This is a genomic window from Microcoleus sp. Pol1C5 (genome assembly GCF_036701115.1).
Classification (GTDB): domain Bacteria; phylum Cyanobacteriota; class Cyanobacteriia; order Cyanobacteriales; family Microcoleaceae; genus Microcoleus.
In genome coordinates this window covers 57672-115342 of record NZ_JAUBQE010000005.1, presented here as the reverse complement: position 1 = coordinate 115342, position 57671 = coordinate 57672, and the positions used below count along the sequence as shown (strand labels likewise).

49 protein-coding genes and 1 pseudogene (1 of these 50 only partly in view) are annotated in these 57671 nt (G+C 45.3%); 19 read left to right on the top strand and 31 right to left on the bottom strand.

Annotation, left to right across the window (positions count from 1 at the left end; all coding sequences use genetic code 11):
* The first annotated feature begins 135 nt into the window (after nucleotides 1-135).
* Nucleotides 136-318, top strand: coding sequence for a hypothetical protein (locus tag QUA23_RS04515; protein WP_333110302.1), 183 nt, complete (start codon nucleotides 136-138; stop codon nucleotides 316-318).
* An 81-nt stretch (nucleotides 319-399) separates the two neighbouring features.
* On the opposite strand, the gene QUA23_RS04510 is transcribed toward QUA23_RS04515, so the two are convergent.
* The 3 genes from QUA23_RS04510 to QUA23_RS04500 form a co-directional block, all read right to left on the bottom strand.
* Nucleotides 400-1857: a CHASE3 domain-containing protein gene (locus QUA23_RS04510; protein ID WP_333110301.1), complete on the bottom strand. Its 1458-nt coding sequence runs from the start codon at nucleotides 1855-1857 to the stop codon at nucleotides 400-402.
* Between the two features lie 711 nt (nucleotides 1858-2568).
* Complete coding sequence (locus QUA23_RS04505; protein ID WP_333110300.1) at nucleotides 2569-4023, bottom strand: methyl-accepting chemotaxis protein; 1455 nt, start codon at nucleotides 4021-4023, stop codon at nucleotides 2569-2571.
* 33 nt (nucleotides 4024-4056) lie between these two features.
* Nucleotides 4057-4188, bottom strand: coding sequence for a hypothetical protein (locus QUA23_RS04500; protein WP_333074094.1), 132 nt, complete (start codon nucleotides 4186-4188; stop codon nucleotides 4057-4059).
* A gap of 261 nt (nucleotides 4189-4449) precedes the next feature.
* On the opposite strand from QUA23_RS04500, the gene QUA23_RS04495 reads away from it, so the two are divergent.
* On the top strand, nucleotides 4450-5472 hold the full coding sequence (locus tag QUA23_RS04495) for a cysteine peptidase family C39 domain-containing protein (RefSeq protein ID WP_333074096.1): 1023 nt from the start codon (nucleotides 4450-4452) through the stop codon (nucleotides 5470-5472).
* 384 nt (nucleotides 5473-5856) lie between these two features.
* Here QUA23_RS04495 and QUA23_RS04490 read toward each other — a convergent pair whose 3' ends face one another.
* Nucleotides 5857-6297 carry a hypothetical protein gene (locus tag QUA23_RS04490; protein WP_333093765.1) on the bottom strand — a complete coding sequence of 147 codons (441 nt, stop codon included), beginning with the start codon at nucleotides 6295-6297 and terminating at the stop codon, nucleotides 5857-5859.
* A gap of 217 nt (nucleotides 6298-6514) precedes the next feature.
* On the bottom strand, nucleotides 6515-7543 hold the full coding sequence (locus tag QUA23_RS04485) for an isochorismatase (protein ID WP_333074100.1): 1029 nt from the start codon (nucleotides 7541-7543) through the stop codon (nucleotides 6515-6517).
* A gap of 77 nt (nucleotides 7544-7620) precedes the next feature.
* Here QUA23_RS04485 and QUA23_RS04480 point away from each other — a divergent pair, with 77 nt between their 5' ends.
* Nucleotides 7621-8352 (top strand): TVP38/TMEM64 family protein, encoded by a 732-nt coding sequence (locus QUA23_RS04480; protein WP_333074102.1) that lies wholly within the window; start codon nucleotides 7621-7623, stop codon nucleotides 8350-8352.
* 16 nt (nucleotides 8353-8368) lie between these two features.
* Nucleotides 8369-9904, top strand: coding sequence for a mercuric reductase (locus tag QUA23_RS04475; RefSeq protein ID WP_333074104.1), 1536 nt, complete (start codon nucleotides 8369-8371; stop codon nucleotides 9902-9904).
* Nucleotides 9905-10000: 96 nt separating this feature from the next.
* Here QUA23_RS04475 and QUA23_RS04470 read toward each other — a convergent pair whose 3' ends face one another.
* From QUA23_RS04470 to QUA23_RS04455, 4 genes and pseudogenes are all read right to left on the bottom strand, one after another.
* The gene (locus QUA23_RS04470; protein ID WP_333074107.1) at nucleotides 10001-10234 is read right to left on the bottom strand and encodes a hypothetical protein; all 234 of its coding nucleotides are present in this window, start codon (nucleotides 10232-10234) and stop codon (nucleotides 10001-10003) included.
* A gap of 89 nt (nucleotides 10235-10323) precedes the next feature.
* A pseudogene (locus QUA23_RS04465) lies at nucleotides 10324-10884 on the bottom strand (Uma2 family endonuclease).
* Between the two features lie 121 nt (nucleotides 10885-11005).
* Entirely contained in the window at nucleotides 11006-11854 is an 849-nt protein-coding gene (locus QUA23_RS04460; protein WP_333074109.1) for a phosphatase domain-containing protein, read from the bottom strand.
* A 222-nt stretch (nucleotides 11855-12076) separates the two neighbouring features.
* Nucleotides 12077-13162, bottom strand: coding sequence for a T4 RnlA family RNA ligase (locus QUA23_RS04455; RefSeq protein ID WP_333074111.1), 1086 nt, complete (start codon nucleotides 13160-13162; stop codon nucleotides 12077-12079).
* A 190-nt stretch (nucleotides 13163-13352) separates the two neighbouring features.
* On the opposite strand from QUA23_RS04455, the gene QUA23_RS04450 reads away from it, so the two are divergent.
* Both QUA23_RS04450 and QUA23_RS04445 read left to right on the top strand, forming a co-directional pair.
* Nucleotides 13353-13913 carry a hypothetical protein gene (locus tag QUA23_RS04450; RefSeq protein ID WP_333074112.1) on the top strand — a complete coding sequence of 187 codons (561 nt, stop codon included), beginning with the start codon at nucleotides 13353-13355 and terminating at the stop codon, nucleotides 13911-13913.
* A 147-nt stretch (nucleotides 13914-14060) separates the two neighbouring features.
* On the top strand, nucleotides 14061-15065 hold the full coding sequence (locus tag QUA23_RS04445; RefSeq protein WP_333074113.1) for a hypothetical protein: 1005 nt from the start codon (nucleotides 14061-14063) through the stop codon (nucleotides 15063-15065).
* A 99-nt stretch (nucleotides 15066-15164) separates the two neighbouring features.
* Here QUA23_RS04445 and QUA23_RS04440 read toward each other — a convergent pair whose 3' ends face one another.
* Complete coding sequence (locus QUA23_RS04440) at nucleotides 15165-15605, bottom strand: MAG6450 family protein (RefSeq protein ID WP_333074115.1); 441 nt, start codon at nucleotides 15603-15605, stop codon at nucleotides 15165-15167.
* Entirely contained in the window at nucleotides 15606-16061 is a 456-nt protein-coding gene (locus QUA23_RS04435; protein WP_333074116.1) for a type II toxin-antitoxin system antitoxin SocA domain-containing protein, read from the bottom strand. It lies immediately after the preceding gene.
* A gap of 528 nt (nucleotides 16062-16589) precedes the next feature.
* On the opposite strand from QUA23_RS04435, the gene hemC reads away from it, so the two are divergent.
* From hemC to glgA, 3 genes are all read left to right on the top strand, one after another.
* Nucleotides 16590-17561, top strand: coding sequence for a hydroxymethylbilane synthase (gene hemC / locus QUA23_RS04430; RefSeq protein WP_333074118.1), 972 nt, complete (start codon nucleotides 16590-16592; stop codon nucleotides 17559-17561).
* A 357-nt stretch (nucleotides 17562-17918) separates the two neighbouring features.
* Nucleotides 17919-18746 carry a trypsin-like peptidase domain-containing protein gene (locus QUA23_RS04425; protein WP_333074119.1) on the top strand — a complete coding sequence of 276 codons (828 nt, stop codon included), beginning with the start codon at nucleotides 17919-17921 and terminating at the stop codon, nucleotides 18744-18746.
* 415 nt (nucleotides 18747-19161) lie between these two features.
* Nucleotides 19162-20589 carry a glycogen synthase GlgA gene (glgA, locus tag QUA23_RS04420; protein ID WP_333074121.1) on the top strand — a complete coding sequence of 476 codons (1428 nt, stop codon included), beginning with the start codon at nucleotides 19162-19164 and terminating at the stop codon, nucleotides 20587-20589.
* A gap of 238 nt (nucleotides 20590-20827) precedes the next feature.
* On the opposite strand, the gene QUA23_RS04415 is transcribed toward glgA, so the two are convergent.
* From QUA23_RS04415 to QUA23_RS04405, 3 genes are all read right to left on the bottom strand, one after another.
* Complete coding sequence (locus tag QUA23_RS04415; protein ID WP_333074123.1) at nucleotides 20828-21256, bottom strand: DUF1824 family protein; 429 nt, start codon at nucleotides 21254-21256, stop codon at nucleotides 20828-20830.
* Nucleotides 21257-21475: 219 nt separating this feature from the next.
* Entirely contained in the window at nucleotides 21476-22189 is a 714-nt protein-coding gene (rnc, locus tag QUA23_RS04410; protein WP_333074125.1) for a ribonuclease III, read from the bottom strand.
* A gap of 146 nt (nucleotides 22190-22335) precedes the next feature.
* Nucleotides 22336-22947: an NYN domain-containing protein gene (locus tag QUA23_RS04405; protein ID WP_333074127.1), complete on the bottom strand. Its 612-nt coding sequence runs from the start codon at nucleotides 22945-22947 to the stop codon at nucleotides 22336-22338.
* A 663-nt stretch (nucleotides 22948-23610) separates the two neighbouring features.
* On the opposite strand from QUA23_RS04405, the gene QUA23_RS04400 reads away from it, so the two are divergent.
* Entirely contained in the window at nucleotides 23611-23754 is a 144-nt protein-coding gene (locus tag QUA23_RS04400) for a chlorophyll a/b-binding protein (protein WP_015176459.1), read from the top strand.
* A 192-nt stretch (nucleotides 23755-23946) separates the two neighbouring features.
* Here QUA23_RS04400 and QUA23_RS04395 read toward each other — a convergent pair whose 3' ends face one another.
* From QUA23_RS04395 to QUA23_RS04360, 8 genes are all read right to left on the bottom strand, one after another.
* Nucleotides 23947-24069, bottom strand: coding sequence for a hypothetical protein (locus tag QUA23_RS04395; protein ID WP_333074128.1), 123 nt, complete (start codon nucleotides 24067-24069; stop codon nucleotides 23947-23949).
* Nucleotides 24070-24265: 196 nt separating this feature from the next.
* Nucleotides 24266-24484 carry a hypothetical protein gene (locus tag QUA23_RS04390; RefSeq protein ID WP_333074130.1) on the bottom strand — a complete coding sequence of 73 codons (219 nt, stop codon included), beginning with the start codon at nucleotides 24482-24484 and terminating at the stop codon, nucleotides 24266-24268.
* A gap of 462 nt (nucleotides 24485-24946) precedes the next feature.
* Nucleotides 24947-25339 carry a response regulator gene (locus tag QUA23_RS04385; RefSeq protein ID WP_190655560.1) on the bottom strand — a complete coding sequence of 131 codons (393 nt, stop codon included), beginning with the start codon at nucleotides 25337-25339 and terminating at the stop codon, nucleotides 24947-24949.
* A gap of 171 nt (nucleotides 25340-25510) precedes the next feature.
* A complete protein-coding gene (locus QUA23_RS04380; protein ID WP_333093763.1) occupies nucleotides 25511-25687 on the bottom strand; it encodes a hypothetical protein in 177 nt (58 codons plus the stop codon).
* 11 nt (nucleotides 25688-25698) lie between these two features.
* On the bottom strand, nucleotides 25699-28266 hold the full coding sequence (locus QUA23_RS04375; RefSeq protein WP_333074131.1) for a PAS domain S-box protein: 2568 nt from the start codon (nucleotides 28264-28266) through the stop codon (nucleotides 25699-25701).
* Nucleotides 28267-28620: 354 nt separating this feature from the next.
* Nucleotides 28621-30867: a glycoside hydrolase gene (locus QUA23_RS04370; RefSeq protein WP_333074133.1), complete on the bottom strand. Its 2247-nt coding sequence runs from the start codon at nucleotides 30865-30867 to the stop codon at nucleotides 28621-28623.
* A 178-nt stretch (nucleotides 30868-31045) separates the two neighbouring features.
* Nucleotides 31046-31282, bottom strand: a complete 237-nt coding sequence (locus QUA23_RS04365; RefSeq protein ID WP_006632519.1) for a NifU family protein — start codon at nucleotides 31280-31282, stop codon at nucleotides 31046-31048.
* 277 nt (nucleotides 31283-31559) lie between these two features.
* Nucleotides 31560-32210 (bottom strand): DUF3386 domain-containing protein, encoded by a 651-nt coding sequence (locus QUA23_RS04360; protein ID WP_333074135.1) that lies wholly within the window; start codon nucleotides 32208-32210, stop codon nucleotides 31560-31562.
* 319 nt (nucleotides 32211-32529) lie between these two features.
* Here QUA23_RS04360 and QUA23_RS04355 point away from each other — a divergent pair, with 319 nt between their 5' ends.
* Complete coding sequence (locus tag QUA23_RS04355; protein WP_333074136.1) at nucleotides 32530-34068, top strand: PAS domain S-box protein; 1539 nt, start codon at nucleotides 32530-32532, stop codon at nucleotides 34066-34068.
* Between the two features lie 307 nt (nucleotides 34069-34375).
* On the opposite strand, the gene QUA23_RS04350 is transcribed toward QUA23_RS04355, so the two are convergent.
* From QUA23_RS04350 to QUA23_RS04340, 3 genes are all read right to left on the bottom strand, one after another.
* Nucleotides 34376-35185 carry a GAF domain-containing protein gene (locus tag QUA23_RS04350; protein ID WP_333074137.1) on the bottom strand — a complete coding sequence of 270 codons (810 nt, stop codon included), beginning with the start codon at nucleotides 35183-35185 and terminating at the stop codon, nucleotides 34376-34378.
* A gap of 776 nt (nucleotides 35186-35961) precedes the next feature.
* Nucleotides 35962-37860: an ATP-binding protein gene (locus tag QUA23_RS04345; protein ID WP_333074138.1), complete on the bottom strand. Its 1899-nt coding sequence runs from the start codon at nucleotides 37858-37860 to the stop codon at nucleotides 35962-35964.
* 569 nt (nucleotides 37861-38429) lie between these two features.
* The gene (locus QUA23_RS04340) at nucleotides 38430-38657 is read right to left on the bottom strand and encodes a type II toxin-antitoxin system CcdA family antitoxin (protein WP_015176471.1); all 228 of its coding nucleotides are present in this window, start codon (nucleotides 38655-38657) and stop codon (nucleotides 38430-38432) included.
* A 327-nt stretch (nucleotides 38658-38984) separates the two neighbouring features.
* On the opposite strand from QUA23_RS04340, the gene lepA reads away from it, so the two are divergent.
* Nucleotides 38985-40799, top strand: a complete 1815-nt coding sequence (gene lepA, locus QUA23_RS04335; protein WP_006632512.1) for a translation elongation factor 4 — start codon at nucleotides 38985-38987, stop codon at nucleotides 40797-40799.
* A 311-nt stretch (nucleotides 40800-41110) separates the two neighbouring features.
* Here lepA and QUA23_RS04330 read toward each other — a convergent pair whose 3' ends face one another.
* The 3 genes from QUA23_RS04330 to QUA23_RS04320 all read right to left on the bottom strand — a co-directional run bounded on the left by QUA23_RS04330 (nucleotide 41111) and on the right by QUA23_RS04320 (nucleotide 41907).
* Entirely contained in the window at nucleotides 41111-41287 is a 177-nt protein-coding gene (locus tag QUA23_RS04330; RefSeq protein WP_333074139.1) for a hypothetical protein, read from the bottom strand.
* Complete coding sequence (locus QUA23_RS04325; RefSeq protein ID WP_333074140.1) at nucleotides 41287-41484, bottom strand: DNA-binding protein; 198 nt, start codon at nucleotides 41482-41484, stop codon at nucleotides 41287-41289. Before QUA23_RS04325 ends, QUA23_RS04330 begins: the two co-directional genes overlap by 1 nt.
* Nucleotides 41485-41616: 132 nt before the next feature.
* Nucleotides 41617-41907, bottom strand: coding sequence for a hypothetical protein (locus QUA23_RS04320; RefSeq protein ID WP_333074141.1), 291 nt, complete (start codon nucleotides 41905-41907; stop codon nucleotides 41617-41619).
* Between the two features lie 159 nt (nucleotides 41908-42066).
* Between QUA23_RS04320 and QUA23_RS04315 the strand changes: the two genes are divergently transcribed.
* From QUA23_RS04315 to QUA23_RS04300, 4 genes are all read left to right on the top strand, one after another.
* On the top strand, nucleotides 42067-43098 hold the full coding sequence (locus QUA23_RS04315) for an nSTAND1 domain-containing NTPase (RefSeq protein WP_333074142.1): 1032 nt from the start codon (nucleotides 42067-42069) through the stop codon (nucleotides 43096-43098).
* A 129-nt stretch (nucleotides 43099-43227) separates the two neighbouring features.
* Nucleotides 43228-46011 carry a helix-turn-helix domain-containing protein gene (locus QUA23_RS04310; protein WP_333074144.1) on the top strand — a complete coding sequence of 928 codons (2784 nt, stop codon included), beginning with the start codon at nucleotides 43228-43230 and terminating at the stop codon, nucleotides 46009-46011.
* A gap of 578 nt (nucleotides 46012-46589) precedes the next feature.
* Nucleotides 46590-47528 carry a UDP-glucuronic acid decarboxylase family protein gene (locus QUA23_RS04305; RefSeq protein WP_333074146.1) on the top strand — a complete coding sequence of 313 codons (939 nt, stop codon included), beginning with the start codon at nucleotides 46590-46592 and terminating at the stop codon, nucleotides 47526-47528.
* Nucleotides 47529-47648: 120 nt separating this feature from the next.
* A complete protein-coding gene (locus QUA23_RS04300) occupies nucleotides 47649-49037 on the top strand; it encodes a UDP-glucose/GDP-mannose dehydrogenase family protein (RefSeq protein ID WP_333074148.1) in 1389 nt (462 codons plus the stop codon).
* 104 nt (nucleotides 49038-49141) lie between these two features.
* Here QUA23_RS04300 and QUA23_RS04295 read toward each other — a convergent pair whose 3' ends face one another.
* Entirely contained in the window at nucleotides 49142-49612 is a 471-nt protein-coding gene (locus QUA23_RS04295; protein WP_333074149.1) for a hypothetical protein, read from the bottom strand.
* A gap of 166 nt (nucleotides 49613-49778) precedes the next feature.
* Between QUA23_RS04295 and QUA23_RS04290 the strand changes: the two genes are divergently transcribed.
* The 3 genes from QUA23_RS04290 (at nucleotide 49779) to ppk1 (ending at nucleotide 56631) form a co-directional block, all read left to right on the top strand.
* Complete coding sequence (locus QUA23_RS04290; RefSeq protein WP_006632503.1) at nucleotides 49779-49997, top strand: helix-turn-helix domain-containing protein; 219 nt, start codon at nucleotides 49779-49781, stop codon at nucleotides 49995-49997.
* Nucleotides 49998-50159: 162 nt separating this feature from the next.
* On the top strand, nucleotides 50160-54206 hold the full coding sequence (locus tag QUA23_RS04285) for a HEAT repeat domain-containing protein (RefSeq protein WP_333074151.1): 4047 nt from the start codon (nucleotides 50160-50162) through the stop codon (nucleotides 54204-54206).
* A 241-nt stretch (nucleotides 54207-54447) separates the two neighbouring features.
* Nucleotides 54448-56631 (top strand): polyphosphate kinase 1, encoded by a 2184-nt coding sequence (gene ppk1 / locus QUA23_RS04280; protein WP_333074152.1) that lies wholly within the window; start codon nucleotides 54448-54450, stop codon nucleotides 56629-56631.
* Between the two features lie 330 nt (nucleotides 56632-56961).
* Here the strand turns inward: ppk1 and QUA23_RS04275 are convergent, their stop codons facing one another.
* Both QUA23_RS04275 and QUA23_RS04270 read right to left on the bottom strand, forming a co-directional pair.
* Nucleotides 56962-57132 (bottom strand): hypothetical protein, encoded by a 171-nt coding sequence (locus QUA23_RS04275; protein ID WP_333046052.1) that lies wholly within the window; start codon nucleotides 57130-57132, stop codon nucleotides 56962-56964.
* Between the two features lie 202 nt (nucleotides 57133-57334).
* A protein-coding gene (locus tag QUA23_RS04270) for a hypothetical protein (RefSeq protein ID WP_333093762.1) crosses the window boundary here: on the bottom strand, nucleotides 57335-57671 show its 3' portion. It continues 164 nt past the right edge of the window; the window shows 337 of its 501 coding nt (coding positions 165-501); the start codon falls outside the window, past its right edge; its stop codon occupies nucleotides 57335-57337.

Sequence of the window (57671 nt, the reverse complement as noted above, 5' to 3'; positions counted from 1 at the left end):
CTTAAAGAAAGAGGGAAGAAGGCAGGAGGCAAAAGAAAAATGCTGCCATTCCCCCTCTCTCCTCCTCCTCCTCCGCTGTCCCACGGACGATCGCATAAATGTTAAAACCTAGTTAAGCGACCATATTCTGAACTTATGGAAATAGTAGTGACACTGGTGCTGGGTTCGATGCTGTTAGTCTGGGGAATGCGGTTCGGGCGGGTGTTAGTTCGATCGTCCGTTACAGAAGAGGATTTGTTTAAGGCCAGAAATTCGATCGCCCTGGCTTTCGCGATGCGATCGCCTGCGAACACTTTGACTTCTATGCCGACTGTTTAACAAGGTGGGAGGGCAGCGAGCTCAATTCATGACTCAATGCTATCAATTGCTCGTCTGCTATACCAAAAAACTGAGCACCCTTTAGACAATTGAATTGAGATTTTGAGCTGCATCGTTCAATTGTTGAGTGCCTACTTTGGTTTGAGTAATACCACTAGCGGTTTCTTTTGCTGCTAGGTTGAGGCTGTTCATCGCATCCACTACTTGTTTAATAGCAACTGCTTGTTGTTGAGCAGTTAGAGAAATTTGTTGATTGTTCAATACCACATTGTTAACAGCATTTGCTACTTCCGAGAAAGCTGCTGCCGTTTCTTGACTGATTTTGGTCCCTTCTTCTACTGTTTTAGTACCTTCCTTTGTCACCGTTACGGTGGAATTTATCGCATTCTTGATATCATCGACAAGGCGGTTAATTTTCTCTGCTGATTTCTTACTTTTATCTGCTAGTTTGCGGATTTCTGTGGCTATGACAGTAAAACCTTTGGCGTTTTCGCCCGCCCGGACTGCTTCTACTGAGGCATTCAGTGCCAGCATATTTGTTTGATTGGCTAAATCTGTGACATCAGTAGAGATATTGCCAATCTGATAGGTTTGTTCGCTCAGTTGCAGAATTTGTGCCGCGATCGCCCCGACATTTTCTTTCAAAATTATCATCGATTCCAGGGTTTGCTCCACTGCTAGGGTTCCCTTCTCAGTGATCTGTAAAGCTTGGCGTGCAGATTCCGCACCAGCTTGGGCTTGCTGGGCTGATTGTTGGGAAGCAGCCCCCAACTCATCCATTGTGATTGTAGTTTGATTTACAGAGCTAGATTGCTGTGCGGCTGTGCGTTCCTGTTGTTGAACTGTGGCAGCAATCTCTGTGGAAGAACTGGCGATCGTATTTGCTACCTGATTGATTGGTCGGATAATTTTAGCAAAAATAAATAATACAATAAATGAACCAAATACTACAGCAACAATCGTACCTCCTATCGAAACAATCGCCGCTAATTGCTCCGACTGTTTTGCTACTTTTGTTCTTTGAACCAGTAGATTATCTTCTACCTTAAGCATTTCGGCCAGCTTATCCCTGATTTCATCCATAAATATCTTGCCTTTACCTGAAAGCACCAAGTCTCTTAGCTCGGGTTCTTTCCCCGCCCTTTTCAGGGATATACTTTCCGCTAATTCGTCTAGTTTTTGCTGGCCCAACTTTTCAACTTGCTCCAAGTTTTTAACTTGCTCAGGGTTATCTTTTATTAGCTCTTTTGTCGCATTTACTGTTGTATAAAAGGCTACTTGACCATTGTTATAAGGTTCTAAAAATTCCTCCTTGCCAGCGAAGATAAACCCCCGCTGTCCTGTTTCAGCATCCACTAAATCTTTTTCTAGGGCTTGTAAATTTGTCTTGACTACATAAGTGTGCGTTTGCCACTCAATAGCTTCGGCTAAATTATCCATACTCAATTTAGTGGCAAATCCGATGGTAATCATTAACAAAAAAATGGACCCGAAGCCCAACGGAACTACTTTACTGAGCCGAATAGTATTTTGCGACATTTCCATTTTTACTCCTTGATTAGTTGTTGACTTTTGTGGGTAAGTTGCAGCCTCAATAATTTCCTGCTATTTTTCACCCAAGTAGTTATTTAATCCCTAATACTAATTCATAATTAATGCCCCTTTTTATCGACAAAAAAATTCCAGCGCTTCTTTTTGCTTTCCTTGCTTTACTAACGCAACCATTGACTCAGACTCATCAACAAAAATCTGACAAAAGTTAATGTCGAGCAAGCGATGCAGGTCAAGCCTTGAGAATTAATCGTTGTTTTTCCTGCTTCGATTTTGGATAAATCCTGTTTATTCGATTGTAGCGAGAAATTGAGGAACGAAACCCAAATATCGTCAAATTCTCTCCCCCACTCTTCTTCTCTCCCACTATTGATTGGGGTTCAAGTCGATCGCAGAGCGTGTTAAAACCTAGTTAAGCGAGCATATTCTGAACTTATAGAAATAGTAGTGACCCTGGTGCTGGGTTCGGCGCTGTTAGTCTAGGCAATGCGTTTCGGGCGGGTGTTAGTTCGATCGTCCGTTACAGAAGAGGATTTGTTTAAGGCCAGAAATTCGATCGCCCTGGCTTTCGCGATGCGATCGCCTGCGAACACTTTGACTTCTATGCCGACTGTTTAACAAGGTGGGAGGGCAGCGAGCTCAATTCATGACTCAATGCTATCAATTGCTCGTCTGCTATACCAAAAAACTGAGCACCCTTTAGACAATTGAATTGAGATTTTGAGCTGCATCGTTCAATTGTTGAGTGCCTACTTTGGTTTGAGTAATACCACTAGCGGTTTCTTTTGCTGCTAGGTTGAGGCTGTTCATCGCATCCACTACTTGTTTAATAGCAACTGCTTGTTGTTGAGCAGTTAGAGAAATTTGTTGATTGTTCAATACCACATTGTTAACAGCATTTGCTACTTCCGAGAAAGCTGCTGCCGTTTCTTGACTGATTTTGGTCCCTTCTTCTACTGTTTTAGTACCTTCCTTTGTCACCGTTACGGTGGAATTTATCGCATTCTTGATATCATCGACAAGGCGGTTAATTTTCTCTGCTGATTTCTTACTTTTATCTGCTAGTTTGCGGATTTCTGTGGCTATGACAGTAAAACCTTTGGCGTTTTCGCCCGCCCGGACTGCTTCTACTGAGGCATTCAGTGCCAGCATATTTGTTTGATTGGCTAAATCTGTGACATCAGTAGAGATATTGCCAATCTGATAGGTTTGTTCGCTCAGTTGCAGAATTTGTGCCGCGATCGCCCCGACATTTTCTTTCAAAATTATCATCGATTCCAGGGTTTGCTCCACTGCTAGGGTTCCCTTCTCAGTGATCTGTAAAGCTTGGCGTGCAGATTCCGCACCAGCTTGGGCTTGCTGGGCTGATTGTTGGGAAGCAGCCCCCAACTCATCCATTGTGATTGTAGTTTGATTTACAGAGCTAGATTGCTGTGCGGCTGTGCGTTCCTGTTGTTGAACTGTGGCAGCAATCTCTGTGGAAGAACTAAGAATCATATTGACTGACTGATTCATTGTCTTTGCAATGCCTGAAGCAATCCACAGAGCGATCGCAATTGCCGTAAGTCCAGCTAAAGCAGTGCTTAAAATCACCACTGTACTCAGGAACTGCAAAGCTTGAAGCTGTTTTTTTTCTTGTTCGAGTAAAATACTTAGCTCGGTGCTTTGAAACTCCTTAGCTATAGCATCAACCTGACGAAGCTTGGGTAAAATTTGGCTCTTCCATAAGTTAAGTCCCTCGTCTCGCTTACCTCGATCGATCAAAGAAAAGACTTGTTTGTAGCCGTTGTCTATCTGATCTTGTAAGACATTCATTTCATCTAGCCGCTGGCGCTGCTGTGGGTTTTGAACCAGCTTGAGTAAATCCTGATAGAATTGGTCAAAGCTGTTTACCGCTTCATTGTATTCAGTTAAGAAAGCACTATCTTGTGCCAAAAAATACCCGCGAGCAGCTTTTTGCATACCTGCAAATCCTAGCTGTTGCTCTTTCAAATCTACAACAACAGCATGAGAATTATTTAGCAGTTTTGCTTTTTCTTCTACTTTTTTAGCATTAAAGAAAACCAAAGTAGCCGCTCCAACTGAAAGCAAAATCGGTATGGAATATCCCCACAGGATACGCTCTCTTAATTTTGTGGCTTTGAAGTTAAACACCTTAAAATTTTCCTAGAATTACAAAAAAAATAATTAATAATTAATCGCCTTCAAATCAATGTGAACTGCATATGCCAGTAACATCCGGTTTCTCAGCTTTAAGTTGGCAAACATGGCAATATCTCCTTTGGGGTTAGGTAGCTGAATTATCTGATTGTCAACCATTGATTCACACTCATCAAAAAAAATATGGTAAAACTTAATATCGAGCAAGCTATGCAGGTCAAAGTCTTTAGGATTGATGGTTGTTTTGCCTGCTTCGATTTTGGATAAATCCTGTTTATTCGATTGTAGCGGAAAATTGAGAAACGAAACCCAAACCTCGTCAAATGCTCTCTCCCACTCTTCCTCTCTCCCACTATTGATTGGGCTCTAAGTCGATCGCATAAATGTTACAACATAATTAAGCAACAAAATTTTGAGTTCATGGAAATAGTAGTGACGCTGGTGCTGGGTTCGGTGCTGTTACTCTGGGGAATGCGCTTCGGGCGAGTGTTAATTCGCTCTGGAGTGACGGCTAACGATTTGTTTAAGGGCAGAAATTCGATCGCCCTAGCTTTTTTGGGTTTTTATATTGCCTTGCTGCTACTGGCTCTAAATCTGCCTCAAATGCCAGCTTTGCCGATCGAGTGGCGCTTTCACGGGATGCGAGTTACTTGGACTTTGCTACGAGTCATGTTGATGGGAGTCTGCGGTATTGGCTTTAGTATAAGTTGGTTTACAGCGCGATCGCAAGTAATCGCAGTAATTTTAATTTGCTTGTTAGGATTCGGAGGATTTACAGGCGCTGAAAACTATTTTATGGCGCCCATTTACGCTGATTTAATAGATAATTTGCGGCCCAACGGTGTATTTCGACAAACATCTAACAGCAGTTGCGCGCCGGCGGCGCTAGCAACAGTGTTAAAGCGTTGGGGAATCGATGCGACGGAATCGAGTGTAGCGCGTTTTGCCGGCACGAGTCGCTTGGGAACTTCCATGCCGCAGTTAATAATAGCAGCAAGAGCTTTGGGCGTAAATGCGATCGAACTAACGCCTACTTGGGAGCAAATTCAGCAAATTAATCGCCCCGGAGTGCTAGCAGTTTGGCTGTTTGACGGCCCTCAGAAGCTACCGCACGCGGTGGCTTTGCTGGGAATGAATGACAGTATTGCTGCAATTGGAGACCCGGCGCGGGGCAGGATTTTCTATTTAGATAGGCAAACTTTTGCCCAGATTTGGCGCGAGCAATACGTGCCAATTTTTCGGTCGGCGGATATCTTGTTAAGCGATCGGCAAGCTATTGAATATTTGAGTAAATTAGGATATACTTCGGGTAATTTGCCAGCAGATATTGAGCGCTTTCAAAAAGACAAAAAATTAAAAATCAGCGGCCAATTAGACCGGATGACTGAGTTAATGTTGAGCGGCAGTTTTTTGGAAGGAGTTCCCCGATTGGATGGGAAATAGTTATGGGGAATCATCAAACGCAGAGGCACTATTGACCCGCAGAAAATAGGAATCCTGCGGTTTTTTTTTCTAACAATCTTTGAGTCATTCGTTCCTAGCGATCGCAAATATTCGATCGCCCCAGCAGACGATCGGCGATCGCACCTTCGTAGCATGGCTGCATGAAATTACCCATATAACCGTAGGCAGTTGCATCTAATTCCTCCTCTATTTTTGGCGTTGCAGAATTTGAGGAGGATGCTTGTGGGGAGTAGGGTTAGGCGTCCCGCCTGCTGTGAAAATACACGCCTTCGGGGTAGGAGAGTCCATGCCACAAAACCATCAAAATCATCCCGCAATTACGAAACAGCCTATTTTTAGAGTCGATCGCACCTTGGCCACGCCTCACTGTTTTTGACAATTGGGAACAGTTGAATCGCTCTTTTTAGGCTCAGACAGCTTGACTTCCCATCCAGGTAAATTCCACCAATTAACTCGCTGATTCGGCTGAATCCAAAAGTTTAGTTGCGTGATCTTGCCATCCTCAAATCTGAGTGTGGGAAAGGTAGGATAACTGGTATCATCGGTTTCGCGATAAGTGCGTCCCAGGTAATTTAGGCAGGCTCTTAATCCCTCACTAATTCCCAATTCTTCGACTCCCGTTCCCTTCAATTTGGCATCATCATAGCTGAAAGAACCGTTGAATGAATTGCCCGCTAACCCGCCTTTGGTAACAGTGATGGTGAAATCGTAGGTTACGGGAACTGCGTAGGCTTGGGTTGCAGTGACAATTGTGCTCAAAAGGGTCGTGGCAATGGCCACCGAGAGTTTTGAAATTGCTTGCATACTCGCCTCCCGAAAAAGAACAACACTATAAATTTCGCTTTCAGTCATCGGGAAACTCCTTAACTACGCTTCTATAGCAAGTGATTTACCGGATATGATATCATACGTAATCCGTTAAATGCGATCGCAGCAGAGTGCCAAGCGAACAAAAATTACCGCCCTTGGTTAATCATGTATACTTTTTTTTACTGAAAACCCCAAGAGTAAATCCTCGTCTTTAATCGCCCAGAATTAACTCACTAGATTTAACAACATTCATTCCCGCCGCCGCAAATTTTTGATAAGCTGCATCTGCTTGTTCCGTAAAATCAACAACACCCGGAACCACCACAGGCGAAGTGCAATCTTCCAGCAAATAAACCTTCTTTGCCAAATGCGGCTCTCGCGCCAAAATTTCCGTTAACAAATCATCAATTGTCCAAGCAACGCAGTGACTTTTGGCTTGTCCGGCAATAATTACTGCATCAAAATCGAGTAATTTATCAATAAACTTAGCATTCTTTTCCGCAATCGGATTGCCGTCGAATCCATCTAAAACTTCCGGCCGCAAAACCGAATAGTTTTCTGTTAGTGGATTCCCGCCTTTGATTTCAAAAAGTGCTTGGCTGTTGCGGGCTATAGTATGAAAAAATACTGCTTCTTCCACCGCAGAAACCAGGGCGTGTCCGATGCCGCCTAACATTGAGTGATAGGGCCAAATTGTCAGGGGGTATTTCCCATCGTCGCTGAGTTTTTTGACGTAGTAGCAAGCCTGTTTTTCCAGTGATGAAAAATTAGCCCCGCTGATGCTGTGGGCGATGGCGGGATTGACTTTCCAAATGCCTTGCTGCACGTCTTCTAAAGTAATTGATGTGGCGGCGGGTAGGGGGTGTTCGCCTGCTTCGTTTATCCAAAAGATTGGATGAAAAATTTGCATGGCGGTGTGGGTATCCATGGTGGGCGCAATGGTTGTAATTGCGTTTAAATTGCGGTAAATAAATTCGCACAGCCGCAGGTTGTCATCAACTGCACCGCTACCGGAACGCCCGCCAACAAATAGTTCAAATTCGGGCAAACAAAATGTATTTTGGGCATCGATTATCAGCAAACAAATGCGGTTTTTGTCGCTGGATGCTGGCTGGATGCTGTGCTGCTTTGCCCAATCTTTCGCTTGGGCGGCACGTTCTTGGTAGGGGACTCTCCAGACTTCGCCTACTTTTTTGGGGTCGAAATGTTCGGGGATTGGAAGTTGGGCTTTTTGTGTCATGACGATCAATTTAAGTGTAGTTGACAATAATAATTTAAGTTTAAAGTATAATGCTGATAACTATTTGCGGGTGAATCATGGCCAAAGAACGAATCCAAGATTATCCTAGGGTAAAATTTAAACGCATAGTGTTGTTTTTTTCGATCGCACTTTTGCTTGCTCTCTTGATTGTAGCAACTAGATCTGCCTACGTTCAAGATGTTTTGAGAACTCTGTTAATGCGGATTGAGGAGTTAGGGTGGTGGGGGCCAGTGGCTTTTGTAGCTACTTACAACTTGGCTACTGTGCTGTTTGTACCGGGTTCGGTACTGACGCTGGGAGGGGGGGCGATTTTTGGTTTGTGGTGGGGTTCTGTTTACGTCTTTGCGGCGTCGATTTTAGGTGCTGTATTTGCTTTTGCGATCGGGCGCTATTTGTGCCGCGATCGCGTGGTAAAATATATGGAATCTCACCCCAAGTTTAAAGCTCTCGATCGCGCAGTTTCTCAACAAGGATTAAAAATAGTTTTTTTGACTCGTCTTTGTCCTTTATTTCCTTTCAATTTATTGAATTACGCTCTGGGAATTACTCAGGTTTCTTTGAAAGACTACGTGTTGGGTTCTTTTGGCATGATACCGGGTACAATTATGTACGTTTACTCCGGTTCTTTGGTGGGGAATATTGCGGCGCTTGGCGCGATATGTCAGTCAACAAATCCCCAAACAGAAGCAGCAAAATGGTCGCTCAATATCCTCGGTTTTCTGGCTACTGTGGCTGTAACTGTTTTTCTCACTAGGGTAGCTAGCAAAGCTTTAGAAGAAAGTATTTAATTAGGAGGATTTGCGAATGTCCCAGTCCAAAGTCGATCGCGTAACTGTCCCCCCGATGGACGAACACAACCAGAAATTAGTCTCGTATTTGCATCCGGCCGATTGGGTAAATCCGCAGCCAGCTAGTTCTTATAATTTAGTAGTAATTGGAGCCGGACCCGCTGGATTAATTGTTGCTGCCGGTGCCGCAGGTTTGGGTGCAAAAGTTGCTTTAATTGAAAAACATTTAATGGGCGGCGACTGTTTGAATGTCGGTTGTGTACCCTCAAAAGCTTTAATTCGATCGTCTCGCACTGTCGGCGATATCTGGGAAGCAAATAAATTTGGTATTAATGTTTCTGACAGTGTAGAAGTGGATTTTGCCGCTGTGATGGAACGGCTGCGTCGCATCAGGGCGGGAATCAGCGATGTTGATTCTGTTGAACGCTACCAGTACAAGTTAGGAGTTGATGTTTTTTTAGGTTCTGGTCGTTTTACTAGCAATAATACAGTAGAAGTTGCAGGGCAAACTCTCCGGTTTAAAAAAGCAGTAATTGCCACAGGTGCAAGGGCGCTACAACCACAAATTCCCGGTTTACAAGAAGCTGGATATTTGACAAATGAAACTGTGTTTAACCTGACAGAAAGACCTCAACGTTTGGCATTAATTGGCGCAGGGCCGATCGGTTGCGAATTGGCTCAAGCCTTTCGGCGGCTGGGTTCGGAAGTCGTATTGCTGCACAAAAATGCTCAGATTTTAGATAAGGAAGATGCGGATGCTGCTAAAATTGTGCAGCAGGCTTTTGTACGCGAAGAAATTCAACTAATACTAGAATCCACAATAGAGCGCGTTGAGCAAACAAATGCAGGCAAAGTAATTTATTATAAATCTCAAGGTAAGGAAGCATCGGTAACAGTAGATGAAATTATTGTGAGTACAGGGCGATCGCCCAACGTCGAAGGATTGAATCTGGAGGCGATCGGGGTTGAATACGATACACAAAAAGGCGTATTTGTCAACGACAATTTGCAAACTACTAATCCCCGCATTTATGCCGCCGGCGATATTTGCATGAAACATAAATTTACTCACGCTGCTGATTTTGCCGCGAGAATGGTAATTCAAAACACTCTATTTTTCGGGCGCAAAAAGCTCAGCGCTTTGACGATACCTTGGTGTACTTACACAGATCCGGAAATTGCGCGCGTCGGAATTGGGGAACACGAAGCTAAGGAAAAAGGCATTGATATCGATACGTTTTTGATTCCTTTCGATAAAGTCGATCGGGCAATTATTGACGGCGAAGAGGAAGGATTTGTGAAAATTCACGTCAAAAAAGGCAGCGATAAAATATTAGGTGCAACTATTGTAGCGCGCCACGCTGGGGATATGATCAGCGAGATTACTTTGGCAATGGTTAACAATATTGGTTTGGGAAAGATTGCTAGTACAATTCACCCGTATCCAACACAAGCTGATGCAATTCGGAAAGCGGGAGATGCTTACAATCGCACTCGTTTGACGCCGTTTGTGAAAAATTTGTTTAATAAATGGCTGGCTTGGACGCGGTAAATGAAGGAAGAAGGAAGAGGGAAGTTCGGCAAGGAGCAATGTACGGGATGTAACGGATGTCATGAAGATGGGAGACCGAAATAGGATAGTTCTAAATTATTGTAATCGCGCTCTTCCTGCATCAGTAATCCAGTACAGTCTAAATTGAGAACCATAAAATTTCCGCTCGTCAATCAATCCCTCTTCTTTAAGTGCCTTAATTTCGTCAATATAAGGGCCGGGAGTTTCTGGATGATTAATGCTAAGGTAGCGGTCAATTTGATACCAGTACCACTTACCATCATGTTGAGCTATCAACTGTAAAATTTCTTGTTTGATTTTAACTCTCATAATAAAACTGCGAATTAACAAGCAAATTGACTGTTTGTGGAACAGGCAAGATGCCTGTTGGCGATCTAGTTGTCATAAAATGTGTGTTTTTATGCTTCTGCTTCTGTTTCTGTTTCAAATCCAACACCTTCATACAAAAGTGCGATCGGCAAATCAAACCCAATACTTGATAAAGTTACAATCTCTCCAGCAGTGTAAGAATAGTAAAGCCACATTCTCCCCTCTCCCCGACAGTAACGCTCAACAAAAATCTTTTGTGAATCAATCAAGATATACTCTTGCAAAGTCGGAATTTTTAGGTAACAAGTGAATTTTTTATCCCTATCTTTAGCACTTGTACTGGGTGAAAGAACTTCCACAATTATTTTAGGATTCTGAATGAATGTGCGGGAATTGAGGTCTTGAGGGTCGCAACTGACTATCACATCGGGGTAGTAGTAACGGCTTTGAGAAGTGACTTGCAATTTCACGTCTGACACGTTGATTCGACAGCCTCTGGAACGCAGATGTGGGCGCAATGCAGTTTAAAAGTTAAGTGCAAGATCGTTATGAGGAATTGTACTGCCCGTCATGGCAAAAACTTCGCCGTTGACATATTCGTAGCGAATCTCTTGTTGAGCTTCCCATTCGAGATATTCCTCAACGGTCATTTTTTGGGGCGCTTGGGGAATTGATCTCATAACAAAATTTTTTGCAATGTTACTTTGATTCTAGCATTAGGGGTAGGACACTGGTTGGAAGTTGCGATCGCCCGCGCCAACAAACCCTGCCTTAAAAATCCCCTTCATCTACTTGGAATACCGTCAATCCCAAGCTTCTCCACATATCAACAACTTGCTGGCGATCGTCCAACACAAACTTAACATTATATTTCCCTGCAATATGTCGCCGATAGAACTCCTCTTTAATAATCGAATCCTTCCTCATATCTCCGGTTTTCCGCATATAAAGACTGGCATAATTAACCTCGTACTGCTGCAACCATTTTTCCGTTTGAGGCTGACAGTCATCTGTGCGGCCCGACACTACAATGATATTAACGCTGGACTGCCACTTGCGAACGGTATCTAAGACGGGCTGATTGGGCAAATCGCGATCGCACGTAGAAGCATCAAAAGGATTTCTGCCATTGAGAAGTGCCAGCGTACCGTCCATATCGACAATAATTGCATCCGGCAAATCCGGGTTATATTCCGGCGGCGCAACGGGAACACGCACGTACTTATTGTACATCTTCATAATCACATCTTTGCCCACCGAATTAAGTCTTTTCAAATCCCGTTTAATACATTCCTCTACCGGAACTTGGAGAAAAGAATCATTAACTTCCACAACAGCTTTACCTTTAACCAACTCCTTGATATGCTCGATGTGAGGGCCAAAATTAGTATCATCAACAATGACGTGTTTGCCACTTTCCAAAGCCATCAAAATAATCGTATCTCTCAACTTCACAATAAACTTTTCATTTGCCGGCGACCAATGAGAAGCGTGAGCCATTTCTCTGAGCAAATCTTTATTGCTACGCACCCACTTTGCAGGTTCCGACAGCAGCAATTCCCTAGCAAATTGAGATTTTCCCGAAGCAGGTAAACCGACAAGTACAATAACTCTTTTCATAGTAAGTAGAAGGAAGAAGGAAGTTGGGCAACGGATTAGCAAGGGCGGATGTAACGGATGTCAGGAAGAAGGAATAATGCTCATACAGCAAGCTTTTTAGCCACCTGTATCTTAGGTTTAATTAGGTGCATTTACTTCTTTATTATGTCACCTAAATATAATGTTAATTTTCGTTGGCAGTGAAGATTTTAGTCCTCATTCAAGAAACGACTGTAGTCGTTACTACAAACCTAGATGGATGTAATCTAAACCCAATAGCTCCTCTATTTTATGGATCGTAACATCACGGAGAGCTTCTTTCACTCCCGCAACTCTTCGGGCTCGCAAAGAAAACAAAATCCCGGAATACGGCAAATGTTTCACAGCTAATGCAAAATCTTTCTGAACTTCGATATGTTCGTGCTGTCGGTAAGCTTCCTCGATTTCTTCAACCAAAGATTGATATTTGTCCTTAACTTTTTGATACAACTCACTCCACTCAGGAAAATAAGCTAAAAACTCTTCTCCTTCATTAGTTAAAACAATTTCTATCAGGCGGCGGGTCGAAAACCCTTCGCGGAGATGGGAAATCGCGACATATTGCGGAGACTTAACTTTAACTCGGTTGAAGTTAGCATCGCAGATAATATACCCTTCCGAATCCATCGGATCTAAATGTTGAGCCGCTTCGATAACTTCTTTCCAGCTAGTTAAAGGATAGGATGCGACCAATTCCCAGCCGTATTTATTGGCCCAAATACTCGGGTCTGTTTCTAGCAGCGTTTGAGTGTTGCGAACCCCGTGCAGCACGATTTGATTGTTTTGTTGCTGGACAACTATTCTATTGTAAGGCGTCATCAACTCAAAGATAAAACACTGGTCGGTTTCTTGTGGCAATTGATATCCCAATTCTTGCCAGACTTTCCAAAACAGTTCGGCAAAACTGAATCCAAAACCGTTAACTTCGCCGGCCGCGTCGGGAGTGCCGCTAGATTGCACTCTCCATTCTCCCTTGTAAAAATACAGTACAGTCAGAGAACCGTCTAGTTTTTGATAAACTTTGGCATTTCTCCAATCAATTGCAGCGGCGTGAATTTCTCCGTAATTAAAAAATTTGTCGTAGGGATAAGAAACTATCTGCCAATCTTGAGATGAATCTAAAATAATGCCTCGGCACTGCTGGACTATTTTTTCGCCTAGGGGAGATTCTATCTGCGAGTATTTCAGACAGACTAAATCGGGATATTGGCGGTGGCGGGTAACTTTGATATGATAAGTTTCGGACAAACTTTCCAATCCGTGCTGGCGCAAATACTCTTGCAGTTCCACGATCGACTCCTAAATTGCTCGCCTTCTCTATATTATATATGACTTCATATTCTGCCAACCTTGTCAAGATAGTCAAAAAACACTTTTCCCGGAAAAGCGAGTGTTAATTTGGTATTTTGAATTATGGTTGTACATACGTGAATGCGGTTCGCCACCCAACTAAACTCTAGGAATATTAAGGTAAAAGACCGTGAAGAAGAAATTATTACTTTTGGCTACTTCTGCTTGTGTATTGACTGCTTTAGTACCTCCCTCGGTTGTTTTTGGATCTTCGCAATTGTCGCAGCGACAATCGGGAACAACACAAATTGCTCAAGGAGGCACTGCGTTTCCGGTAAATGAAATTTTGCGAAAGTTAAAAGGCAAAACGCAAGTGCCTATTTTTATTCCCAGCAGGATTCCGGTTTCGCAAAAAATGTACTATCCAACTACAGCACAAGCAAACAGCTATAGTATTTCAATCGACTATAAACCCGATTGTGGCGGTACGACAGTTTGCACTTTTGGGTCAATTCAAGGTCAAAAAGGTGGGGAGTTTACTACAAAACTAGAAGGGGTAACTAAGACGTTAAAAAATGTCAAGCTTGCGGGCGGAGTGAAAGGAGTTTTTCATAACGGTTGCGGGGCTTACTGCACAGCCACTCTTGAGTGGAAAACTCAGGGTTTTATGTATACCGTCGCCATTAAGAACGGACGAGAATCTGATTTAATTTTAATAGGAAATTCTGCTATTCAAGCTGGGAAGCGTTAAGTTTGGCAGTCGGGGAGGCACAACTTCTATATGTAGGGTGCGTAAGGGCGCACCTTACGTTTATTGTATGATATATCTTAACTCGCACTCGCCTCTTACAAGATGCTATGGTTTTTTTTGCGCTGACCTACTTAGGGGGAAATCAGGATGAGGAGAAGATGGCTATTTGCGGCGATTTTTGCTTGTGTGGTGACTGCTTTTACGATCGCACCTTTGACACCAAACTCAGCGTTAGCAAGAAATGAACTCCCGATTACAGAAATCCGCTGGTTTAATTATTCCCCTGAAGATAGCTGGCAACCGATACAATTTATTGTGCCCGATCGCAACACTGCAAAATCTGGCGGCAGCCGTAAGTTGCGGTTGTACGATGTTCATATTGCCAAGATGTTTGAGATTTCTCATTTTCTGTGCAATCGCGATCGTGCTTCTGAGGGTTACAATTGGTCTTATCAAGCGGAAAATGGCAATATTGAGATGGGACGCTTCAAAATTAGCTGCAATCTCGCCCGTTCCATAGCCACAGCTTACGGCTTAGGCAAACCAGAAATTACAGTGATTCGCCGCAACTTCAACCTGACAAACAGTCGCCCTTCTTTTGCGCTAGAAAAATACTCGATTCTCACTTTTAACATTGCTAAAAATAGAGTTTTGCAGTGGAGGGATTTTGTGCAAAAGTTTCCCCCAATCCCCGATAACTCAGGTGCAAACCAAGCTAACAGTCGTTTTCCTGCGAGTAACATTTCTAGACAAATCAAAGGCAAAACGCGAGTGCCTGTTTTTCTTCCGAGTAGACTTCCTTTATCTGACATTCAGCAACTTGATTTTGATGTGCAAGCCGGTGCCCAAGGTTACATTGTGGGAATGTATTTAGGCAAAGGATGCCGCGCCGGAGCCTGTTATTTCGGCACAATCGAAGCTAAAAGAAATGAACCGTTTTCGCCTCCTTCGCGATTGCCGCAGGATACTTATAGAAGCATTGAATTGGCAGGCGGCATCAGGGGAATTTATTTCAATAATTGCGGTGCTTACTGCACTGCTTTTGTTGAGTGGCAAAGGCTGGGGGTGCTGTACCGAGTCACAAGGAAAAACGCACGGCAGCAAGAAGTTGTCCAAATAGCAAATTCTGCACTTCAAGCAGGGCAACGTTAAATTTTGGTTAGAAATAGAAAAGGTACGCGCTAGCAAAGCTATCTTCCCGCAGGGGTTCCCGAAGGCTAGGGAATCGACCTTTTTCACTCCTCATAAACTTTATTCTGGACAAACTGAATGGTCGCGGTCAAACCAAATGATGTAGTAAACAGACTGAACGCGAAACCCAAATATCCGTTTTTTCTCATCAATTCGCATTTCGGATAACCTCTCATCTTCAGGAATATTGTCCGGCAAAGTCGGATGAATGTTAATCAACTTATAACCAGTTCCCACTGATTCACCTCGTTTTTTTGATCCGTGACCTTTGATTTGACCCCAAGTATATTTCTCAATTTTCTTTAGTCCTTCAATTAGGTCATTGATTTCTGATGATGTCCAGTCAGACAAAAGCCAACGATTTTTATCTGCATAGGTAAATCTGAAGCTAGGATGCTCATCATCTGTACTGCTTGGTCGATTTAACTGAGTTGCCTGCTCTGGAATTCTACTTTGTTGCTTTTTTTGAGATGGCTTTGGTATGTGACTTTTTTTTCCCACCTACGCCTCCACCAAAGGTGCATAGCAGGATTTCATATCCTCGCGGGAGATGATTTTAGTTGATGTTTCCGCAGGTTCTAATCCCTTGCGGGCGTTGAGCCAAGGTGTCTCTGATTGCGTCAATTCTGCAAGATGTTTAGCACTTAATTCTCCATAAGCATTCCAAACTTCTTCGAGAACCTCGATTTCATCTTCCTCGAATTCTTCTTCAAAATTATCGGGAGCCGGAATATCGCTATATTTGTAAGCTTTGTACTCATGCCAAACATCGCGGACAACTGGGCCGGAAACCCAAGCTTCAATATCTTGATGAAATAGTGGCTGGCTTCTAAAGACTAAACTCCAAGCTTGTGCATAATACACGAGCTTTTGTAGTTTCAGCCCAGAAATGGTATCGCCTGCTTCTCGATCGACACGGCCTAAAAAGTAACGAGCTACATCAAGAGCACTTTTCATAGTTTTAGGATTTGAGTAATTTGACAAATTCACTTTTGATGCTAAGCTATTTGGTGGCTTTAGAAGTACGATCGCAATTACGATCGCCCTTTTCCCCTCACAACTACATTTCTCTCTCTAAATCTCGCAACTTTTGAGCTAATTCTTTCTCGCTGCAGCTAAGCTAACTCCTCATGTCAACCAGGTTCATCCGGCTCGACCCTAGGTAAATCTTACATCGCCGGCAGCCTTTGCTTCGGAATGTCGATCGCCCCCGTGCCAGCAACGCCCAATGCAGGATGGGAAACATCATCAAGGCTTACGGCTACTGGCGATCATACGATTTTAGATTTTAGATTGGCAATGGTTTATTATGTAAAGGTTTGGAGCTTGCCTACCATTGCATCCTTTTTTCACACAGGCGGTCAAAACCTGGTATTTCTATTTTATCGCCCGAATTATCCCAACGAGCAATTAAAGTCCCCACCTGCGGTACGCTAGATCAGGTGAATATATTGGCTGATTTCAAGCTATCCTCCGATCGATCTTATGTCCCCAACCACATCTGCCCCTTCCCGAACCGTTCGCATCGGTTCTCGCAAAAGCCAACTCGCTCTCGTGCAAACCCACTGGGTGCAAGAACAGCTACAGAAACACTTCCCGGAACACACTTTTGAAGTCCACACCATGTCCACCCAAGGGGACATAATTCTTGATGTCGCCCTCGCTAAAATTGGCGATAAAGGACTTTTCACCAAAGAATTAGAAACTGGGATGATTAACAATGAAACGGACTTTGCCGTTCATTCCCTCAAAGATTTGCCTACCAATTTGCCCGAAGGTTTAATTTTAGGATGCGTCACCGAACGGGAAAATCCCGCTGACGCCCTGGTAGTTCACTCCAAGCACAAAGACAAGCAACTCGACACCCTCCCAGAAGGTGCAGTAATCGGCACTTCTTCCCTGCGGCGGCTAGCTCAACTGCGGCACCATTTCCCTCATTTTGAATTTAAAGATATTCGCGGCAATCTCAATACTAGACTCGCTAAATTAGATGAGGGCGGTTACGACGCGATTATTTTAGCAGTTGCCGGCCTCGAAAGATTGGGAATGGGCGATCGCATCCACCAAATTATCCCTGCTGATATCTCCCTTCACGCCGTCGGACAAGGTGCTTTGGGCATCGAATGCCGCGCTGGAGATACAGAAATCATGGCCGTGATTAAAGCTCTCGAACACTTGGAAACTGCCCAAAGATGTTATGCCGAACGCGCATTTCTGCGGGAATTAGAAGGTGGCTGTCAAGTGCCGATCGGCGTCAATACCAAAATAGAAAACGGTCAATTAACCTTAACCGGAATGGTATCGAGTCTCGACGGCAAGCGGTTCGTCAAAGATAGTGTTTCCGGCGCCGCCGAGACTGCTGAAATGATCGGAATTGACCTCGCTCACCGCTTGCGCCAACAGGGAGCTAGTGAAATTTTGGAGGAAATATTTGTCCAAGTTCAGCGCGGTTCCTAAAACCAATCCCCATCTCTTTGTCAATGCTTTTAGACGTGATATATCGCCTTTTGTAAAATAAAAATAACAGGCGGTTTGCTTTGGCAAAATAGGTAGAGTAGCAGTCTGGTTGTAGATTTTTGATGGGATTTTAGGTAGGACTTGCGCGATAGATTTCAAAAATATCTGACTAATTTAGGACGCTCCGCACGGGTGTTAAGCAACCCGGTTTCTGATGTAAGTCTCGCTGTATAGCCCAAGATTTATGGTAAAAACCGGTTTTTTTTCGTAAGTCTTATAATTCTTAACCTACCCATCCACAATCTACAATCAAACACCCAAAATTAATCAGCAATTTATTTCAGGTAAAAGCCCAATATGAGCGCTAGAGAAATTCAATTAAAGCTGGAATTGAAAAAAGTTCAGCAACTGTATAGCAAAATGCAGGCCGACCAACAAGCTTTGCAGAAGCAATTGAAAGAGTTCAAAACTCAACCAGGAAATTTGTCGGATGTAGTCGAGCAAGTCTTGCCGTCGGTAGTGTCAATTTACGTCATGGATTGGGATACAGAAGAAGAGATTTCTTCTGGAAGCGGGTTCTTTGTATCGCCGGACGTAATTGTCACGAACTATCACGTTATAGAAGATATTGCCGATCAAGATTACTTCTATGAAGAAGATGAAATCGAACAGGTTTTAGTCGAAACTCACGACGGAAAATTGAGATTGGCAGAGGTGGTGTTTACTGGTAATGCTGAAGAAGACTTAGCCTTACTCTTAATTAGCGATTTTACCTTCGACCCGAACACAGGGGAACAAGTGGATTCTCCCCAAGAATACCCTCCCCTAGAGTTGTCTTTTGATGTGAAAGTAGGAGATAGAGTAATTGCTGTGGGCAATCCTTTGGGGCAGTTTGCTTCAACTGTAACTCAAGGTATTGTCAGTGCAATTCGCGAACCAGAGGAATATGAAGAAGGCGATGACGACGAAGATGATGTGGGAGAGGTGAAGGTGTTGCAAACTGATGCGGCGATTAATCCGGGCAATTCCGGCGGGCCGCTGATTAATATGGCAGGTCAAGTGGTTGGGGTGAATACGTGGGGATGGGAAGATGCTGATAATATTAATTTGGCGATCGCCTCGGAAGCTTTGGATGATTTTCTAGCGGGATTTGAGGAGACTTTTGAGGACAATTCTCAGAATTAGGCGGGAGTTATCCGTAATATGTCATTCGGGCGATCGCCCTTTTTCTCAGAGGGGACGGAAAAGGCGATCGCTATTTCCTTAATTACATACTGATGGCTTTGCGTGCAGTTTTACTAATGCGTAAAGGTGAGCAGACTGCCTACAATTTTTGATGTTTACCGTCCCTCAGAAAGTGACAGATAAATTTGATTAGATCGGGAAAATTCTCGCGGGAGGGGAGTACGGGCGATCGCACTTTCATCCCCCGCCACTGTTACCTCAAAAAGCTATCGCTCTCTTTTTTATTGCAGATGAACCGACGCCGATATGAGAATAAGGATCGAAAATTATTTATTTGGCACGATCGCGTTAATATTGTGACGCTCCCCATTTAAACTTAATCTAGACTAACAATCTCAAGGAACACAAAAAAATAATGCGTATTTTATTTGTATCCGCCGAAGCAGCACCCCTCGCTAAAGTGGGCGGTATGGGCGATGTCGTCGGCGCTTTGCCTAAATTTTTGCGGCGCATGGGACACGATGTCCGCATCTTCATGCCCTACTACGGTTTTGTTCCCGACAAAATGGATGTTCCCAAAAAACCTGTTTGGGATGGGTCGGCCATGTTCCAAAGCTTCTCGGTGTTTGAAAGTGTTTTGCCGGGAACCGATGTACCTTTATACTTAATGCAACATCCATCTTTCTTGCCGCGCCGCGTTTACGGCGGTTTAGATGAAGATTGGAGGTTCACTTTCTTTGCCAATGCTGCGGCTGAATTTGCCTGGAATCATTGGAAGCCCCAAATTATCCACTGTCACGACTGGCATACGGGGATGATACCTGTTTGGATGAGCCAAGACCCTGATATTAGCACGGTTTTTACTATTCACAATTTAGCTTATCAAGGGCCGTGGCGCTGGCGTTTGGAGCAGATGACTTGGTGTCCTTGGTATATGCAAGGTCACAATACAATGGCTGCCGCAGTACAGTTTGCCGATCGAGTAAATACAGTTTCACCGACTTACGCCGAGCAAATCAAAACCCCAGCTTATGGGGAAACTTTGGAAGGTTTGCTGTCTTACCTCGGCGGTAAAGTATCGGGCATTTTGAATGGAATTGATACAGAATCTTACAACCCAGCAACTGACAAGTACCTCCATCAACAATTTAGTGTTGATACTATTGAAAAGCGCCCCGCTAATAAAATTGCGCTGCAAGAAGAAGTCGGTTTGGAAGTGAATAAAAATGCTTTTTTGATCGGCATGGTGACGCGGCTGGTAGAACAGAAGGGATTGGATTTGATAATTCAAATGCTCGATCTGTTCATGGCCTATACCGACGCTCAATTTATTGTACTCGGAACGGGCGATCGCTACTACGAAACCCAACTCTGGCAAATGACAGCCCGCTATCCCGGTCGGATGTCCACCCAACTACTTTACAACGAGGCCCTCTCCCGGCGCGTTTACGCAGGCTGCGACAGCTTCCTGATGCCCAGCCGTTTCGAGCCCTGCGGCATTAGCCAAATGCTAGCCCTCCGCTACGGGTGCGTACCAATGGTTCGCCGCACCGGCGGTTTAGTCGATACCGTTTCCCACAACAACCCGATCGACAATACCGGTACCGGTTACTGTTTCGATCGCTACGAACCCCTCGACTTGTTCACCTGCATGATCAGAACTTGGGAAGGTTTCCGCTACAAAGATAAGTGGAGAGAACTGCAACAGCGCGGCATGAGAGAAGATTTTAGCTGGGATATTTCGGCACGGAAATACGTCCACTTGTACAGCGATATTTTGGGACTGCCGCCGGAAGGAATCGCACCGGAACAAGAACCAGAATTGATCGTTGGTAAAGGTTAATTTTAGTAAGGTGCGTCAGTCGGTGTTTGATTCAACTGAATCGAAGGGCGATCGACTGACGCAACTTACAGCTTAGTAAGGTGCATCAGTCAATCGATTTTAGATTTTAGATTTTAGATTTTAGATTGAAGCATTGACCCCACGGATGAATCCGGGGGCTTGTATCCTGGATGCTTTCAGTCGGTTTTTGATTCCATTTAATAGATCGACTGACTACTGACTACTGACTACTGACAAATTAATCAACAAATAAATCGAGAGGTAAATGACCGTAAGTTCCGCTAACTCCACCTTCTGAGGCAGATTGACACGAAATCAAAACGCCCCGGTAAGTTCCGGGATAGCCGTCAACATAATACGAACCCTTCAAAGTATTGAACTTAATATAAACCGAACCAGCAAAGGTCGAGACAGCATTAGGATCTAAAACAGCTTGATATCCCAAAGCTTTCAAATAAGCTTCTAAAGCTAAAAACCCCTCATGCGTCGAAGACGCGCACACTCCCAACATTTGATAATCCGACAAACTTGCTACCAGCAAAATTGCTTGACGGAGTGCCTGTTTTTCCAGCGGCGATGCTACAGATTGCATATCCAGACAAGTGAAATCTTTGAGGATTTGCTGTGCTTCTTCAACAGTTAGGGTAGTCGGGTTTTGAGTAGACATGAATTGCTCTGATATTTCCCAAAATTACGATCGACAATCGGGCACTCGTCAACGAATTTCTGCCATTGCAACCCTCAATTGACGGCGGTAACACTTGCACAAGTCCTGATTATAGCCGATTGTGTACTCTGGCAATCAATTCGGGCGATCGTCTTGGAGGCCTTAGCCAACGACCGTATCACAGAAAAAAGCTAGTAGTTTTTACCCGCGTTTTCAAGTTTAGATCAGTCCGCGTTTTTTCAGCTTTGCTAGCGCATCTTCTGCCGCATTTTTCTCAGCATCTTTTTTGCTTTTGCCTTTACCTTCTCCATAAAGTTTCTCTGCAACATAAACTTTAGCGAGAAATTCCGGCTTGTGGGGTGTGCCTCCTGCTTGGACTGTCACGTATTTGGGGGGAGTCGTGTCACCATTGGCCTGTACCCATTCTTGAAAGCGATTTTTCGAGTCTACAGTCGATCGAGTTTCCACAACATTTTCGGGAACGGAATCAAACATTTGTCGTACAAAGTTGCGAACTTTGTCCATGTCTTGCGTGTCGAGATAGTAAGCGCCAATAAATGCTTCAAAAGTGCTGCTGAGCAAATTTGGATTGGTAATCCCACCTTCTCTATAAGCTCCTTTTCCGAGCCGCATTTTTAAGTCTAAACCTATTTCAGTAGCAAATCTGGCTAATTGTTTTTCATCTACTAATGCAGAACGCCGGCGAGTCAGTTGGTCTTCTCCCATTTCTGGATGACGCTGATAAAGATATTCGCCGCTGAGAAAAGTCAGCAAGGCATCGCCGAGAAATTCTAAGCGTTCGTTGTCTTCTTCGTGGAATGTGGGGTTTTCGTTGACGTAGGAACGGTGGGTGAGCGCTTGGCGCAGTAGTTTTTCATGGTGGAATTCAGGAATGGCTATTTCTATCTCTTGTGTTGGATTAGTTAATGGCATAAGAGTTTTGTAATGGTTATTGTTTGTGGGCTTTGGTGTTGTTAGGTGGACATAAAAGAGCCGCAGATAGCGGTAGGTTTGGAGAATCTAGTTTATCAAATAAACTGGATTTTAGCTATCGGCGGTTAGGTAAATTTCAGGTATATTTAGGCGGCTCGTTTGTAACTCTCAAGCAACTTCGGTAATTCATTCACAAAATAGAATTCATTTGCCAGCCTTTCCAGATTTTTATTTTCATTACCTGGTCGAGCCAAGATTATCACCTTTTTACCCTTGTTTTGCAGCTTAGGAATCAGTATTTCGCCATTGCCGTCTCCAGACACAATAATAAATGTGTGTGGATATAGACTAATTGCTGCTTCACCCGAACAGTCAAAAAACAAACTGAAGTCAACAGCATTATCGATTTTCTGGAATACCTCAACACACTCGAAGCCAAGATTAACGAAAGTTTGTTGCCTTTTTTGAGAACCTTTATTTTCCTGGTGCCAATTCTTGTCGTAAACCTTTCTGGTAACTACATATCCTAATGAAGCAGCAAAAATCAATAAGTTTTTGGCTTGCTTTGCATTTGGGATGTTCTCATAATCCCAATAAATGGAAACTAAAGCTTGCTGTTGGTCGGTTGATGGGTTTGAGGTTCGATGATTGTCCGTCATTTGATTATGTCCTACAAAGAGGTTGACTGGACAGCCTCGACATATCGCGCATCTAGGATTAATGGAACGTTGTCTGTGGGTTTGCTCAAAAATGAACATCTCGGCACAGGACAATCTCTTACTACAAAATAGTGTGATTTTGTAGGATTTGATTAGCGTCTTAGCTACAGGATTTACTGAACTGGAACGAGCTTAGTAGCACCCCGTTGAAAAGAAATTGAACTCAATAATGTTTTGATTTTCTCAAGCTTGTATCAACTTGTTAAAACGACATTAGACGTACTTTCTCCTCAACGGGGCGCTAGAAACTTGCCCCAGTTCTATAGCCCTCCTAAATCACTTGTGGGATGGGCTGGAGAGCCCGTCTAGGCTAGAAGCCTGAACCACGTTCATAACTGACTTAGGATTGCTATATAAACCCTGTAGCTAAGACGACTCAATCAACATTCCTTAATTTTGAATGCGATATTTAGTTTTAGCTGCATTTTTAACCTAGCCTTCTAATTATTGAATGTCAAGTATTAACTCCCAATAATTTTTTTACATCCTTAGACATCTCACCAAGCTTTTCGCCAATTTGACACCGATCGACCGTTCCCACATAAAAACCCTTCTCCCCCTCCCCCCGCGAACCCCTCTCCCTGCGGGTCCATCCCGCTGATCTCCGGCATTTGAACAGTAAATGTAAAAATATGTTGCAAACTTTGTACTGCTGTGTTAAGTTTAGTTACATAAGGTTGAAATTAAACGAGGTTTCTGGTCATGGAAAACAAAGACGCAAAAGTTGGCTTCACTGAGTTTGCTGAAACCTGGAACGGCCGTTTGGCAATGTTGGGCTTCGTTATCGGTTTAGCTACCGAATTCCTCACCGGTCAAGGCATTCTCTCTCAAATCGGTTTGATGTAATCAGCTCTTCTGCATACAATAGCTGAAATTCAGACGATCGACCCCATCACAAGTGCAAAAGCCCCCCCGCTATTAAGTCCCCTTCACTTCACACGGAAGGGGCTTTTGCATTTTTTATCAAAACATCTAACAGATGGGACAATCAAAAATCTTTTCCGTCTCAATATTTATCGCGAGACTAACTCCAGCAAACTAAGCAATTTCTACAGACTCAAAAATCCTCAATTTAGGAGTCAAAGTCGCCACCTTCACCAAACCGTCGCGTTTGTGAGTCCGCACGCTGTTACCTAAAATCATCTCCGACAGATCGGGCATTTCCTGCCAGCAGTGCGAGCAGAACCAATAAACGCGATTGTGGCGAGCGTGGCGGAGCAATTTAGAGGAGCAACAAGGGCAACTATTCATGATATTTTAAACCTTTTTTGAAGATATGGAGCGATAACCAAATCATTAGAGAGATTCACGAATGCCTGCATATCTCAATTCCAGGCACAAAAATCAAACATCTCTTTCACTCACAGCTTTGAGCGTCGCGCAAGTAGAACTTTTGGAGGCCTAAGAGTAACACCACAATCAAAAGCTGAACGCTCCAAGGAGCCCAAGAGAAACCCCAAATAAAACAACCCAGCCCGGCCCAAGCCACAAGAACAAAAATATCTTGAGAGGTTTGCCAGTAAACCCAGACTGCTGCCAGAGAAACTATTAGTAGCAAAATGTAAGCTGAGGGCATAATCGTCTTCTCCCAATGTGTCTGCCAACAGTCAGGAGCGATCCCTGACGTTCTGCTTAAACATAAAACTAAAACCTGAAGAACTTATGAAGACGAGTGAGTTGTTACAAAAAGTAAAATAATCCTGCCAGCTTATATTTGTCCGAGAAACCCACAGGAATATTCAGTTCATGGCTGAGGTCGAATGCCGTTAAATAAGCGCAGTACCAATAGGAACTTAGGCATCCATAATTTGTATCAATTTCACCCCAACACCAACAGGGTTGAAATTGATACCGGACTGAGGTTTTTTGTCTTAAGCTGACAAGACGAAAGGCACGGCGCCTAAGTCGCTACATATATCCTGTCCGATCGACCCGATTCGATCTCAGGAACGATACCAAAGAAAGCAAGTTTTTTTAACTATCTTTGCCTGCAAAACTACTGCTTGAAAAACTGTACAATTCAAGGCGCGCGATCGATCTATTCTTGCTCCCAGCCCAAAGCCTCAGCGACCTGAGCCGCCAAAAACATCGGTTCAAAAGGCTTGGCAATCACGCTCACCACCCCCAAATCCGCGAACATCCGCCTGTCCCCAGCCAGAGCCTTAGCTGTCAATAAAATTACCGGAATGTGCTGCGTAGCCTTATTAGCTTGTAACTGTAGAAAAGTAGTAGGCCCGTCTTGGTCGGGCATCATCACGTCCAATAGAATAGCATCAGGCTGTTCGGCAAGAGCCTTAGCAACGCCCTCGCGGCCCGAACTCGCTGTCAGGACTTCCCAGCCCCCTACCAGTTCAAGACTGACTTGAGCTACTTCCCGAATATCTTCCGCATCGTCAATAACCAAGATGCGCTTGGCAGTCAAAATTAACATTTTTTTAGAAATGAGAACTGATCACAGATTAGAGGCGAAATGTGAATATTTTGTAAAGCAAATTATTTTAGCCGATCAGACTTTACAGTAAATTTTCAAAACTGTATAGCAGATGTTGAAGAAAGAAGGAACAAGGAAGACCGAAGTTGCCATCCAGCGGCAGGATTTCAACTAAGAACATCCTAACCGTCTGGCGCGGTTGCTGTAAAATATCCCACCCAAAAAAAGCCGCTTTTCCACCTCAAATCGCGCTTTTTGCCTGCTTTCCCCAAACAGCAGAAAAGGCTGAGATTGTTTGTCGATGACTCGATCGAACAATCTGCACAAAATCAGTAACTTTGGGTACACCTGGGTAGTAATTAACTTTCATTTGCAAGCCCCTCCCTGAGAAGTGGCAGACTTAAGAAAAAACTGCTGCCCTCCCCCACAACACTCTCCACCCACATCCGCCCCCCGTGCTGCTGCACAATACTGCGACAAATAGCCAGCCCCAAACCAGTACCTCCCTTCTGGCGAGAATCAGAAGCATCAACTTGTTGAAAGCGTTCAAAGACCATCTCCAGTTTGTCTGGCGGAATACCCCGCCCTTGGTCTTTCACAGCAATCACGATGTACCACGAGCTCGTCCCTGGCAAGTGCGGAGGCGCGGCGGCAGGCTCAGGAGACAACAAAGACGGAGACGACACCGACTTGTGGGCTGCTTTTTCTGCCAAATCCGGATTGTGGGTCAACTCCCCGCTCAGCCAAACCGTAGCGCCGGAGGGAGAAAATTTTATAGCATTACTGAGTAAATTTGTCAAGGCTTGAATTAGCCGATCGGGAACAGCTTGCAATTGCGCCCCTACAGGCTTCACCGACAGAGTAATTCCCGCCTGCTGAGCCATTCCTTGCATCTCGTCAGCCGCCTGCAACATCAGCTCAGCCACATTGCAAGTTTGTTTGACGGCAGTGCTGTAACTTGACTCCATCCGTTCTAAATCTAGGATGTCGTTGACCAAGCGCACCAAACGGTCAGTGTTAGTGACAGCAATCTCCAGCATCCGCTTAGCTTTCTGGGGGTAAGCGTCCAGCAGGCCGCTGTTGAGGAGGCCCAGGGCGCCGTGAATTGAGGTCATGGGTGTCCGCAGTTCGTGGCTGACAACAGAGATGAATTCATCTTTCATGCGCTCGACGGCAAGCCGATCGGTGATATCTTTAAAAGTCACCACAGCTCCAATAATTTCGCCTTCTTCTCGCATCGGAGCGACAACGTACTCAACCGGAAAACTGCTGCCGTCTCGCCGCCAAAAAATCTCATCGGTGACGCGCCGCGCCTCTCCGTCTTCCAAGGTGGCTAAAATTTGAGAACTTACCCGGTTCGGCAGCAGTTTGCCCGCCTGCGGTGCGGCGCAGTGTGGGACAAGTCCAGAGCCTGAATTGATGTCTGTTGCAGGTGAGAGTTGCTGGATCGCCTTTGAGCATTCTTCCTGTACACGGTGTAAGCTTTCATAGAGTGGTCGATCGATCAATTGCTTCGATTCACACCCAGCCATTCTCACCGCCGCAGGATTGACAAAAGTTACTTTTCCCTCTTTGTTCAACCCGCAAATTCCTTCTCCTGCGGAGAACAAAATCATTTCTGTTTGGTGGCGGAGTTGTTCAAAGGCTTTTTCGACTCGCTTGCTGTCGCTGATGTCGCGAGCGATTGTGGAAACGCCCGTTACCGCTCCAGTGGCGTCTTTAATCGGAGAAATCGTCAGGGACACATCTATCTGTTGACCGTCTTTCCGCAAGTGCACGGTTTCATAATGGTCGATGCTTGCTCCAGCCCTAATATTTTCCAGAATTTGCGGCATTTCCTTGGGGCGTTCGGGTATGGCTAAAATCTCGATCGACTGGCCCTTGATTTCCGCGGCACAGTAGCCGTAAATCTTCTCGGCTCCTGCGTTCCAGCTCTGAATAGTCCCGGCGAGGGTTTTGCCGACGATGCCGTCGTCGGAAGACTCGACAATCGACGCCAAGCGCACGAGTTCGTCTCTAGTTTGCTTGTGTTCGGTAATGTCCCGACCCAAAATCACTATACTTTTGCGTCTGCCGTCGGGATGAAATACGGGTACCTTAATCACGTCGTAAATTTTCACAGTACCGTCCGATCGGGGAATTATTTCTTCCCCCCTAGAAAGGGTACCTTTTTCCCACGCTTCTCGATCGCTCACCTCGCACGCCTGTAGGGCCTCCCGGTAAAAACTGCTGAGTTCTCCTAGCTGAGAATCTTTGAGGCTGCGGTAGTCTATTTTTTCTAGCTCGAACACTTCCAATATCGCTCGATTTGCCTCCTGCCACCTGCCCTCGCCATCTTTGAAGCAGACAATATCTGGCATGGCATTCATCAGCAAGTCGAGATAGGAGTTTTCTCGCCCTGCAGCTTCTACCTGCGTCCGCTTGGCGATTTCCCGTTGCAGGTTTTCGTTTGCCGTTTGCAGCGAGTCCTTTAACAAACTTTCTGTAAAAGTTCTTTCCTTAATTACTTCCTGAAGTTTGTGGAGTTCTAGGGACAGCCGCCTGCGCGCCAACAAATTTTCTACCCGCAAATGCAGTTGGGCAGGTTCGGCGGGAGTTACTATCAAATCGTCTATTCTGCGTTCTAGTGGTTTTGCCTGCTGCGAAAATGGCTGCTCCAAAAGAGCAGGCGTTTGGGATTTACTAACAAGCAAAAACGGTAAAAATATCGGCTCAGCGGCAGCTTTTAATGATTCTACCAGCGGTCCGATGCGATCGAAATTTGCCTCGTCGAGAATGCACAAGTCAAAAGCGATTTGGGGAAAGGGAAATTCGGAGTTTGGATCTAAAGCGCGATCGAGTACGAGCACCTCATGCTCGGTGTTGAGGTGGGCGATCGGCAAATTAAGTTGTTGCTGGCGATCGACCAAGAGTAAAATGCGGCTCATTAGTGTGTTAATTTCCCCATGACTAATGATATGATGTCCGGTAAATTAACTATTATATCTTTTGTAGCGAGGACTTAAGTCCTGTTTTTTATGAGAAATTAAGCCCTCACTACAAACAAATTTTATAGCCTTAGATCAACCGGACGCGATCGAAATGATCGAGGCATTAAGTAGCCAGAGTTGAAGCCCCAATTTAATATAATTTGATAATTATTTAATTGTTTGTTGGTTCAAGAAATGACTAATGACTAATTACTAATTCAGGGGGCGGGTTTATATTTATTTGGGTTGTCAGTTCTATGAAAGCTGGTGAAACCCGCCCCTACAGGCTAATGACTAATGACTAATGACTTTTTACGGCATTCCGATCGGAATCAAAGCATCTTCCGGCATACAGCTAGAGTAACAACTCCCTTCCGATAAAACCGCAATCAGCCTCACCTGCCAGTCGGGCATAATCTGCAAATCCGCCCAAGGCACTGCTACCTCCAAACATTTATCCACTCCCACTTGGGCGCGGCTAATGCGGGGCTGCCACCGATCGCCGTCTTCTGCTTCCTGAAACCAAATCGATTTCGTCAGCAAATTAATCTCTAACTGATGGTGGTATCGATAATTTAGCGGTGCTTCGTCAGGCAAACCCGACAGCGGAATCAGACTGTTGTGCATCGTGCGATCGGGATAAAACCAGAACAAATTTAACTGCTGCGGGCAATCAATTCCCGGCCGCACCCCTACCTTGAAGTCGGCACGAATGTAAAAATTTAAGTGGTCAACCCCGTACCAAAGGCGCTGAATTGCCGAACTCCGGTGCATCGTACCCCTTGCTCCCCCAACTTCAATCCGGCCGGCTTTGTCCCAATCCTGTTCGTTGCCGATACCGTCAATCACCGGGTGAATAAAGCTCAGCGGCAGGTGGTCGCCTTGAACCTCGTGCACCTCTACTTGCCGTCGCACTTCCGGGGGTACGGGTTCGCCGAGAGCTTCGTAAATTCCCGCTACGTGTTCCCGAAATAGCTGGTCGAACATGGCGTCTTGGTTCGACGTGTGGCCTTCGCCAAACCACCAGAACCAGTCGGAACCTTCGGCCGCATAAAGCGCTTCCCAAGCTTCTGGGTTGCTTTCTTCTGTGGCCTCTGGATGGTTTGCCAGCATTTGTCTCGCGGGCCCTAACAAGTCCCAAGCGCGATTTTTTGCCGGATCGCCGATCCAAGTGGTCAGAGAACCGTCCACCCAGGAACCGGTGTGCAGTTGGGCTGCGGGAATTGTTTCGGTTGCTGGGAATTTGTCGAGAAATTCCGAGACTGTGACTAATTTGATATCTGGATTGTCGCTGAGAGTTTGATAGAGAGATTCTAAGAACGGTTTGCCGTCTTGGGGATAGAATTCCCAGCAATTTTCGCCGTCTAGGGCGATCGTCACTAACCAGGGATTTTCTAAAGCTGTTTGACCGTCGGGTTGTCGGTGTTTGAGAGTTCTGCCGATCGCTTCTAAGTGTCCCACTAAATCTGATGCTGCTTTTTCCGGTTCCATCGAACCGTAGGTAAACCCGATCAAGTCGGACAATCTGTGGTCTCTAAATACTATGGCTAAATCACCGTCAGGAGTTTCTAAACGGTAAGGGCGATATAAGAATTCTGGTTCGTAGACATTCCCTGTCGCGTCGCGGTTGAAAAAGTGTTTAATTGTCCACCCCAATACTGCTTCGTCCGAGACTATCCATTTAAAGCCTTGTTTGGCAATGTAGGGCAAAATTTCCGGGCTGACTGCTTGTTCCGACGGCCACAAACCGCGCGGTTGGCAATCAAACCGATCTTCATACATTTCCCAGGCTTTTCTCAGGTGTCGGGGAATATCTTCTTCCCACTGAAACCTGTGTTGTGGCAGCGTCATGTTTGGAATAGCTATGCGGCCGCCATTAGTGTCGGCAAGCAGCGGTAAAATCGGGTGCGTGTAGGGGGTTGTGGAGACTTCTAACTGTCCCTCAGCTTGCATTTTACGGTGCTGGGGAATGATGCGAGCGAGGATTTCTTTTTGTTTTGAGTAGATGTTTTTTCGGTCTACCAAACTAAAATTTTGTCCTTGTTTCAGCCACCCTGCAATTTCGGGGTCGTCCCAAAACAGCGGGTCAATCCAAGCTAAATTGTGCCACGCCAGCAAGTCGCTAAAATCCTGCAATTTCCAGTTTGCCAAACACCACTGAATGCCTTTTTCCTGCCGCTGAGTGTAGAGTTGAGCGTAGCGGGGATGCGGCTGAATCAGAGTGTGGTAATTGGCGTCAAAGAAGTGTTCTAAAATGAACTCTTGTTCTGGGATGGTTAAAATTTCTGTTGGCTTTAATGTCACCGTCAAGTAAGGGTCTAATGCTCTGTCTGCGATGCAGTCTTCTATCTGCAAAATCAATGAGGGAACCAAGTTTACTGTTTGATGCAGGTTTGGATATTTTGCCAGCATTAGCACTAAATCCAAGTAGTCTTTGACTCCGTGCAAGCGCACCCAAGGCAGTCGGTACTGCGCTGCTCCTGCGCTACCTGATACTCGGGATTTGTATAGCGGTTGGTGTTGGTGCCAAATGAAGGCTACATAAAGAGGGTGAGACATTGAATTTGTAATTGGTAATTGGTAATTGGTAATTGAATTGGGTAATTGGTAATTGGTAATTGGTAATTAAATTTGGTAATTAGTAATTGGCAATTAAATGTTGGTAATTGGTAACAGTCAACAGTCAACTGTCAAACGTCAACAGTCAACTGCCAACTGCCAATTGCCAACTGACTAATTACATTACCTGTTCGACTTCGGCAATTTCTGGGATGGCCTCGCGCAGGCGGCGTTCAATGCCCATTCTCAGAGTCATTGTGGAACTCGGGCAAGAGCCGCAAGCTCCTTGCAGTCTCAGGTGTACGACTGGGCCGTCGATTTCTACGAGTTCGACGTTGCCGCCGTCGGATATCAAGTAGGGGCGCATTTCATCGAGAACTGTTTCGACGTTATCTCTGGTTAGTGCTAGTGTCATATTTCGCCTCTGTGATGATTTCTTGCAGTTGATTTTGTTCTATTTGACTCAAGGGCAGCATTCTCAACCGCACGAGATTTAAGAAACCGGGTTCCTTGACAAAAGACTTGTGCACTCAGGTGAACTAGCTGCCGGAAGCCCGGTTTCTGTCATGCTGATGCTCGATCTGAATTCGCTCTCTAGTTCGATCGTAGCGTTACTTGCTGCCAAATCAAGTTGATTCTGATACGTTATCCAAAAAACCCGTTTTATTTAAGAAATTGGGTTTTCGATCGCGCTACACTACTGCTGGTTCTAGCAGTTTGACGTTGGAGTAGTTGAACTCGGTTGTTGTCAGTTGACCTTTTTCTTTTGCTCGAACTACTTGCTTTGTCATGACATAATAGTCGCCTATCTTCTCAAAGGTATCTTCAAATTCGAGTTCTCTGATGATTTCGTCTGTTTGGGGGTTCCGGAAAACGGCATCATAGTGAGTCGCCAAAGAACCTTCGGGTGTCTCTAAGCTTTTGTGTGTGTCAATTACGAAAGCCATGCGGCCCATCACCCGGCTGACTTGACAAATTGAGAGACCTCGGATTTTATAATTCGAGCCCATTGAGTCGCCTTGCACCAAGATGTCCACAGCGTCGGTGCTGTCCTTCTCGCCCAGGGTAAAGCTATTTTTGCCGTGAGATTTTTCAAATGTCGAGCGTTTGCGGTGGGTGACAATATCGCGCATTTGGGTGTAGACGCTTTGCTGCACTTCCTCATCTTCAATGCCGCTGACTTCCACGCTCATGTCGGGTTTGATGGAAACATGACCCGTATATACTTCGTCGCCCTGTTTGAGTTCAATATCGGCACTGTAACCGGGAAAATTGGCATCCCAGGTATAGCGGTGTTCGTAAGCAGCGCGAAACAAATCGCGAGCGTTGGCTTGCTCTGTCATAAATCCTCTTTCTCTTGACACCCATCTAGTTTAGCTTAACCGCGAGAAGCCCCACATTCACTGGGTAGGGGAGTTACCCGCACTCTTGGCGAGCACTTTTTGGGGGTGCTGCTGGGCTGGCAATTAGGGCGCAACAAGAATTTACTGTCTCTATCGGTTGCTATGATTTGAAAATAAAGTCCCAAAATGCCTGGTTATTGAGAGCGCGATGGGTCGATCGCCACCTACCAGTCTTTGTTAGGGGTTATGTTGAAAAAACTTGTGTCCGCTTTTTAAGGGTTGCACCCGCAGGCAACTATTAGATTCCCCCCTTAATAAAATGCTAGAAACTGTCTATAAACACTTAGAAACATTGCAGGAACAAGCTAGGGAATTGCCACACCCGCAACAGGCAATTTTTACAAAAACTTTGGAATATTTATCAAATTCTCTACAGGAAATGGCTGGCAGCCGCTTGTTTGAAAGCGCCACAAATAACGCGGCAAAGCTAGTTGAAAGTGAAAAAAATAATCGCCTCTTGGAACGCACTGTAGCCCAGCAAGTAGGGCAAATCAGACAGCTACGGGAGCAGTTGGAAAAACAAACCAGCCAGCATCGCAGGGACACTCAAGCATTAACTAAAAGTGAAGCTAAACTGCAAGCTATGCTGCGTAATTCTCCCGATCTAATTAGCATTGTTGGCTCTGACGGGCGAGTTCGATACCACAGCGGAGCGCTACAGAGGCTTTTGGGTTACAACCCAGAAGAAAGAATTGGCAAATTTCACGGCGAGTTAATCCATCCAGACGATTTGCTGGCTTGGCAGACGTATTTTGGTAAGTTGTTAGAATCTCCAGGAATTGGGGGGGCAATCGAATATCGGAAACGCCACGCTGACGGTTCTTGGATCTACATGGAGTCGATAGGTAACAGTTTGCTTTACGATTCTAGCGTGCAGGGAATTATAATTAATTCGCGGGAAATAGGGGAACGAAAGCAAGCCGAAATCGCAGTCCGAGAGTCGGAACTCCACTACAGAGTTATGTCGCAAATCACTTCGGATTTTGCCTATTCTTTTAAGGGACTTCCCGACGGCAAGTTCGCCTGCGAGTGGGCGACAGAAGCTTTTGAGCGCTGCACCGGGATCGTTCCTGAAGAATTAGAATCGTTTGGTTGGTGGAACTCTGAACTCGTTCATCCCGACGACAGAGAAATGTTAATTAAACAGTTAGAAGGCTGTACTTTCAGCCGCACTGGAGCTAATGAGTATCGCATTATTAATCAAAAAGGCGAGGTGCGCTGGGTGCGGGACTACTGGCAAGTGGTGTGGGACAAAACTGCTGAACGGGTTGTCCGTTTGTGGGGCGCTTGTCAGGAAATTACCGATCGCAAGCAAGTAGAATTGAAACTGCAACTCGTTAACCAAGTTTTGCAAGCCCAGATAGCATCGGCGCCGCTGGCGATTAACTGTACCAGCAATGACGGCCATACCGTTGTTTGGAACCGCGCCGCGGAACAACTTTTTGGCTGGACTGCTGCTGAGGTTTTAGGGAAACCTTTACCGAATATTCCTGAAGGCCAAAAGCAAGATTTTTACGCGCTTCTAAAGTCTGCGTCTAATGGCAAACCGCAAAACGGTTTGGAAATATCTTTGTTGAAAAAAGACGGTAGTTCGATCGATGTTTGGCTTTGGGCCGCACGCGTGCGAGATGCGGGCGGCCAGACTGTCGGCAATATCAACATATTTTCTGATCTTTCAGAACGCAAGCGCATAGAGGAAGAACGCCAAAAACTAGCAGCGATGAAAGATATGGAAGAACCTTTTTGGGCGCGATATGTCAGCCCTCCAAAAACTCCGAAAAAAAAGGGCAGTGGTTAATTCTATCAAGCACAAGTTAAAATCATTAAAAGTGCGAAAGCGCAATCTTATGCGTGCAATATCCTTTCCGGTCAAATAACCGATTTGATGGGAGTTGTTCCAGCGGACATAATATGATAAATACACCGGGCTACTACGTGTAGTAGTTGCTATGCTGTACTGTGTAAAACTATAATTCCCTAAAAATAATTTATGAACCAGCTACCGAATTTATTTAGGGAATCTATCGATAAAGTATCAGCTTTTTCCAGGGTAAAACTTGTTGGCACGGTAAATATTAGACTTGTTAAATACGCCACTAGAAGGTTTACTGATGCCCAGATTTTTCCTGACTCCTGAAAGTGGCTAACTCTGCGTGAGTTTGGCAAGCTTCACTTAACTCAATGTAATCTAAGATATTGGAAATTACCTGAGAAAGGTGGATAGCCGAACGGTGAGCTTCTTCGATAAAATCTCTCTCCTCTATGGGATCGTCAGCTTGGTCGTCTATGGTTAGTTGTAGATAACCGATGATGTGATTTAGGGGAGTGCGGAGCTCGTGGGATGCCTTCAACAAAAATTGCTTTTTGAGCTGGGATAGTCCTTGTACTCGCTTGCTGCGCTCTTGGTAGAGGGTGGCGAGGGCGATCGCACTTCCTACTTGCTCGGCGAGTTCTTGTGCGAATTCGATCTGGCATTGAGTCCAAGGTCGATCGGTCTTACCCTTCCCCGACGATCGACCTTTGCACTGATGCAAGCTAATTATGCCGTTAGGTTGCTCTTGGTAAGCGGTAGCCACCACTAGCAGCGACTGTGGCCCAAAAGGGTCATTGGCTGCAAAGGAGTCTACTACCACCGGTTCGAGGGTGGCTAGAGCTTGAAGGAAATGAGGTGCTGCTGTCAGGGAGATTTCCATTCCCAGCATGGGTAAAAATGGTTCTTGGCAGTATTCAGCAGCTACTTTGACTTGCAGGTTAGAACTTTCATAGGGACAAATGATGCAGCGGCTGACGCCTAGTGTTTCTCCCAGAGTGTTAACTGTTTGCTGCCAGATGGTATGGATATCCAAGGTTCGACGAATATTTCTGCCAATTTGGAGTAAAAGCTTTTGCGATTGAGCTGATATTTGCTGATTCATAGCAACCCTTTTTCTACTAGACTGGCAAAAGTTTACCACTCCGGCAACAGAGCAGGAATTTACTTAATTTGCCAGCCTGCGGCTGTCCTACTTATGAATTACGTAATTCTACTTAAATATTGCCACACGCTTTCAAAAATTACTAAGTAGTTGGGCTGTCTTTACAAGATCTTTACGATCTGCATATAGAACTGAGAGCGTCCTTTATGCAACAGTTTTCTTAACAATCCTTTACAGTAGGGGATTCGGAAGCTGAATCAGTCCTAAAAGTAGGCATTAAGTTCTTGTAAAGTTGGCGGGTTGTGGGGGTTTACTAGGAGGTGTGAGCTGCCAGCCGATAGATTAAAGATGAGCTGTTATCCGTATCCCCCGGATTTGATTTATGCCAATTCTGGGTGGGGATCGGAAGTGGCGTGGGTGATCGATAGGAGTCCAAAACTCCCAAGGAGGGAGCTTGGCGGCGGATAAAAGTCAAAATTTATACGCTGGTGGGCGATCGAACTGTGTTTGTAAGATAATTACCAATTATCGATGACTTTTATTAAGGCAAAAAAACTCACAAATACAGGAATATAGCAATTTTTAAGTGAGTAAGGTACAGTTTTGTAATTGGTAAGAAAGCTTCCGAGTGCCTCACGAAATTTGATAACTGCTATAGCTGTTTTTTGCTGCTTCCTGATTTTTTGTTGATTCTTACTTTTTGCTGCTTCCTGATTTATGCTTCCTGATTCCTTCAACGTGCGGAGGATAAATTATTGATAATTGATTACCGATGATTAATTTTTAAATAGTGGTTCTTGATAAAGGGGTACAGTAAAAGTAACCGTAGCTCCGAGTCCTTCCCCCATACTGTAAAAATTTACTGTACCTCCCATTGCTTCTACCAGTTTTTGAGAAATAGCCAATCCCAAACCGGTGCCGCCGTATTGTCTGGTACGAGCGCCATCCACCTGAAAAAACGACTCAAATAATTTATCTTGCTTGTCGAGAGAAACCCCAATGCCAGTATCAGCGACTCGGATTTTCACCATTCCGGGGAACTGCTGGTTGTGAACAGTCACCTTTTTCTTAATAACCTCAGCACTGATGCGAATTCCCCCTTCCCCAGTAAATTTAATCGCATTGCCCGTGAGGTTCAAGATTACTTGAAGCAGGCGTTGGTAGTTGCCGTACACAATAATCTCGTCCTCCACAGAAGGTTTTTGGATTTGAAATTGCAATCGCTTTTGCTCGACTTGAACCCGTGTAAAATTCTCAACTTGTTGCAACAGTTCGCCGAGTTTGACGGGAGCGAGGTCTAACTCCATTTTGCCAGCTTCGATTTTAGCGATATCCAAAATATCGTTAATGACATTGAACAAATGTAATGCCGATCGGTAAGCTTCTTCGATAAATTGGTGCGCTTCTTCGGGGTCATCTGCCATGCCGTCCACAAGTAGTTTTAAGAAGCCGAGGATGCCGTTGAGGGGGGTGCGGAGTTCGTGAGAAGTATTAGCAAGAAATTGACTTTTAAGTTGGGAAAGAGCTACGGCTTCGGCGCGGGCCTGTTCTAATTCTTGGTAAAGTGTAGCGTGGGCGATCGCACTGCCGACTTGAGCGACTAACTCGCGGGCGAATTCGAGTTCGACATGACTCCATTTTGGGGAACTGCCACAGCGGTGCAAACATATCAGTGCATTGGGTTGGTCTTCATAAAAGGTAGCTGCTACGAGCACGGAATGGCGGTGGAAGGGATCTGTGGCGGGGGAGGCGTAATCGACTGCTACTGGTTTTAAGGTGGCTAAAGTTTGAATCCACCCTGGCTGTTCGGCTGCGCGCAGTTCTAATCCCAGCATAGAAGAGTAAGCTTCTTGGCGGTATTCAGCTACTACTTTAAAAGTTTTCGATTGGAGATTTTCGATTTGAGCTGGGGAAAGCGGGGGCGAGGAGTCCTTAGCTATTGACTGTTGTAATTCGGCTGCTGCTGCGGTCGAATTCTGCTGATTTTCCGAGGCAAGGAAGGGAGAAGTTTCGAGATTTTCGCTGTCTTGTTTGTAGGAACAGATGATGCAGCGACTCGCGTTCAAAACTTGACCCAAGCTGTTAACAGTTTGCTGCCAAATGGTGTCTAAATCGAGGGTTTTGTGCAGGTTTTGAGCAATTTGGGAGATGATTTTGCGGTCGATTTCCGAGTAGGGAGGGAGCGATCGACCTGGGATACGGCTCGCTGGAAGTGGCATTTGTTGGCGGGCGTCCAATGGGGCTCGCAAAGCTGGATAGAGCATGAATTCTGGAGAGTCGGGCCGTCTGTCTGTGGGTTTGTCAGATAGCAGCCTTCCCATAACTAAGACTTTTGCAGCTTTGCCGTTTGAGTCGATCGCCGGAGTAAGTGTCAAATCGAAGAGAAAATATTGTCCGGCGTGGCAAAATGGATAGCTGAACCGTTGCGGTACGAGGGTTTCGAGCGCCCGCTGCAGGATATCGAGATAAGGCGCAGGGGGGATGGGTTGCAGGGTTTCGCTGAGGGGGCGATCGACAATTTGTTCTGCTGTAAGGTTGTACTGTTCGGCTTTTTGCCAATAAAAAGATAGATATTTACCAGAGCCGTCTTGGGTAAATACTAATTCTGCCCCTAACTCTTGAAAAAAGGCTGTAGAGGCGAGGCTCGATCGCCGGAAATCTGTGTTAGAGTCCATCAGAGTAGGGGATGATAGTAGTTCGGATTTTGGAGTATTGAGTTTTTTATAAAGAACTCAATACTCCCCCTTGTTTGGGGCTTCTACTGTTAATTTGTGAGTTATTAATCAATTAAAAAGTTGTTGGCTTTTTAATTAAAACATTAATCGCTCAAAACTCACAATTGGCAAAAATTTTAGGCTGCTACTATTGACTTTTGAGTGATTAATCAACTCATAAAATATTAATTATTTAACTCTGAACTAAACTCAAACCTCAAAACTATTCGTTCTCAGCCGTTTTGGGTAATTTAAAGATAAAAATTAAGATTGAGGAATTAGGAATCTGCACCGATTAACGATCGAGTTTGAAAATTACGCCAAAATCTGAGGCTGCCAACAACTCAAGTCAGGGACTGGCTCACGCATTTTTTCCCTCACCTGGAATAGTTCCGAGGTTGTGATTTAGCCGAGTTCACTCGCCCACCACCTGTAGCTTTAGCCACGAAATCTGCAGGAGAGGAGCTCGCCCGCGCGATCTAAATTTCACAGCCTGCAGATTTGCGCGCGCCGTCTGGGGCGAGAGCACCTCAGTCGTTCCACTCACCGCGGGGCGGGACTGGGGGGTTGCGGCGTAAACTCAGAGCCAGCTCGTCTTCGCGGCGCTCGCCTCTGAGCCACTGCTTGATTGCTGTTTCAATGACTTTGCTGGGGTCATTCGTCAAGTGCTTAATTTGGTCTAGCAGTTCCGAATCTATATGGATAGATAGTTCCACTTTTTCTGACGAACTGTGGGAGGGTATACTTGACTGGCTCATAGTTAAAAAATCCTAGTTTTAATTCTTAAGTTTCAATTCTTTTGATGACAACCGACTGGACTAGATATTTGCAGTCCCTGATTTGCACCCCACGTTTCCTCAACCGCTTAACAGCTTTCTGTACAATGAGACAGAGAAAAGTTTTTTCCTTTTGGGTGTCCGACCGAGCCCGGACACTTGAAGGGTAATAACTGATACTCTTGAGGTTTGTCTCAGTTGTGGTTTCATCTCAATCCCCAGTAAGAGGTTGAAGTAAGCACTCTACTCTTGCTTGTGTAATCATACAACAAAAAGTATCCTTTGCCGATTAGCTCTTCGATAAAAAACATGACTAACGTCCCTGTATCTCGCATTCGTAATTTTTCGATTATTGCTCACATCGACCACGGAAAATCGACCTTGGCCGATCGCCTGTTGCAGGCGACTGGGACTGTGCAGGCACGGGAGATGAAGGAGCAGTTTTTAGACAATATGGATCTCGAACGCGAACGCGGCATTACGATCAAGCTGCAAGCGGCTCGGATGAATTACACTGCCAAGGACGGTCAGGAGTACGTGCTCAATCTGATCGACACTCCCGGACACGTGGACTTTTCTTACGAGGTATCGCGATCGCTCGCTGCTTGCGAAGGGGCGCTGCTGGTGGTAGACGCATCTCAAGGCGTGGAAGCACAAACCCTGGCAAATGTCTACCTTGCCTTGGGAAACAATCTGGAAATTATTCCAGTTTTAAATAAAATTGACCTGCCGGGGGCAGAACCGGAACGGGTAAAAGGGGAAATTGAAGAAATTATCGGTCTGGACTGTAGCGGGGCGATTGAGGCTTCGGCTAAGGAAGGAATTGGTATAGATGAGATTTTGGAGTCGATCGTCGAATTGGTGCCGCCGCCGCAGGATACTGTGGACAAACCGCTGCGGGCGCTAATTTTTGATAGTTATTACGACCCTTATCGCGGGGTAATTGTGTATTTCCGGGTGATGGACGGAAGTGTCAAAAAGGGCGATCGAGTTTTGTTGATGGTTTCGGGTAAGGAATATGTCATCGATGAATTAGGCATCCTTTCACCGACTCAAGTTCAAGTAGACGAACTGCACGCGGGGGAAGTTGGTTATCTGGGCGCGGCAATTAAAGCAGTAGCTGATGCTCGCGTTGGCGATACGATTACTTTGGTCAAAAAGCCGGCGCCGGAGCCTTGGCCGGGTTATACAGAAGCCAAACCGATGGTTTTTTGCGGCTTGTTCCCGATCGATGCTGACCAATTTCCAGATTTGCGGGAAGCTTTAGAAAAACTCGAACTCAACGATGCGGCGCTTTCTTACGAACCGGAAACTTCGAGTGCGATGGGATTTGGTTTCCGCTGCGGTTTCTTGGGTTTGCTGCACATGGAAATTGTGCAAGAAAGACTGGAGAGAGAATACAATTTAGATTTGATTGTTACGGCTCCTTCTGTGGTTTATCAAATCACAACAATTAAAGGAGAAGTATTAACAATTGACAATCCCAGCCACTTGCCCGATCCTCAGTATCGCGAGAAAATTGAGGAACCTTATGTGCGGGTAGAAATGCTGTCGCCGGAAACTTATGTGGGCGCGCTAATGGAACTGTCTCAAAGTCGGCGGGGCATTTTTATGGATATGAAGTATCTGAGTCAAGGCAGAACTACGCTGGTTTACGAGTTGCCTTTGGCGGAGGTGGTGACTGACTTTTTCGACCAGATGAAATCGCGATCGCGCGGTTATGCGAGCATGGAGTATCACCTCATCGGTTATCGCGAAAATCCGTTGGTGAAAATGGACATTTTAATTAATGGCGATCCGGTTGATGCTTTGGCGATGATCGTACACCGGGATAAGGCTTATAATGTGGGCCGCGGCTTGACGGAAAAACTGAAGGAGTTGATTCCTCGCCATCAATTTAAGGTTCCGATTCAAGCGACAATTGGCGCTAAGGTGATTGCTTCGGAGCACATTCCGGCTTTGCGAAAAGATGTGTTGGCGAAGTGTTACGGCGGCGATATCTCGCGGAAGAAAAAGTTGCTGCAAAAGCAGGCGAAGGGGAAGAAGCGGATGAAGTCTGTGGGTACTGTGGATGTGCCGCAGGAGGCTTTTATGGCTGTGCTGAAGCTCGATCGGGATTCGTAATCTGTGTGGCCTTTTGTGAGGAACAGGCTTTTGGGTCTGTTCCACAAAGAGTCTGTTTTTTGTAGTTGTTTGCAGTCATCTAGAACAGGCAAGATGCCTGTGAAGCGAAGAGTCAGTTTGATTGTGGGATGGGCATCTTGCCCGTCCCTGTGGGGGCCCAGAAACCAGTTTTTTTACGAAATACTTCGTTACACACTGTAAATTCGGTAAAAAATCCGGTTTCTTTGTCGGAGTGCGTCTAGGACTGTTTAAATCCAGATAAATATAAAGAGTTAGGGAAGTTAGATTAAGAGCGATTCCCTACGGTATAACTACGCTTCACGCAGTTTTGGACGGGTCGGGCGATCGCACTGTGGCGGCATAATAAAGTTGAGTTTTCCGAGCCAGAATTTATCAAATAGAATTAGGAACAATATGACAGCGCAGCCAGACTGCTCGATAATGCGCCGATAAAGTTCTAAGATTTCTGTTAAAGTTAGATAGCGCATTACGCGAGCTTTTGGTAAAGTTCAGCATTCTTTTTGAGGACGTATTCCATAGCATTTTGGAAGGATGTTTCGGGTGGTGCTAGCAAGTTTTCAGCACCCGCAAGCAGTAATGCTTCTAGGGAAACGCCGAGGATATTGGCCGTTTCTTGGAGCTTGTGCAGGCGATCGTCTGGAATTGTGATGATAATCGTTTGCATTATGTTTGTGGCTGTGACGATACTCTGAGTTTAGCACGTCAACTGTCTGAGTAGGAGTTAGGGTTTTTGAAAGAGCGATCGCACTTTTGGAGCAAAAGAGCGATCGCCTTTTTGCAAGTAAACTATCAGAGATTACCCATTATCATCATCATTATCTTGAACTACCTTACTACTTAAAAGTCCGAAAATCGCACCCACACCCATATTCCAAGTGCTATGGCAAGTCTCAAAAATGCGAGCTTCTTGGGGAGATGGCCGATCTTCGGTACTAATTCGTAAAGAGACTCCTCCAGAAAGTAAGGTAAAAAAGATAACAGTGGCGAAGACGTACTGGAAAGGAGAGGGAGATTGAGGAGGAGTGTTTTTACGAGTCATTTTAGTAGATTTGGGTTTAGCAGGTGTCATATTTGGTTTAGCTTTCATAATTGCTACTTTCTTATTGGATATGTTTTAATCGTAAAGTGGAAAAGCTTGAAAGTCAGCCTGTGTATAGGTTTCACTTAGTATGAGTTTGGTATGCGTTTAGGATGCGTTTGGTTGGCGATCGATCGCTATAATAGTTAAAACGTTCGTAACTTAGCTATGGCAGAGCGATCTATCGCAGCATCTGACGCAGGAATTGAAAAAGCAAAAACAGCTCTCACAGACAAAGGCTGGAGCCGCCAAGACTTAGCTGATCGTGTTGTGATGGGGGAAGAAAAAAGTCTAAAGATAGGGATTGATATTCAAACTGTTCATAAATTTTTCACCCAGAAAGGTGTCAAGCCCCAGTATTTTGTTGCAATTTGCAATACTTTAGGATTGGATTGGCAAGAAATTAAAAAGCTTAATACAACCACATCGCCCCAAACATCCTTACCAAATGACAATCGAATAGCAGAATTAGAACCGCCAAATATCAATTATAATAATCCCTTTATTCCCCAGCATGGCAAGATAGACGATCGGAAATTTTTCTTTGGCAGACAAAGGGAAATTCGGCGGGTATTCGAGACGCTGAATAGTGGCAGTAATGTAGCAGTAATTGGCGAAAGCGCGATCGGCAAAAGTTCTCTGCTGCAAGCTATTTACCGAGAAGCACCACATCAACTGCGTTATGCACGCCAACCCATTTACATCGATTTGCAAATTGTTTGCGATGAAGATGACTTTTATGGCGATTTATGCCACAAAGCAGGTATCGAGAAAGCGAAAGGAGGTAATCTGTCACGGGCTTTAGAATCGAACCCGCTGCTGTTACTTTTAGATGAAGTTGAGAATATGAGATGGGATGGGTTTACTAATCCAACACGCAGCTTATTGCGGGGTTTGACTGAGGGATATAACCCACCTTTGCGTCTAGTTATCGCCGCCCGCACCTCTCTAGATATCCTATTCCCTGGAACAAATATGACATCTCCTTTCAAAGGACATGAAGAAACTCTGAAGCACTGGGATGAAAAAATCTGCCGTGAATTTATTGCTAGTCGCCTCCAGGCTTCCTGGTTAACACCTGTTGCTCAGCCCGTGAATTTTACTGAGGAAGAAATTGCGGGGTTAATTGCTGAAAGTGGCGGCTATCCTCAGAAATTGATGCAGTTGTGCTATCAAACTTATGCTGGTTATATCAACTAGGACTTACACATGGGGGCCCAGAAACCGGGTTTTTTACGAAAATATTTCGTTAGAGAATCGCAGATTTGGTAAAAAACCCGGTTTCTCACCACCCGTGCGTAAGTCCTGTTTATTCATTCCCACCTATTTATGAGTCAAAACGATCGCCCTGTTCCTCGGTTAGATTTAGCTCCCAAACTGAAGCGCCCTCTTTCTTTGTGGAATCCTTTAGATTACCTGCGATTGTTATATTGGGTGTTTTTCTTTCCTCAAGCTGTGCGGTGGTATGAGTCTACTTTTGGGGGTAAACCTAATTTACAAGACGCCAAAACCAGGCGAGAAAAGTGGGAGTGGTTGCGTCAAAATTCCGTCCAGTATCAGTTAATTCTACAAGCCTTGATGTTAATCATTGTTATCCCCGTAGGCTTGAGTAGAATTTTCGAGGAAATAGGCGTTTCTAGAGATTTGTTAGGCGTGGCGTTGGGCGCGGCGTTGGGTGTGGCGTTGGTCGTGGCGCCGGGCGTGGGGTCGGGCGTGGCCAACGGCGTGGCGTGGGGCGTGGCGTGGGGCGTGGCGTGGACCGTGGCGTGGGGCGTGGCGTCGGGCATAGGGTCGGGCGTGGCCTTGGGCGTGGGGGCGGGCATAGCGTCGGGCATAGGGTCGGGCGTGGCGTGGGGCGTGGCGTGGGGCGTGCCCAACGGCGTGGCGTGGGGCGTGGCGTCGGGCGTGGCGTTCGGCATGGCGTTGGACGTGGCGTCGCGCGTGGCGTCCGGCGTGGCGTTGGGCGTGGCGTTGGGCGTGATCTTCGGCGTGGCGTTGGGCGCGGCGTCGGTCGAGGCGTTCGGCGCGGCGTCGGCCTTTGCGTCGGCCTTTGCGTCGGCCTTGGCGTTTGTCGTGGCGTTGGGCGTGGCATTCGGCGTGGCGTCCGGCGTGGCGATCACACGTCCTGAAAATTGGCTTTTCGCTTTACCGTTTACCCTACTCCAGCGTCAACAGCAAAATAGACAATTTCCTCACATTACCCCACTTCCCCTTTCCTACCTGTCTTCTCAAATAGCTAATTGGCTGAGCCGGGATTGGGAAACAGGATTGCACAACATTAACCAACTACTACTCTTTACCCTTCAGTTTATCCCTGTTGTTAAAGCTGTAAATCGTGTACTGGCAGAGACACCAAAAGACCAACTCATCTATCGCGTCGCTCAATTATCAGAAGATCCTTATGATTGGAAGTTGGTGCGTTTTGCCTCAGCTTCTCTAAGTGAAAGAATGAAGTCAGAAGCAGTAGCAGGTTTTTTCATCACCGCACCTTGGCGACAACAAATTCAAGCTCGTTTTCAAACAGAAATTCGTTTAAATACTCCTGCCCGTGCCTCTGCCGCTGGTTTCTGGTATCTCCACGAGCAAAAACCAGACAAAGCCACAGAAGCTTTCGCTGTAGTGCGAGATCTGCTTTATGGAGAGGAGATGTTCACCTTAGCGCAGATTCTCACAGATTTTCACCTAACAGCAGAACTAGCCGAGATTGCTTCCCTGAAACTGCCTGCTTCCCCCAATCCACCTCTGCTGCGTGGGACTACTTGGGAAGCAATTGCTTCTCTACGGCGGGTAATTGCCGATGTTCAAGTCGTCGAGAATAGCCTATCTCGTTCTGCCCGTTCCCTTGCCCTCAACCGAGCATTAGGCGAACTTGAAACTATCCTCGATCGTCCAGATATTATACCACAATCTGAACGCAATTTAATTATTCAAACTGCCCAAAAATGGCAACAAATATTACTGCAAGTGACCGGGAAAATCGGAGATATTTCGATTACTCAACCAGTCAGTATCCCCTATATAATTGGCGATCCAGTCCAAGGCAATCTATTTGTCGGTCGCGAAGACATCATCAGACAGCTAGAGGAGTTGTGGGTAAAAGGCAATCCGCTTCAATCTGTGGCTCTCTACGGTCATCGGCGGATGGGAAAAACTTCGATTTTGTTGAATGCTAGCAACTGCTTAGGTTCAAAAGTACAGGTAGCTTATGTCAATTTGCTGCGGGTAGGAGATTGCTCTCAAGGAGTCGGCGAACTGCTAATATTCATCACCGATGCCATTGCCAAAACAGTCAAGATTGCACCTCCTGGCGATCGCGATCTACTCGATTTACCCTATCTCACTTTTGGACGCTACATCGAACAAGTAATAGCAAATGTAGAAAGTGGATTAATCGTTGCTTTAGACGAGTTTGAAAAGATTGAAGAATTGATAGACGCTGGGAACATCAATCAAGATTTTATCGGTTTTTTGCGAGGGATGGTGCAAATGAGTTCTAAAGTAGCCTTTGCTTTTGCCGGATTGCACACCTTGGATGAAATGACCCAGGATTATTTCAATCCTTTTTTTGCTAGCATTATCCCCATCCGAGTAGGTTTCCTGAGTCTAGGTGCAACTCGCCAAGTTTTAGCCAATCCCGATGATGATTTTCTCCTCGACTACAAACCAGAAGCCCTCGATCGCATTTACGAACTAACTCACGGCCAACCCTACCTCACGCAATTAGTAGGATTTCTGTTAGTCCGCCTCTACAACGACCAAGTATTTGAAATCGGACGCCCCCGCGATCCAATGTTTGCACTAGAAGACGTAGCAACTGTCATCAATGACACAGAATTCTTCAGCAGAGGTCGCTACTATTTTACAGGAGTTTGGGGTCAAGCAGCGCAAGGCGCATCGGGACAACAGGAGATTTTAAAAGCCTTAGCACCTCACTTAGAAGGAATGAACCTCGACAGGCTGAGTCAAGAAACAGGGATGGATGAGACAACTTTACTGGAAGCACTAAAAACTCTCGAACGCCACGATGTGGTTCGAGAAATTGATGGTTGCTACTGTATTACTGTCGAACTATTCCGCCGCTGGGTTGAGATGTCATGGGGAGGGAAGGAATAGTTAGTTATTCCTTTGAGTATTGGGCGGTTGAAACCAATCGTACACAAACTCTCGTCCCAGGAGAGGGCGACTAAGAGACAAGCTATAAAATTAATATTACTATTAGGCCAAATATTTACATTATTGGCGGCCCTAACGGTTCAAGTAAAACTACAGTGTTCCTGAAATTATTACCTAATTTTTTAGATCGACATAATTTCTCTCATATTGCTTTTCAGATAAATCGACCCTGGTTTTGTCAAATAAGCCAGTGAAGCGCAGCTATTCCCTAGGGCATCGCCCAACCTCAGACCGAAGTCATCAAATAACCAATAACCACTAACAAATAACATAACTAATGTCAAGAGTGTTTTTTCGGAAATATTAAAGCTTCAATAAAAATTGCTACCAACATTTGCGAATTATAGCACTTTGTTCCAAGTATTTGACAATGCTAAGTTAATTAAAGATTTTATAAAAGTGACGCATAAGTCTTTACATTGTTGATCGCAATTTTGTTATTCTATTAGAAAGTTTCATTCGAGCGACTGAATTTTTGTACTCCAGTCCTACCCCTAAACAGAACGGCAGTTTCCACAATGAGAATTTTAGTCACAGGCGGTGCAGGTTTCCTCGGTTCCCACCTAATCGATCGCTTAATGGCCCAAGGACATGAGGTAGTCTGCCTGGATAATTTTTACACCGGGACTAAACGCAATATCCTTAAATGGCTGGACAACCCGTATTTTGAGTTGATCCGCCACGACATCACGGAACCGATTCGGTTAGAGGTAGATCAGATTTACCATCTGGCCTGTCCTGCTTCCCCCATACACTATCAGTACAACCCTGTCAAGACCATTAAAACAAACGTCATCGGCACGATGAATATGTTGGGATTGGCAAAACGAGTAAAAGCAAGATTCTTTCTCGCTTCGACTTCCGAAGTGTACGGAGATCCTGATGTCCATCCGCAAACAGAAGATTATCGCGGAAACGTTAATTGTATAGGAATTCGCAGTTGTTATGACGAAGGCAAACGAGTAGCTGAAACCTTATCTTTTGATTACCACCGTCAAAATGGGGTAGACATTCGAGTTGTGCGAATCTTCAATACCTACGGCCCCCGGATGTTGGAAAATGACGGCAGAGTAGTGAGCAATTTTATTGCTCAAGCTTTGCGAAATCAACCGCTGACAGTATACGGGGACGGTTCCCAAACACGGAGTTTTTGCTACGTTTCTGATTTGGTGGAAGGATTTATTCGTTTGATGAATAGCGACCAAATCGGGCCGATGAATTTGGGAAATCCCGGCGAATACACTATTTTGGAACTGGCAGAAAAAATTCAAAATATGATTAATCCAGGGGCAGAGATTATCTTTAAACCGCTGCCGGAAGACGATCCAAAACAGCGACAACCGGATATTACTCGTGCTAAAAGTTGGTTGGGGTGGGAGCCAACTGTGCCGCTGGATAAAGGTTTAGAGTTGACTGTAAAGGATTTCCGCGATCGCATCGAGGGAAACCAAAAGTAGAGACTGAGAGAAGGGAAGACTGGGAGAGTGGGGCACGGAAAAAATCTTCCTTATTCCCAATTCCCAATTCCCAATTCTCGATTGCCATCTGATTTTTTTACTAACTTTGAGGACATTTGTATGCATGTTTGCGTCATCGGTACAGGATATGTTGGCTTAGTCACCGGCACTTGTTTGGCCCACATCGGCCACCACGTGATTTGCGTAGACAACAACGAAGAAAAAGTTAAATTAATGAAGTCGGGACAGTCGCCTATTTTTGAACCTGGACTGTCTGAATTAATGTCCTCTGCCTCTGCGTCGGGCAATCTAGAATTTACTTCGGACTTAGCAGCAGGAGTGGCTCACGGAGACATTTTGTTTATTGCCGTGGGGACGCCTCCTTTGCCTACTGGGGAAAGCGATACTCGCTACGTGGAAGCGGTTGCTCGTGGAATTGGAGCTCACCTCGACGGCGATTACAAAGTAATCGTAAACAAATCGACAGTGCCCATCGGTTCGGGAGATTGGGTGCGAAGAATTGTACTCGACGGTTTAGCAGAACGTCAAAAACCTCAAAGCGGTGAGGGCGCTACTGGTGAGGAAGTCGCAGCAAAAACAGGTGTTCAATTTGATGTGGTTAGCAACCCGGAGTTTTTGCGGGAGGGCTGTGCTGTTTTCGATACTTTTAATCCCGATCGCATTGTTCTCGGCAGCACCTCTCGGCGGGCTATGGATATGATGCTACAGTTATATCGGCCAATTGTCGATCGCAAATTTGCAGAAAATCCGTCTTTGCCGGAGGTTCCGGTGGTGATGACTGATATCAGTTCAGCGGAGATGATTAAGTACGCAGCTAATGCTTTTTTGGCTACGAAGATTAGTTTTATTAATGAAGTTGCTAATATTTGCGATCGGGTTGGTGCAGATGTTAGTCAAGTTGCCCGAGGTATCGGTTTAGATTCACGGATTGGCAACAAGTTTCTGCAAGCTGGCATTGGTTGGGGCGGTTCTTGTTTCCCCAAAGATGTCTCGGCTTTAGTTCACACTGCTGACGATTACGGCTACGAGGCGCATTTGCTGAAAGCAGCGGTGGAAGTTAACGAACGCCAGCGGTTGATTGCTATTGAAAAGTTGCAACAAGTTTTGAAGATTCTCAAAGGTAAAACAGTCGGACTTTTGGGTTTAACTTTCAAGCCAGATACTGACGATTTGCGAGATGCTCCAGCGCTAAATTTAATCGAGAATTTGAATCGGTTGGGAGCGAAAGTTAAAGCTTACGATCCGATTGTTTCTCAAACTGGGATGCGTCACGGTTTGTCGGGAGTTTTGGTAGAAACCGATCCGGAAAGACTGGCTGACGGTTGCGATGCTTTGGTGTTAGTGACTGACTGGGAACAGTTTCGTAACTTAGATTACGAGAAAATGGCGAAGTTGATGAATCATCCGGTGATGATAGATGGCCGCAATTTCTTAGACAAAAAGGCTTTAGAAGCGGCTGGTTTCCAATATGTGGGGATTGGAAGGTAAAGAAGAGTTTTGAGTAGAATCTCTATTTCGTAGGGTGCGCATTGCGCACCTTACATTTATCTTGCTGGTGGCAAACAATCCCGGGTTTACTCGCCCCGACTGCTTTAAAAATTTTCCATCAATGTTTTTTCTTGAGCGTAAACATCTCGTAGCTGTTGCAGCGCTGAGGCAGAAATTACCGATTTAACTGTAGCGACTAATTTACCCCACTCCAGCAAGCTGTCCACTGAAACAGCCGCTTTGAAGTTGTACGTATAGAATTTAGTCCAAAAATCTGGTGCTTGTGTCCGTTTCCAGCGTTTGTACCAGGCGACAAAATCTTGAGCACAGGGCGGTTTTACTTCTAAGATTGGGGGGAAATCAGCGTAGCTGACAAATCGACTGAGGCCTTTGGCATGAACATACACCACGTTGTGGCAGCATTCGATCCGGTAGATCTGTTCGGGTGATATGTTGAAGAGGAGTGCCACTGTTTCTTCGGAGACAAATCTCGATCGCGGATTGACGATCGACGATTTGTGAATAATTTTTGATGCGCCGATCGCTGACGATCTTAGCTGATTTTCTGATATCATTGTAGTTGCATCTGGTGGTAGTAGGTAAATCTATCTCTGCTAAGTGCGATCGACAGAAATTATCTGTCGGAATTAATTTTAACTGGCGATCGTCTTTAGTTTGCAGACCGGGGGCGATCGCTTTTTGATATATTATACTAAATCCAAAATTTTGTAAATAGTGAATATGAGCAAAGGCTTAGTCAGATTGCGGGTTCGAGAGTTGGCTGCCGAGAAGGGATGGACGCTCAAGGAAGTTGCGGAGCGATCGGGCGTGGGCTACAGTACGATTAGCAATTATGCCCGTTCTCAGGGGATGGCAATGGTTGACTTTGCAGCAGTCCACAAGCTGGCTCGAACTTTTGATGTGATGATTGAGGATTTCGTGGTAATCCTCGAAAAATAGTTGAAAGTTTTGCCTAAATTCAATGTTTGAGCGATCGACTTTTGATGTGCCGATCGAAGTTTTGATGTGATGATTTCAGCATAGGTCGATCGCCCGCAACCAAACTCGATCGCTTATCATTAAAGTAACTCGCTTGCAGCCGGAAATTAGGAGAACCGTCAAATGCTAGATGCTGTGCTATTGGGAGGTCTTCTGAAGGTCGCTTTCGATGGAATAGTGGGCACTCAAGCCAATGATGCAGTCAGGCACCTCTGTTTAAAGGGAGTAAATAATCTATCACCAAACGGTAAAATTGTCAATTACGATTTAGAAAAAGCGCTGAAGCGTTCTTTCCTAAAAGCTCAGCAACAAATCGCCTCAGAATGTTATAAAGAATTGGTTGAGCCGTCTCGCAGGGCTTGTAAAGGTATCGTTATTTACTTGCCTCAAGACCGTCCTTATTTAGAATGGCTAGATAAGAAGATTAAGCAGTTAAAATCTGAATTAAAGCAGGTTAATAAAGAAACAGTCCTTTCTGGTATTCTAATAGAAGGTTTAGATGAGATAGAAGTGCTGCTAAGTTCCCGCCACGAATTAAGCCAAAATCGATTTCAAGAAGTTGAAAATAAACTGCTGGAAATTGCCCTAAAAGATTGTGATGTCACACTTTATCAAGTTAAATTAAAAGAAAAATTGTTTACCTTAGTATCTGCGTACTTTGCCGAGGAAATCAAGGACAATGAAAAGGTGTTCCAGATTTTCACAGCGCAAGTTTTAACGCGAAATGATACCCAAACCGCCGAAACTCACGCTTTGATTGAACAGCTAAAGGCTTTGCTTGAGGAAATAGTTGAAAACAGCCGCATTGCTTGCGTGCCGATTGACTGGCAAGCTATTTGCCAGCAGATATTAGACGAGAAAGAACAGCAGCGACTGAGTAGCAATCAGCTAACTTTTAGCAACCATCAAATAGATGATGTTTATGTGCCGCTGCTGGGATTGGTGGAACGGCAGAAAGTGACTCAGCGACGCGAGGATGTTGCGGCTGAGGAAGGTTCGGATTTGTACCGGGAAAAAGAAGTTACTCAAAAATTTGAACACAGCGAGTTTCTTGAGCAAGTTATCCAGCAAGGAAGTAGCCCGAAAAGCAATGGCAAGCGGTTAGGAATTATTGGGGAAGCGGGGGCGGGGAAAACAACGCTGTTGCGGCAGATTGCGAATTGGGTAGCGGCTGAAATTTCCGAGGCGATTGTAATTTGGGTATCCTTGGCGGATTTGCAGGGGAAGGAATTAGAATCGTATTTATTTGATAATTGGCTGCTGGCGGCTATTAAGAGAATTGGGAAGGCTGAGGCGACGGCGGAAATTAAGGATGATTTTTTAGCACAGTTTAATGCTGAGCGCGTTTGGTTGGTGTTGGATGGGGCGGATGAGATGGCTGTCGGAGATGAAAATCCTTTGGCGGAAATTCAGCGGCAAATTAGAACGGGCGGCTGTATTCAAAAGGCGCGAATTGTGCTAAGTTGTCGGCAAAATGTTTGGGATGCGATCGGCTCTGCGTTGGATACTTTTGATACTTATCGCACTTTGGAGTTTTCCTATCCCGAACAGGTGGAGATATTTATTGATAAATGGTTTCTAACCCCCTCTAACCCCACCTTAGCAAGGGGGGCTGGGGGGGTTCTAGCTCAACAGCTACGGGAAGCATTAGCAGCATCGGGAAAAGAGAGAATTCGAGATTTAGTGAAAAATCCCCTGAGATGTTCGTTATTGTGTGGCACTTGGCAGTCGTTGGATGGGGATTTACCGGATACTAAGGCTAAGCTTTATCAGCGGTTTGTGACTACTTTGTATCAGTGGAAAAAACCCCGCCTGAATTGGATTCAGCAGCAGGAATTGAATGCGGCTTTGGCGAAATTGGCACTTTCAGGGATGTTAAATGAAATGTCGCGGTTTCAGTTGCCCGAAAGTGTGGGATATCGGGTGATGGGTGCATCGCAGTTTGAGTTAGCTTGTCGTGTGGGTTGGCTGAATTTAGTGGCGAGGGATGCGGAGACGGCGGAAGGAATTTATGCTTTTTACCATCCGACGTTTCAGGAATATTTTGCGGCGTTGGCGGTTGAGGATTGGCACTTTTTCTTGAATCACTTTCCTAAGAATCCGCAACATCCTGATGCTAGGTATCGCATTTTTGAGAAGCAGTGGGAAGAGGTGATTTTGCTGTGGTTGGGGCGTGAGGAGGTAGGGAAGGAGCAGAAGGAAGCGTTTATTAAGGCGTTGGTTAAGTTTAAGGTTAGGTGGGATAAATTTTATGGATATCGTGCATATTTTCTAGCGGCTGCGGGGATTGCTGAGTTTAAGGATTGTCGCCTTGCTGATGAGATTGTGTCGCAGATTGTTATTTGGGGATTTGGTTATTTTAATAAGCAAAAACAGGAGTGGCGGACATTTCTCGATCCAATTGTCGATAGAGCAAGGGAAGTTCTGAAAGAGACGGATCGGGAAAAGGCGGGTTCCGCTTTAGTCGAGTTAATCCGCAATTCAGGTGATGAATATACCCGGAGGCGAGCGACAAAAAGCTTAGGGGAAATAGGCAAACATTGCCCAGAAACGATCTCCGCTTTAGTCGAATTGATTAATATTTCTCAGGATGAAGTTACCCGATGGCAAGTGGCAGATAGCTTATTGACAATTGACAAAGATAACCCAGTGGCGATCAATACTTTATTGGAGTTAACCCACAATTCACTGGAGAAAAATACCTGGAAGCGAGCGGCATATAGCTTAGGAAAAATAGGCACCCCTCACCCAGAAGTGATCGCCACTTTAGTCGACTTAATCCGCAATTCTGTTGAGCGAGATACCGATATCTGGTTGATCAAGTACAAACTGTTGTATGGCTTAGATACCTGGAAGATAGCGGCTTATAGCTTAGAGAAAATAGGCAAAGATAACCCAGTTGCGATCGAAACTTTATTGGATTTAATCCGCTATTCAGATAATAAAGTTACCCAAGGGCGATCAGCAGAAGTATTAGGTAAGATAGACAAAGATAACCCAGTAGCGATCGAAACTTTATTGGATTTAATCCGCAACTACCGTGAGAAAGATACCCGTTATCGAGCAGCAGAAAGATTAGCAAGAATCGGCAAAAATAACCCTGTTGCAATCGCTGCTTTAGTCGAGTTAATTCGCACTTCACGTAATAAAGTTACCCGGTGGCGAGCTGCTGAATGCTTGGGGAAAATAGATAAAGATAACCCAGTTGCAATCAGCGCTTTAGTCGAGTTAAGCCGCAATTCCCATGAAAGGACCCGGTGGTCAGCTGCAGATAGCTTAGGTAAAATAGGCAAAGATAACCCAGTTGCGATCGCCGCTTTAGTCGAGTTACTCCGCAATTCCGGTGCTGAAAGTACCCGGTGTCAAGCGATAAAAAGCTTAGGGGCAATAGGCAAAAATCACCCAGAGGCAATCTTCGCTTTAGTCGAGTTGCTCGGTACTTCTCAAGTTGAATATACCCGGATGATAGCGGCAGAATGCTTAGTAAAAATAGACAACAATAACCCAGTTACACTCTCCGCTTTAGTCGAGTTGCTCGGTACTTCTTATAATATGTATCTAAATATATCGGAATTCGTAAAAAAATTAGAGAAAACAGGCAAAAATAACCCTGTTGCGATCTCCGCTTTAGTCGAGTTGCTCGGTACTTCTCAGAATGCATATACCGGGTTTATAGCGACAGAATGCTTAGGGGCAATAGGCAAAGATAACCCAGTGGCGATCGCCGGTTTAGTCGAGTTAATCCGCAATTCAGGTAATGAAGATATCCGGTGTCGATTGGCAGATAGCTTAGGTAAAATAGACAAAAATAACCCAGTTGCGATCGCCACCTTAGTCGATTTAATCCGCAGCTCAGCTAACCCAGATACCCGGTGTCTAGCGGCATCTAGCTTAGGGAAAATAGACATAGGTAACTCAGTTGCGATCGCGACTTTAATAGAGTTGATTCCTAATTATCACCCTGAACATTCTATTTTTGACCCGGCAGATAGCTTAATGGAAATTATGAAAGGTAAACACTTCGCCACCGCAGTCTCAGGTTTGAAAAATCGCCTAACTTCCGAAATCTACAAAAATGATTTTGGTCGGAATGAAAGATGTCACGAAGTCATCTGGGAGTGTGCCGAAAATATGACTTACCCAGAATTTTATCAAGCATGGCACGCTTAACCCACCGCTGGAATTGCCCTTAACCGGTTTTGGGCCAAATCTAGAGGACTTGCTGAATGCGGTACAGAATTGGATTGGGGGTATTGGTTCGTGATCCAGGCGCCGGACACGGCAATTCCCTTTCCCGAAAGGTATTACAAAAACGCGCGATCGACCAAAAGCAGATGCGAACAAATCCTTTAACCTACAATACTATTTCTAGAGATGCCATCACCGAGCCTCCCAAAGAGTCCCTCAAACCATGCCCAAGCCAAAAAAGACCCCCGCCAAAACCTACACTGAAATCAACCTCAGCGATCCTCAATATTACTTCAACCGAGAACAAAGCTGGCTAGAATTCAACAACCGGGTGCTCCACGAAGCCCTCGACCCCCGCACGCCCCTCCTAGAAAGACTTAAATTTCTAGCTATTTTTAGCTCCAACCTAGACGAATATTTTATGGTGCGCGTGGGCGCCCTCAAACAACAAGTACACGCAAAAGTCAGCAAATTGACCTCCGACGGCAGCACGCCTCAACAACAGCTAGATGCCATTAACAAGCGGCTTTTGCCGATGGTTACTCAGCAGCACTCGTATTTTGAGCAAACCCTGCGGCCGAAACTAGCAGCAAGCGAAATCTACATTCTCGACTACATTGACCTCAATCAAGAACAGCGCAATTACTTGCACCGCTACTTCAAAGAACAAGTATTTCCCGTACTCACTCCCCTAGCAGTTGACCCCAGCCACCCATTCCCCTACCTTTCCAATCTCAGCCTCAATTTAGCAGTAGTAGTCAGAGACCCCGACACGCGCGAAGAATTATTTGCCCGCGTCAAAGTACCGCAGGTTTTGCCGAGGTTTTTGCCGCTGCCGGGGGATTTGCAGTGGCAGCAGAGGGGCAAATCTCCTGTTTGGACTGGCGTGCCCCTAGAACAGGTGATTGCCCACAATTTAGAAGCTTTGTTTCCGGGTATGGACGTAGAGGAATATCACCCGTTCCGCATTACTCGCAATTCCGATTTGACGGTGGAGGAAGATGAGGCAGAGGATTTGCTGCTGGCAATAGAACAGGAACTCCGCAAGCGCCGGTTTGGAGGTTCTGCGGTGCGGATGGAAATTCAAGCGATTATGCCGCCTGCGCTGCGAGATATGCTGATGGAGGAGCTGGATCTCGGCGAGCAAGATGTTTACGTCGTAGAGGGGCTGCTAGGCCTCAAGGATTTGATGTCTTTTGTGGGGTTGCCGGTGCCGGAACTGAAAGACCCGCCTTGGACTCCGGTTGTGCCGCCGCGCTTGCGGAACTCGGAATCGGCAAGGATTTTAGACAAATCGAGCTTGGATACTGAAGATGGCGAGGATATTTTCACGACCATCCGGCAGGGGGATTTGATGTTGCACCATCCCTATCACTCGTTTGCGGCGACGGTACAGCGGTTTATTACTGAGGCGGCGCACGATCGCTCCGTGTTAGCGATTAAGATGACTTTATACCGCACTTCAGGAGATTCGCCGATCGTCAGCGCCTTAATTCAAGCAGCGGAAAACGGCAAGCAGGTAGCCGTTTTAGTAGAGCTCAAAGCTAGGTTTGACGAAGAAAATAATATTAATTGGGCTCGCAAGTTAGAACAAGCTGGAGTCCACGTAGTTTACGGTTTGGTGGGACTCAAAACCCACACCAAAATTGTGATGGTAGTGCGTCGCGAGGACGGGTACATCCGCCGCTACGTCCACATCGGCACCGGTAATTACAATCCTAAAACAGCCGGACTGTATACCGATGTGGGTTTGTTGAGTTGTCGCGAGGATTTGGGATCGGATTTGGCGGATTTGTTTAATTATTTGACTGGTTATTCCCGGCAGGTATCTTATCGCAAATTATTGGTGGCACCTGTCAATATGCGCGATCGGTTTTTAGCTTTAATCCGCCGCGAGGCAGAATTTTGCCGCTTGCAGACCGAAGGCGGCAGCGGTAGCTGTGGCCGCATTGTCGCTAAAATGAACGCTTTAGTTGACCCTCAAATCATTGTTGCTTTGTACGAAGCTTCGCAAGCGGGAGTTAAAATTGATTTGATTATTCGGGGGATTTGCTGTTTGCGTCCCGGCGTTGAAGGTGTTAGCGAAAATATCCGAGTTATCAGTATTATCGGCCGCTTTTTAGAGCATTCTCGGATGTTTTATTTTTACAACGGTGGCGACGAAGAGGTGTATATTGGTTCTGCCGACTGGATGCAGCGCAATCTCACCAGACGGGTTGAGGCGATCGTTCAGGTGGAAGATCCGACAATTGCCATGGAATTGCAAGAAATTTTGGGTGTAATGCTGGCTGACAACCGCCAAGCTTGGGATTTACAGTCGGGAGGACACTACTCTCAGCGGCGGCCGCCTGCTAATTGCCCGGAAGTGAGTTCTCAGCAAATTTTGATGGATATGGTGATGAATTAGTCAGAAGTTCAGTTGTCAGTTGTCAAATTTGCAGTTAGCAGTGGCCGGTTCTTGTTAGCTATTAAGCTGTACTGCATTTAATTTTTACTTTTTGGGCGGGCTCTCCGGCTCACCCCACAAGATTTTTACCAACATAACTATAGCAATCCTTCCAGGATTTGTGGGATGGGCTTCTAGCCCGTCCCTCCCTGTTGTGGGATGGGCTTCTAGCCCGTCCCGACTAGAAACCCAAACCACGTTTATAACTGACGAAAGGATTGCTATGTGCAAAATAAATGCGCGACAGCTTAGCCGACCACTGACAACTAATGACTAATGACTGCTGACTACTTAACTGTTAAAAGTGCGCTTGAATTCTTCTAAGAGATCGTCAATTTCTTCAATCGCCTGACTCACATCTATTCTCAGGGCTCCCAAGTCCGATCGATCTAACAGCCGCACGAGGGATTCCCGCTTGCTCTCGATCTGTGCAACGCGCTCTTTGATTGTTTGTGCATCCATGGTTTTTTGCCTTTGCTACTATTAACAAAAATATTTGACATTCCCCCCTGCGAACAGACGGGGATTCTTAATTCACCGACATACCTTTATGGGCAAATCCTTCACTGTTTTTATATGGGAAGTGATGAACCTGCTCAGGGTTTTTGGGTCTGTGTTATAGTTTGATTGTACATCAAAACTTCCCCCCAACTTCAGCCAAATTTTAGCGCAAAAAAGGCGGACGTTTGGTATCTGCGGGTTTATTTTTCATCATTCCAGCTAAAAATCGCTTCAGGGCCTTCTCCCGGTTTTTCATAAAAGCAGCCCAAAATCCCGGTTGATATTCATCCATCGTCTTGGCTAGGGCCCAGACATCGATCGCTAAGATATTATAAAGCCTTTCATCTTCGCGTTTGAGCGAGTTAATCTGCTCCAGAACCGCCTTGTTTGCTCCAGCAGTTTGTTTGTCTTCGTCTTTAATCATGTCCGAAAAATGGTTGAAAGGGCAAGAGTGTCGATCGCGATCGCCACTCTGTATACTTTGATGATACTGCCGATCT

Bases quoted from the DNA above. Each gene is read 5' to 3' on its own strand.
- QUA23_RS04500 (WP_333074094.1), bottom strand. From the start codon at position 4,188: ATGGTTGACAATCAGATAATTCAGCTACCTAACCCCAAAGGAGATATT.
- QUA23_RS04390 (WP_333074130.1), bottom strand. From the start codon at position 24,484: ATGCCCTCAGCTTACATTTTGCTACTAATAGTTTCTCTGGCAGCAGTC.
- lepA (WP_006632512.1), top strand. From the start codon at position 38,985: ATGACTAACGTCCCTGTATCTCGCATTCGTAATTTTTCGATTATTGCT.
- QUA23_RS04515 (WP_333110302.1), top strand. From the start codon at position 136: ATGGAAATAGTAGTGACACTGGTGCTGGGTTCGATGCTGTTAGTCTGG.
- rnc (WP_333074125.1), bottom strand. From the start codon at position 22,189: ATGCCATTAACTAATCCAACACAAGAGATAGAAATAGCCATTCCTGAA.
- ppk1 (WP_333074152.1), top strand. From the start codon at position 54,448: ATGCCCAAGCCAAAAAAGACCCCCGCCAAAACCTACACTGAAATCAAC.
- QUA23_RS04415 (WP_333074123.1), bottom strand. From the start codon at position 21,256: ATGTCTACTCAAAACCCGACTACCCTAACTGTTGAAGAAGCACAGCAA.
- QUA23_RS04425 (WP_333074119.1), top strand. From the start codon at position 17,919: ATGAGCGCTAGAGAAATTCAATTAAAGCTGGAATTGAAAAAAGTTCAG.
- hemC (WP_333074118.1), top strand. From the start codon at position 16,590: ATGTCCCCAACCACATCTGCCCCTTCCCGAACCGTTCGCATCGGTTCT.
- QUA23_RS04485 (WP_333074100.1), bottom strand. From the start codon at position 7,543: ATGACACAAAAAGCCCAACTTCCAATCCCCGAACATTTCGACCCCAAA.
- QUA23_RS04355 (WP_333074136.1), top strand. From the start codon at position 32,530: ATGCTAGAAACTGTCTATAAACACTTAGAAACATTGCAGGAACAAGCT.
- QUA23_RS04405 (WP_333074127.1), bottom strand. From the start codon at position 22,947: ATGTTCATTTTTGAGCAAACCCACAGACAACGTTCCATTAATCCTAGA.
- QUA23_RS04315 (WP_333074142.1), top strand. From the start codon at position 42,067: ATGGCAGAGCGATCTATCGCAGCATCTGACGCAGGAATTGAAAAAGCA.
- QUA23_RS04510 (WP_333110301.1), bottom strand. From the start codon at position 1,857: ATGTCGCAAAATACTATTCGGCTCAGTAAAGTAGTTCCGTTGGGCTTC.
- QUA23_RS04320 (WP_333074141.1), bottom strand. From the start codon at position 41,907: ATGAAAGCTAAACCAAATATGACACCTGCTAAACCCAAATCTACTAAA.
- QUA23_RS04495 (WP_333074096.1), top strand. From the start codon at position 4,450: ATGGAAATAGTAGTGACGCTGGTGCTGGGTTCGGTGCTGTTACTCTGG.
- QUA23_RS04325 (WP_333074140.1), bottom strand. From the start codon at position 41,484: ATGCAAACGATTATCATCACAATTCCAGACGATCGCCTGCACAAGCTC.
- QUA23_RS04375 (WP_333074131.1), bottom strand. From the start codon at position 28,266: ATGAGCCGCATTTTACTCTTGGTCGATCGCCAGCAACAACTTAATTTG.
- QUA23_RS04360 (WP_333074135.1), bottom strand. From the start codon at position 32,210: ATGACAGAGCAAGCCAACGCTCGCGATTTGTTTCGCGCTGCTTACGAA.
- QUA23_RS04460 (WP_333074109.1), bottom strand. From the start codon at position 11,854: ATGAAAAGAGTTATTGTACTTGTCGGTTTACCTGCTTCGGGAAAATCT.
- QUA23_RS04385 (WP_190655560.1), bottom strand. From the start codon at position 25,339: ATGTTAATTTTGACTGCCAAGCGCATCTTGGTTATTGACGATGCGGAA.
- glgA (WP_333074121.1), top strand. From the start codon at position 19,162: ATGCGTATTTTATTTGTATCCGCCGAAGCAGCACCCCTCGCTAAAGTG.
- QUA23_RS04470 (WP_333074107.1), bottom strand. From the start codon at position 10,234: ATGAGAGTTAAAATCAAACAAGAAATTTTACAGTTGATAGCTCAACAT.
- QUA23_RS04490 (WP_333093765.1), bottom strand. From the start codon at position 6,297: ATGCAAGCAATTTCAAAACTCTCGGTGGCCATTGCCACGACCCTTTTG.
- QUA23_RS04330 (WP_333074139.1), bottom strand. From the start codon at position 41,287: ATGCGCTATCTAACTTTAACAGAAATCTTAGAACTTTATCGGCGCATT.
- QUA23_RS04345 (WP_333074138.1), bottom strand. From the start codon at position 37,860: ATGGACTCTAACACAGATTTCCGGCGATCGAGCCTCGCCTCTACAGCC.
- QUA23_RS04400 (WP_015176459.1), top strand. From the start codon at position 23,611: ATGGAAAACAAAGACGCAAAAGTTGGCTTCACTGAGTTTGCTGAAACC.
- QUA23_RS04285 (WP_333074151.1), top strand. From the start codon at position 50,160: ATGCTAGATGCTGTGCTATTGGGAGGTCTTCTGAAGGTCGCTTTCGAT.
- QUA23_RS04350 (WP_333074137.1), bottom strand. From the start codon at position 35,185: ATGAATCAGCAAATATCAGCTCAATCGCAAAAGCTTTTACTCCAAATT.
- QUA23_RS04305 (WP_333074146.1), top strand. From the start codon at position 46,590: ATGAGAATTTTAGTCACAGGCGGTGCAGGTTTCCTCGGTTCCCACCTA.
- QUA23_RS04365 (WP_006632519.1), bottom strand. From the start codon at position 31,282: ATGACACTAGCACTAACCAGAGATAACGTCGAAACAGTTCTCGATGAA.
- QUA23_RS04290 (WP_006632503.1), top strand. From the start codon at position 49,779: ATGAGCAAAGGCTTAGTCAGATTGCGGGTTCGAGAGTTGGCTGCCGAG.
- QUA23_RS04445 (WP_333074113.1), top strand. From the start codon at position 14,061: ATGAGGAGAAGATGGCTATTTGCGGCGATTTTTGCTTGTGTGGTGACT.
- QUA23_RS04475 (WP_333074104.1), top strand. From the start codon at position 8,369: ATGTCCCAGTCCAAAGTCGATCGCGTAACTGTCCCCCCGATGGACGAA.
- QUA23_RS04310 (WP_333074144.1), top strand. From the start codon at position 43,228: ATGAGTCAAAACGATCGCCCTGTTCCTCGGTTAGATTTAGCTCCCAAA.
- QUA23_RS04340 (WP_015176471.1), bottom strand. From the start codon at position 38,657: ATGAGCCAGTCAAGTATACCCTCCCACAGTTCGTCAGAAAAAGTGGAA.
- QUA23_RS04370 (WP_333074133.1), bottom strand. From the start codon at position 30,867: ATGTCTCACCCTCTTTATGTAGCCTTCATTTGGCACCAACACCAACCG.
- QUA23_RS04435 (WP_333074116.1), bottom strand. From the start codon at position 16,061: ATGAAAAGTGCTCTTGATGTAGCTCGTTACTTTTTAGGCCGTGTCGAT.
- QUA23_RS04275 (WP_333046052.1), bottom strand. From the start codon at position 57,132: ATGGATGCACAAACAATCAAAGAGCGCGTTGCACAGATCGAGAGCAAG.
- QUA23_RS04295 (WP_333074149.1), bottom strand. From the start codon at position 49,612: ATGATATCAGAAAATCAGCTAAGATCGTCAGCGATCGGCGCATCAAAA.
- QUA23_RS04300 (WP_333074148.1), top strand. From the start codon at position 47,649: ATGCATGTTTGCGTCATCGGTACAGGATATGTTGGCTTAGTCACCGGC.
- QUA23_RS04395 (WP_333074128.1), bottom strand. From the start codon at position 24,069: ATGCCCGATCTGTCGGAGATGATTTTAGGTAACAGCGTGCGGACTCAC.
- QUA23_RS04480 (WP_333074102.1), top strand. From the start codon at position 7,621: ATGGCCAAAGAACGAATCCAAGATTATCCTAGGGTAAAATTTAAACGC.